Raw genomic sequence first — 56,409 nt, forward strand, 5'->3', positions numbered from 1 at the left:
CGAGCGCCTGGGATCACTCGAGCAGGAAGCCGCCGCCCTGGGGCTCAGCGCCCTCGAGGCCGCCCTCCAGCAGGCCCGCCAGCGCGCCCGCACCCTGGCCGAGGAGGAGAGCCGCCTGCTGGCCCGCACCAACGCCGTTCTGGGCGAGCTCGAGCAGGCCCGCATCAGCCTGGCCCGCCGCGAGAGCACCCAGGAGGCTCTGCTGCTCGAGCTGGCCGAACTCCCTGAAGGTCCAACAGAGGAGGGCCACTCCCGCGCGCTGGCCCGCCGCCTCAGCGAGACCGAGGCCGCCCTGGAGGCTCTGGGCGCCGTCAACCACCTGGCCGAGAGCGAGTACCAGGCCCTGGCCCAGGAAGCCGAGCAACTCGCCGGCGCGCTGGCCGAGGCCGAGGCAGGGGTGGCGAAGCTCGAGGCCGAGCTCCGGCTGGTCGAGGGCGAGTACCGCGACCGCCTCCACGCCGCCTTCCACCGCTTCCGCGACCGCTTCCACGACTACGCCCGCGCCCTGCTGGGCGCCGAGGCCCGCGTCGAGCACGACAAATCCGGCCTGCACCTCGTCCTGCAGCCCTCCGGCAAACGCACCATCGACCTGGGCCTGCTCTCGATGGGCGAGCGCACCATGGGCGCGCTGGCCTTCCTCTTCGCCCTGGCGGGCACCGCCGAAGAGGGGAGGGGCCTGCCCATCGCCGTCCTCGACGAGGTGGACGCCCCCCTCGACGAGGCCAACATCCTGCGCTTCACCGAGTTCCTCCAGCGCTTCAAGGGGGAGACCCAGTTCATCCTGATCACCCACCAAAAGCGCACCATGGAAGCCTGCGACGCGCTGTACGGCGTCACCAGCGAGCGCGGGCTGAGCCGGGTGTACAGCATCCGCCGCGAGGACGCGCTGGCCTAGCGCTGAGAGCCTGTGGCTCGAGGCCTAACCTGCCGGAAGCGAGGTCAGCATTATGATGCCTACCCCTAGCGTGGGGAGGAACAGCAGCGCGAAAAACACGCCCAGAATTGCGCGCCGCCTGCGCGATTTTTCCCTCCGCCAGCCCATCCAGGCTGCCCCGGGGGCAGCCCGGGAGAGGTAGAAGGCTACGTTCCCCAGGGTCAACCACCGAGGCGCAGGCAGGATCACCGACCAGTAATAGGCTTCCCGGTGCTGGGCCTCGAGGGCCTCGAACTGAGGGCGCGAAAGCCAGGGCCACATCACCGCCGCGAAGGACCCCCAGGCCCCAGGAGTGCTAGCCCGATGGATAGCGCCCACCACACGCTGGCCGTAGACGGGCGCATCCCTCAGTCCCCCTCGTCGATGCGGTCCACGACCTCGAACAAGCCCTCGAGGTCCATCTTGGCGTAGATGGCGCTGGTGTTGAGGTTGGAGTGGCCCAACAGCCTCGCGGTGGCGTGCAGGTCGCGGCTGGCCTTGTAGAAGCGGGTCCCGGCGGTGTGGCGCAGCATGTGGGCGCCGCGGTAGCGTTCGGGGAAGCCCAGGGCCTGGTAGTGGGCGTTGATGACCCCGCGCAGCATGCGGGCGGTCATGCCCCGGCCGCCGGCCTTGCGCCCGCCCATGTTGACGAGCAGGCGCATCTCGCCCGCCGCCGCGTAGGCCAGGCGGGTCCTGAGCCAGCGCTCGAGCTCGGCGCACAGCGAGTTGCTCAAGGGGATGGTGCGCTGCTTGGAGCCCTTGCCGCGCTTGACCTCGAGCAGCCGCTCCCGGGGGTGGACGTCGGACACCAATAAGTGAACCACTTCACTTATGCGCAGCCCGGCCTCGGCCATGAGCCGCACCGCCACCCGGTCGCGCTGCAGGGTGGGTTCGGAGGGGTCGAGGCGGGCCAGCAGTTCCTTGTAGAGGTTCAGCGGCAGGGCCGGGCGGCGCTCGTAGGCCGGGGTGGGGTCTCGAGGCGCCACCACGCCCTGGGGCAACTGGGCGGCCCCGGCCCATTCCAGCGCCCGGTACAGCGCCCGCACGCTGGCCAGGTAGGTGGCGATGCTCGAGGGTTTGAGCGGCTGGCCCTCGAGGTGGCTGCCGCGGGTCTGCAAGTCGGCGACGTAGCGGTCGAGGTCGTCGGCCGTGGCCTTGAGCAGTTGCACCAGCGGGGCGGGCGAATCCGGCGGCCAGGCCCAGGCCAGGAAGTCGCGCACGCCGACCTCGTAGGTCTCGAGCGTCTTGGGGCTCAGCGTCGCGCGCTTGCGGCCCTTCAAGATCAGGTAGGTCTTGAGCAGCTCGAGCAAGGCCGCCTCGTCGCGTTCGTGGGCAGCCCGGACCGCCTCGAGCCTCCGCTTGCCGGGATCGTGCCAGTTGGCCAGGGAAACCAGCTCCATTTTCCCAGCATACCAAATTTCCCTTAATTTATCTTAGGGGAAATACCCGCAATTCGGACCCTCGGGGGGCCGCCCGCCAGAGCCGGCAGGCCCCTCATCTCCGGTTAACCCGGCCATGCGGAGAAAGACGCTGCCAGAGGGCTTAACCTCGCGTTTAGTCACCGCACCGGCCCCGAGGCGCCCTGCTTATACTTCAAGCTATGACGCCTGAGGTTGCAGCTCCCATCGTTGTCGCCTCAACCGTGGTGATGGCCCTGCTCTTCGTCAGCTTCGTGGCCCCCAAGAGTGAGGAACGCAAGGCCTACGCGCGGGTCAGGGCGATCGGCCGGATGTCGCGGCTCGCCCGCAAGAACAACACCGTGCTGCGCTACCACAACGGCATGCCGTTCGTCATCACCTTCCACCGCCACGGCTACAGCTACGTCCTCGAGGGCCGCCAGGTCAGCCGCGAGCGCCTGGTGAAGGCGCTGGGCGTCGGGGCCGAGGCCGTGGTCGCCAAGGTCGAGAAGGAAGAGGCCATGGCCGCGCCCAACCCCACCTTCATCACCCTGCCCGGCTGAAGGTGCCCTCCCCCAACGCTGCAAAAAACCTCCCGGGGATGCCCGGGAGGTTTCGTTGGGGCAGAGTTTAGCGCTCGCGCGGGTCGAGGGCGTCGCGCAGGGCGTCGCCCAGCAGGTTCCAGCCCAGGCCGAAGAGGATGATGGTGAGGGCCGGGTAGAACGCCACGTACCAGTACTCGAGGCGGTTCTCCGCGGTGCCCTGGATCCAGGCCCGGGCGAAGCTGATGAGCTGGCCCCAGTCGGTGTAGCCCGTCGGCAGGCCGATGCCCAGGAACGACAGCGCGGCGGCCGAGAGCGGGATGGCGCCCAGGTCGAGCACCGCGATGACGGTGATGGCGGTGAGCGAGTTGGGGATGACGTGGCGGAAGATGATGCGCCAGTCGCTCGCCCCCAGCGCGCGGGCCCCGTCGACGAACTCGAGCGAGCGCGTCTTGAGCACTTCCCCGCGCACGATGCGGGCGTATCCTGCCCAGCCCACCAGCACGAAGGCCAGGATGATGAAGTTCAGGCTCTTCCCCAGCAAGGACGTGATCACGATCACCAGGATCAGGCTCGGGAAGGCGAAGATCACGTCGATGAGCCGCTGGATCACGTTGTCCACCCAGCCCCCGAAGTAGCCCGAGATCGCCCCGAGGGTGATCCCGATGAGGAGCTGGAAGAAGACCACGGTGATCGCCAGCTTCAGCGCGGTGCGCGTGCCCCAGATGATGCCGTACCACACGTCGTAGCCGTTGCTGGTGCCGAAGACCGGGCGCACCTCCCCGGCCTCGGTCGCGATGGGCTTGAGGGGCGGCGAGGGGACCTGGGTGAAGTTGATGCGGGCGATCTGGTAGCAGCTCGCCGGGGCGGCGAACATCAGCCGCCAGAAGCCGGAGTGGGTGGGGGTGAGGGCCTCGGCGGTGGTGGTCGCGCCCACGTCGCGCAGGCAGTTGTTGCCCACCGGGGGCGGGGGCGCGAGCAGGGGGGCGAACAGCGCCACCAGCAAGAACATGCACACCAGGAAGAAGCCGAAGACCGCCAGGCGGTTGCGGCGGAAGCGCCGCATCACCCTCGAGTTCCAGAAGGTGTCGCGCCGCGCGGCGCTTTGGGTAGCAGGCACGGCGCTCATCAGTCGAACCTCACTCTCGGGTCGATCAGGGCGTAGATGATGTCCACGGCCAGGTTGGCGAGCACGGTCAGGATGCCGCTGAGCAGGGCGAAGCCCAGCAGGCCCGGCACGTCGAAGCGGGTGGCGGTCTCGGCCCCCCAGCTCCCGATGCCCGGCCAGGCGAAGATGGTCTCGGTGAACAGCGCCCCCGAGAGCAGCCCCAGCACCACGAAGCCGCCGATGGTGGCCACGGGGATGAGCGCGTTGCGGCGGGCGTGCTTGAGGTTGACGGTGCGCTCGGGCAGGCCCTTGGCCCGCGCGGTGCGCACGTAGTCCTGCGAGAGCACCTCGATGAGGCTCGAGCGCATCACCTTGATCATGCCCGCGGTGATCACGGTAGAAAGGGTGATCACCGGCAGGAACATGTGGTGCAGCACGTCCCAGAACACCGGCCAATTGCCCGCCAGCAGCGCGTCGATGCTGAGCATGCCGGTGACGCGGGGGACGGGGTTGATGATGAGGTTGACCTGGTTCTCCGGCGAGAGCTGCCCGGGGCCCGGGGCGACGCCCAGCAGGCCGTAGAAGATCACCAGCAGGATGATCCCGAGTACGAAGGTGGGGATGTTGTTGGTGACGACGGTGAAGACCCGGGTGAACTGGTCGATGAACCTGTCCTTGTTAAGGCCCGCCCTCGTCCCCAGCCAGATGCCGAAGCCCAGGATGGGCAGCAGCGAGAACAAGGTCAGCTCGACCGTCGCGGGGAAGCGCTCGATGATGGTGTCGATCACGGGCTTGTTCGAGGCCTTGGAAAAGCCGAGGTTCCCTTGCAGGACCTCCCGCAGCCAGTTCCAGTACTGGACGTGAAAAGGCTGATCGAGCCCTTTCTCCCGGATGATGGCCTCGAGGTTGCGCAATTGGTTCTCGTTGGTCACGAAAGCCGCGGCGCGCTCGGCCGGGGAGAGGGTCTGCATCAGCCCCACGATGGCCAGCGACAGGGCCAAAAGGACCAGCGGCAGGGCCATCAGGCGGCGAAGGATAAAAGCTGTCATCCAATGTTCCTCAGTCTGAAAAAGGGGGCCCCGCGCCTACAGCGACGCGGGGCCCAAAAACCTTTAGAGACCAGCCTTGCTCAGCAGCCTCCAGACGTTACCGGTGATGCCGGAAGCCATGATGTTGTAGTTCTCCTCCACGCCCTTCACACGGTCCTGGTAGGCCAGGAAGCCGATGCCGGCGGGCATGAGGATGTAGTAGGACTGCTCGTAGGCGCGCTGGCCGACCTGGCTGTACAGCGCCTTACGCTTGGCCGGGTCGATGGTCTGGCGCGCCTGGTCGAGCAGCTTGTCGAGCAGCGCGTCCTTGAAGTTGGCGCGGGGGTTGTAGTAGCCCTTGGAGTGGTAGAAGGTGTAGAGGAAGTTGTCGGGGTCGGCGTAGTCGGGGGCCCAGCCGATGAGGATCATGGCCTCCTTACCCTCCTGGCTGGACTTGAGGAACTCCGACCAGGGCTTGGCCTGAAGCTCGACCTTGAACTTGGGGTTGAGCTTCTCGACGTTGGCCTTGAGGATCTCCATCGCCGTCTGCGAGGCCACGTTGTTGGCGCGGTAGCTGGCGCGCAGCACGAAGCCGTTCTGCCAGAGCTGGCCGCCGAAGGCCTTACGGAAGAAGGCCGCCGCCTGCTTGGGGTCGTAGGTGTAGGTCTTGACCTTGGGGTCGTAGCCGAAGAACATGTCGGGCAGCAGCATGGTGCGCTTGGTGCCCTTGCCGAGCTGGACCTCCTTGATGTAGCGGTCGTAGTCGAAGGAGTAGGCGAAGGCCTTGCGCACGTTGACGTCGGAGAAGAAGTTGGCGGGGATGCCCTTGCCGTCGAGCTTGCCCGAGCCCAGGATCGCCGGGTCCTTGATGTTCTGGTTCATGAAGATCGCCGACGACACGTTGTTGGGGATGCCGTCGTAGATCTTGACGCCGGGCACGCCCTGCAGCTGCGAGAGCACCGAGCGGGGGCCGGTTTCGACGAAGTCGGCGTCGCCCTTCTTCAGCGCCTCGAGGCGGGCGGCCTGCTCGGCCACGGTCTGCACGATGACGTTCTCGATCTTGGGCTTGCCGCCCCAGTAGCCGTCGAAGGCGCGCAGCACGGTGGTGGCGGTGTCACGGCGCACGAGCATGTAGGCGCCGGTGCCGCTGGGCCGCTTGGAGAGGTTGGAGTCGGTGAGGTCCTTGCCCACCCACTGCTTCCAGGTGGCCTCGGTGCCGTCCCACTCGCCGATGGAAGCGGCGTGCTTCTTGTCGACGATGGCCTGCCCGGTGTAGGCGAGCTTCACCAGGAAGGCGGGGTCACGGGCCGGGAGGGTGAGCACGAGCTGGCCCTGGGCGTTGCACTTGACGGCGTTGGAGATCTTGGCCCAGGTCACCGCCTGGGGGTCGTCGGCGGCGTTGGCGGAGGTGCCCAGCAGGCTCTCGGCGATGAACCAGTTGCCCGAGTCGTGGTTGTTGGTCACCAGGTTGCGGCGCAGGCTGTACTCCGCGTCGGCGCAGGTGAACTCGTTGCCCGAGTGGAACTTCACGCCCTTGCGCAGGGTGAAGGTGTAGGTGCGGCCGTCCCCCGAGACGTTCCACGAGGTAGCGAGCAGGCCCTCGAGCTCGGACACGCTCTTGCCCTTGTAGGTCACCAGGGTTTCGTAGATGTTCTCGACGAGTTCACCGGAGCCGGTGTCGTAGGTTTGGCCCGGGTCGAGGGTCGGGTAGTCCGAGCCGTGCATGATCACCAGCGTGTTGTTGGGCACCGCGGCGAACGCTGCACCAGCAGCGAGGGCCAGGGCGCCGGCCAGAAGGGTCTTACGCATATAAGCCTCCATTTGTAATGGATAGCAACAGGGATTAGCCGCTATCCGCTAAACGAACACCTGGACCCTAGCAGGTCCGTCTGCGTTTGGCATCCAGGCACGGGCTAAGCCTAACAGTAAGCTTGACCGAATGCAATTTCCACCGTTTGGTGGATATACATCGGGATTAACCCGATCGGAACGGCTACTCGAAAATGAGATGGCGTCTTGAGCTGGCGGTAGGGTGCCTATCACCTCTTCCCCATCCGAGCCTCAAGGAAGCGATGGCGGCGGTGCTAGAATGGCGCTCATGCTGACTTCGGTTCCCGGCACCAACGACGTCTTCGCCCAGAGCAAGGAGTACCCCTTCCGCGAGCCCGTCTTCCGCTACATCACCCAGACGGCCGAGCAGGTGCTGCGCTCGAGCGGGGCCCAGATGATCCACACCCCCATCTTCGAGTACGCGGAGGTGCTGCAGAAGGGGGTCGGGGTGACTTCGGACATCGTGGTTAAGAAGGAGATGTACACCTTCGAGGACCGGGGCGGGCGGGTGCTGGGGCTGCGGCCGGAGCCCACCGCCTCCATCGTGCGGGCCTACAACCAGCACGGCATGAAGGTCTGGCCCCAGCCGGTGCGGCTGTTCACCTGGGGGCCCATCTTCCGCGCCGAGCGCCACCAGAAGGGGCGCTACAAGCAATTCCACCAGGTCGACTACGAGGCGCTGGGCTCGGCCGACCCGCTCGTCGACGCCGAGGCCATCGCGCTGATGGTGCAGATCTACCGGGCGCTGGGGCTGAAGGGCCTCGAGGTCAAGCTGGGCTCGGTGGGCGACCCCGAGGACCGCGTGCGCTACAACGACTACCTGCGGGGGCTGTTCCGCCCCTACGCCCAGGGGCTCTCGGAGGACTCGAGGGTGCGGCTGGAGTCCAACCCCATGCGCATCCTCGACTCCAAGAGCGAGACCGACCAGCGCATCGTGGCCGAGGTGGGGGTCCGGCCGATGCTCGAATTCCTGGGGCTCGAGGCGCGGTCCTTCCACGAGAGCGTGGCGGGCTACCTGGAGAAGCTCGGGGTGCCCTTCACCGTCGACCCCTCCATCGTGCGCGGGCTCGACTACTACGTGCGCACCGCCTGGGAGGTACACCACAGCCGGATCGGGGCCAAGTCGGCCCTGGGCGGGGGCGGGCGCTACGACGGCCTGTCGGAGATGCTGGGCGGGCCGAGGGTGCCGGGCGTGGGCTGGGGCATCGGCATCGAGCGGGTGGCGATCGCGCTCGAGCAGGAAGGCGTGGAGATCCCCGCCGACCCCGCGCCCGACCTCTACCTCGTGCCCCTCGACGAGGCGGCCAAGCTCGAGGCCCTGCAGATCGCCCAGCGGCTGCGCCCTGCCTTCCGGGTCGAGATGGCCTACGCGCCCAAGAGCCCGCGCAAGGGCCTGGAGGAAGCGCTCAAGCGGGAGGCCCGCTTCGTGGGCCTGCTGGGCGAGGCGGAGCGGGCCCGGGGCGTGGTCACGCTCAAGCACCTCGAGACGGGCGACCAGCGCGAGGTGAGCTGGGAAGCGCTCGGCGAGGCGCTGGGGCCGGTTCCCGGCGTGCGGCTGTGAGCAGCGCGCGCCGGCAGGAACAGAAATGGGGTGTAGGGCCGGGTTTTAGACCCGGCCGATCGCTTTAAAGCCGCTGCTTGAAACTGTTACGGGCGGCACTTCTCCCCTGCCCTGTCGCCGGATGTTATTAAGTGAATATGTTCACGATAAATCTAGCTCGTGAAACTTTTGTTTGCCAGGGATCGGGGGTGCCACAAGCGCTTTGAACGGTAAACTATTCACCATGCGCCGGACGCACTACTGCGGCAACGTCAACACGTCGAACGTCAATGAGCAAGTGGTTCTCGAGGGCTGGGTCAACCGGCGCCGCGACCTGGGCGGCCTGATCTTCATCGACCTGCGCGACCGCGAAGGATTGGTACAGGTGGTGGTGCAGCCGGAAAGCCCGGCCTATGCCGAGGCCGACCGGGTGCGCTCGGAGTGGGTGGTGCGGGTCACGGGCACCGTGCGGGCCCGGCCCGCCGAGCAGGTGAACGCCAGGATCGCCTCCGGCGAGGTGGAGGTGGTGGCGGAGGGGCTCGAGGTGTTGGCCGAGGCCAAGACCCCCCCCTTCCCCGTCGACGCGGCCTGGCGGGGCGAGGAGGACCAGGCGGTCTCGGAGGACATCCGCATGCGCTACCGCGTGGTGGACCTGCGCCGCCGCGCCCTGCAGCGCAACCTGCGGCTGCGCCACAAGGTGGTGGCGGCCATCTACCGCTTCCTCGACCAGGAGGGCTTCATCAGCGTCGAGACCCCCTTCCTCACGCGCTCGACGCCGGAGGGGGCCCGCGACTTCCTGGTGCCCAGCCGCCTGCAGCCGGGGCAGTTCTACGCCCTGCCCCAGTCGCCCCAGCTCTTCAAGCAGATGCTGATGGTGGCGGGCTACGACCGCTACTTCCAGATCGCGCGCTGCTTCCGCGACGAGGACCTGCGCGCCGACCGCCAGCCCGACTTCACCCAGCTCGACCTCGAGATGTCCTTCGTGGACCAGGAGGACGTCTTAGAGCTCAACGAGCGGCTGGCGGCCTACGTGTTCGAGGAGGCATTGGGCGTCGAGCTGCCCATCCCCTTCCCCCGCATGACCTACGCCGAGGCCATGAACCGCTACGGCTCCGACAAGCCCGACCTGCGCTTCGGGCTGGAGATGCGGGACGTGACCGAGCGCTTCCGGGGCGGGGAGTTCCGGGCCTTCGCGGGCGCGGAGGTGGTCAAGGCGCTGGTGGCGCCGGCGGCGCTGTCGCGGCGGGAGATCGAGGAGCTCGAGGCCATCGCCAAGGGCAAGGGTGCGGCCGGGCTGGCCTGGAGCCGCTACGAGGGCGGGGCCTTCAGCGGGGGCATCGCCAAGTTCATCCCCGAGGGGCTGGCGCGGGAGCTGGGCGTGCAGGAGGGCCAGACCGCGCTGTTCGTGGCGGGGCCCTGGCGCAAGAGCGTCGAGAGCCTGGGCGCGGTGCGCCTGGAGTTGGGCAAGCGCCTGGGGCTGGCCGAGGAGGGCTTCAAGTTCTTGTGGGTGGTGGACTTCCCGCTGCTGGAGTGGGACGAGGAGAACGGGCGCTGGACCTACATGCACCACCCCTTCACCTCGCCCAACCTCGAGGATCTGGAGCTGCTCGAGCGCGACCCCGGCAAGGTGCGGGCCCGCGCCTACGACATGGTGATGAACGGCACGGAGGTGGGCGGGGGCTCGATCCGCATCCACCGCCGCGACCTGCAGGAGCGGATGTTCGCGCTCCTGGGGATCGGGCCCGAGGAGGCGCAGGAGAAGTTCGGCTTCCTGCTCGAGGCCCTCTCCTTCGGGGCGCCGCCCCACGGGGGCATCGCCTGGGGCCTCGACCGCTGGGTGGCCAACATGGCCGGCGAGGACTCCATCCGCGAGGTCATCGCCTTCCCCAAGAACAAGGAGGGCCGTGACCCGCTGACCGAAGCCCCCAGCCCGGTGGCCGAGGCCCAACTGGCCGAGCTGGGCATCGCCTTGAGGAAGTCCGATGGGTAAAGCAGGCCTCCCCTACTTACTGGTGGACGCCTTCGCCGAAGCGCCCGGAGGCGGCAACCGCATCGCGCTGGTGCTCGACGCCCGGGGCATGGACGCGGCCCAGATGCGGCAGGTGGCGCTCAAGCTCGACCAGCCGCAGGTGGCCTTCGTGACCGACTGGGAGGGCCTGAGCTTCGAGGTGCGCTACTACACGCCCTCGGGCGAGGTGGAGTTCGCCGGGCACGCGGCGGTGGCGCTGGCCCTGACCCTGGCCCGCGAGGGCATGCTGCCCGAGGGCAGCAAGAAGCTCTACCTGCGCGCGGCGTCGGAGACGCTGCCGGTGGAGCTGGTCTATGAGGGCGACGCGCCGAGCAAGGCCGTGGTGCGCGGGCCGGCCCCGCGCTTCCGCGACCCGCCCTTGTGGCGGCAGGTGCAGGAGTTCACCGAAGCCCTAGGCGCCAACGAGCGTTACCTGCACCGGGGCCTGCCCTACGGGGTGGCCTTCACCGGCTTGTGGTCGCTGTTCCTGCCCTTCGTGGCGCCGGGTCTGCTGGATGACCTCGAGCCCGACATGGAGCGCCTGAGCGAGCTGTGCGCCGGGCTGGAGATCGCCACCGTGCACCCCTACGCCCCGCTGGGCCCGCGCAGCTTCTACGCCCGCGACTTCGCCCCACTGCTGGGCATCCCCGAAGACCCGGTGACCGGCGCGGCCAACGCCGCGCTGGGCGCGCTCCTGGCCCGGGCCGGAGTGGTGCCGCGCTGGGAGGAAGCCGTGAAGCTCACCGTGCTGCAGGGGCACAAGCTGGGGGTCCCCGGCCAGGTCGAGGTGCGGGTGGAGTACGCCCCCAGCGGCGAGTTGCAGCGGGTGTACTTCGGGGGCACGGCCGTACTGGCCGAGTCGGGGATCCTGGAGCTGTGACGCCACAGGTCGCGCGTCAGGAGGCTCGCGGCGTGCGGGGGAAGCACCCGTTCTTGTCCCTCCCCGCCAGCGTCGAGGGCCGAGGCGTCTGGCGTTTGGCGTACGGCGTAGGACGTACGACGTACGACCCGCGTTTTGCGTTTTGCGTTTAGCTATCGGCTATCAGCTATCGGCTATCGACCATCGACCATCGACCCACTTGGAGGCGCTCAGGATGATCGGGCTGGTACTCATCGACGTGGACGGCACCCTCTACGGGCCCGGCGGCGTGCCGGAGTGCGCCTGGCAGGCCGCGGCGCGGGCGCGGGCGGCCGGGGTGCGGCTGGCGCTGTGCACGGGGCGGCCAGGGCGGGGGTTCGCCCTCGAGTACGCCCGGCGCCTCGACCCGGAGGGCTTTCACATCTTCGAGTCGGGGGCGGTGGTGGTGGCGGGGGACGGGCGGCCGGTGCACACCCGCTCGCTGGGGCTGGGGGCCTACCGGGCACTGCTGGGGCTGAGCCGGGCGCACCTCATCCCCTTCGAGGTGTACACCGCCGAGGGCGGGTTCTTCATCGAGCAAACCCACCCCGACCTCGAGACCCACCAGCTCATGCTGGGCTTCCCGGCGGAGGTCCGGCCGCTGGACGAGCCGCCCGGCACGGTGATCCGGGTGCAGTACGTGGCGCCGGTGGGGACGCTGTGGGACACGGTGCGCGCGGAGGTGCGGCAGGTGGCGGGGGCCGAGCTCCACGAGGCCACTAGCCCCGGGATGCCGGGGGTGATCTTCAGCTCGGTGACGGCGCAGGGGGTCTCCAAGCTCAGCGCGGCGGCCTGGGTGGCCGAGCGCTACGGGCTGGGCCTGGAGGGCTGCGCGATGGTGGGCGACGGGGAGAACGACCTCGAGCTGATCCTGGCCGCGGGGCTGGGGGTCGCCATGGGCAACGCGCCCGACGCGGTCAAGCTCCGGGCCGACCGGGTGGTGGGCCGGGTCGAGGACTGCGGGCTGGCGGAGGCCCTCGAGGCCGCCCTCGCCACGCGGGCCGCGCCGGGCGAAGGGCCGCGATGATTCGCCTCATCGCCGTGGACCTCGACTGGACCCTCGTGCACCCGAGCCAGGGGGTCCCGGAGTCGGCCTGGCGGGCGGTGGAGGAAGCCCGCGCCGCCGGGGTGCGCTTGGCGGTGGCGACCGGGCGGCCCTTCGGGGGCTTCGGGCTGGAGTACGCCCTGCGGATGAACCCCGAGGGCTACCACGCCTTCAGCAACGGCAGCCTGATCGCCCGGGGCGCCGAACTGGTCCACCGCGTGGCGATGCCGGAGGCCACCTACCGCCGCATGGTGCTGCACTCGAGAGAACAGGGCCTGCCCTTCTACGTCTCGGGGGCCTCGGGGAGGCTCTACAGCGAGAACCCGCCCCGCGAACTGCACCGCTTCGCCCTGCGGATGGGGGTGGGCTACGAGCGCGTGGACCTGCTCGAGCTGCCCGAGCCCTGCGTGGGCGGGGTCTTCGTGATCACGGGCGGCCTGTGGGACAGCCTGCGCCCCTCGCTCACGGCGGTGGAGGGGCTCGACTGGCTGGAGTACGTGGTGGGCGAGGGCGAGGTGGTGGCGGTGGCCGACCCCAAGGGCGTCTCCAAGGCCAGCGCCCTGCGCTGGATGGCCGAGCGCTACGGGCTGGCGATGGAGGAGGTGGCGATGATCGGCGACAGCCTCAACGACCTCGAGGCCATCCGCCAGGTAGGCCTGGGCATCGCCATGGGCAACGCCGAGCCCGCCATCCTGGAGGCGGCCGACGCGGTGGTGGGGCGCCTGGAGGAGGACGGCTTCGCCCAGGCGGTTAGACTGTGCCTGGAACCGTCCGAAGTGAGGTGAGCCATGCCTGCGATGTGGGCCGAGATCCAAGAGCTTATTAACCGCTTCCCCGGCAAGGTGGGCGTGTGGCTGGAGAACCTCCACAGCCACGAGCAGTACGCCCACAACCCCGACTGGAAGGTCTACGCCGCGAGCACCATCAAGCTGCCCATGCTGTGCTACGCGCTGAGCACCGGCGCCGACCTGCGCCAGGCGGTGCCGGTCAAGCCCGAGACGGTGGCGGGGGGCTCGGGGGTGCTCAAGGACCTCTCGCCGGGGCTCTCCTTGCCCCTGCTCGACCTGCTCACGCTGATGATCGTCGTCAGCGACAACACCGCCACCAACGTGGTGCTCGACTTCTTCGGCCACAAGGAGCCCTTCAACGCCTACTACCAGGCCCAGGGCTGGCGCAGCACCTACAGCGCCGGGATGCTCTCCCTGCCCGACGACCGCCCCGACCCCCGGCGGGCGAAGGGCGAGGCCTCCACGGCGAGCGCCGAGGACCTGGGCCTGCTGCTCAAGCAGCTCTGGACCGGCCAGCTCCTCCCCCCCGAGGCCACCCAGACCGCGCTGTCGATCCTCTCGAGGCAGCAGTTCACCTTCTTCCTGCGCTACCTCCCCGCCGACCTCGACGACCTCGAGGAGGGCACCGCCCCGCTGCGGCTGTACGCCAAGTCGGGCGAGATCCGCAAGTGCCGCCACGACGCGGGCATCCTGGCGCGGGAGGGCGCGGCCTACTCGCTGGTGGTGCTCACCGAGACCGACGCCGACCCGCGCTTCCACCCCGACCACCCGGCGGTGCTGCTCATCGGCAAGATCGCCTCGGTGCTCTACCAGCACCGGCTGAGCTGATGCCCGATTCGGTCGGTCCGGCGCCGGACCGACCCGGCCGATTGAACCCGGTATGAAGGCGCTCTGGCCCAAAACGACGCCCTCCCCGTTGCCGGGGAGGGCGATGAGCACCGGTACCTCGAGCCCGCCTAAAGCCGCCCGGCCTCGATGATCTTGCTCAGGAAGGCGCGGGTGCGCTCCTGCTGGGGGTTGCCGAAGATCTGCTCGGGCGGGCCCTCCTCGTGAACGACGCCCTGGTAGAGGAAGCAGACCTTGCTGGCGACCTCGCGGGCGAAGCTCATCTCGTGGGTGGCGAGCACCATGGTCATGCCCTCGGCGGCCAGCTCGCGCAGCAGGCTCAGCACCTCCGAGACGAGCTCGGGGTCGAGGGCGGAGGTGATCTCGTCGAGGAGCAAAAGCTGGGGGTCCATGGCCAGGGCCCGCACGATGGCGACGCGCTGCTGCTGGCCGCCGGAGAGCTGGTCGGGGTAGGCCTTGGCCTTGGCCTCGAGCCCGATGCGCCTCAGGAGCTCCATGGCCCTGGCCTCGGCCTCGGCGCGGGACATCCTCAGCACCTGCACGGGGGCCAGGGTGACGTTTTGCAGCACGCTCATGTGGGGGAAGAGGTTGAAGCTCTGGAAGACGATGCCCACCTTGCGCCGCAGGCGGTCGAGGTCCACGCCGGGGCCGGTGATGCGGTCGCCCTCGAGCCGGATCTCCCCCGCGCTGATGGCCTCGAGGCCGTTGATGCAGCGCAGCAGCGTGCTCTTGCCGCAGCCCGAGGCCCCGATGAGGCAGACCACCTGGTGCTGCTCGACCTTGAGGTTGACGCCCTTGAGCACCTCGAAGTCGCCGTAGCGCTTGTGTACGTCGCGGATCTCTAGGAAGCTCATAGTCTGGCGAGGCCCCTCAGCCGCGCGTGCGGCGCTTCTCCTGCTCGAGCAGCCGGTCGACGAAGCGGGTCTGGGGGATGGTGATGAGCATGAACAGCAGGGCCACCGTGGTCACGGCGGAGAGGTTGAACTTGTTGGAGGCGATGATCTTGGCCTGGTTGAAGCCGTCGATCACGCCCACCACGTTGACGAGCGCGGTGTCCTTCTGCAGGGCGATGAAGTCGTTGAGCAGGGGCGGGATGATGCGGCGCACCGCCTGGGGGATGATCACGAAGCGCAGGGTCTGGCCGAAGCTCAGGCCCAGGCTGCGGGCGGCGGACCACTGGCTGGGGTGGATGCTGTCGAGGCCCGCGCGGTAGACCTCGGCCACGTAGGCCCCGTAGCTGATGGTGAGGGCCAGGATCGCCAGCCACTCCGGCGGCCAGTCCCGCACCACCGGCACGTTGGCCAGGGGCAGCCCCAGCGCGATGAGGTAGATGCTGATGATGGTGGGCAGCCCGCGGAAGACGTCGGTGTAGAGCGTGGCGAGGAAGCGGATGGGCTGCCCGGCGCGGCCCGGGATCATGCGGGCCACCGCGATGACCAGGCCCCAGACGAGGATGAAGACCTCGGCGACGCAGAACATCCACACGTTCTTCCAGAACGCCTGCAGCACTAAGCCGAAGGAGCTTCGGATGAGCTCGAGGCGGAAGAAGGTCGCGCCCACCGCCCCGTCGTTGGCCAGGAGGAACTGCACGCCCAGGAACACCAGCAGCACGGCGGCCCCGTAGCCGATGGCGTACTGGGCCCACTCCCGCGACTCGGCGGTCTTGACCCGGGCGGTGATGAGGTCTTTGAGGGCCAGCCCGGCCCGGGCCTGCCCCGCGGCCCGCAGCGAGCGCAGCACCGGCACCAGCAGCAGCAGGGGCAGCAGCCCCACCCCCACCAGCGCGGCGTCGAGCAGGGTCCCGCCGAGCTGGTTGCGCTCGAGGATGCGCTCTAGGCCCAGCAGCACCCACCACGCGGCCAGGACCACCAACCCGCACACCGCCAGCGCCACCAGGGCCAGCGGGGTGGGGTCTTTCGGAATTGAAGGGGCGCTCGAGCGCCCCCGGTTCGGGTCAACTGGGTTCACGGCCAAGGCCTTAAGGCTTTCAGGGCTTGAGGTAGGGGATGGCGGTGGGGTCGCCGCCGAACTCCTTGGAGAGGTAAGCCTGCGAGAGCTTCTTGAAGGTGCCGTCGGCGGCCATGGTCTTGAAGATTTGGTCGAGGACGGCCTTGTTGGCCGAGCCCTTGGGGTAGATGGCCCCGTACTCCTCGCCGGTCTTGTACTGCCCGACGACCTCGAGCGCCCCGTTGGACTGCCGGGCCTGCACCAGCACGATGGCGGTGTCGAGCATCACCACGTCGACCTGGCGGGCCTGCAGGGCGGTGAACATGTTGGGGGTGTCGGGGAAGACACGCACGTTGTTGGCCGGCACCTTGAGCACGTCCTTCACGAAGTCCACGGCCGTGGTGCCCTGCTGCACGCCGATGCGCAGCGTCTTGATGTTGGAGGCGTCGACCTTGGTGCCCTTGCGCACCAAGAGCCCCTGGTCGGAGGAGAAGTAGGCGGGCGAGAAGTCGACGACCTTCTTGCGCTCGGCGGTGATGGTGACCTGCGAGAGGGCGAGGTCGAAGGCCTTGGTCTGCCCGGCCACCAGCGCGTCGAAGGAGACGTTGACGATCTTGACCTGGTTCAGCCCGGCACGGTGGGCGATGTTGGCCGCCAGGCAGTACTCGTAGCCGCTCTTGATGGTCTCGGGGGTGTCGCCGTTCCACCAGCCCGGGGCGGGCAGGTTGGTCTGGACGGTGAGGACGCCGGGAGTCACCGGGTTGAGCTTGAACTCCCCGCGCTTGCCGTAGAGCTCACAATCGCCGATCTTGACGGTGTTGGTCTGGGCCTGCACACCGAACAGGGCCACCGCCCCGACCGCCACCAATCCCACGAGCGCGTACCAGCGTTTAGCCATACCTTTCCTCCATGTAGAACTCGCCGCCACAATACCGAAGCTTCACGGCAGCGTCAAGCAAGGGCGGGACTTAAGCCCCACCCTCTAGGGCCTGCGCCAGCAGGCGGTGGAAGTGGTGGACCCCCTGCTCACGCTTGACGCTGAAGCGGCCCCGGTCGTAGAAGCGCGACTTCACCCCCTTCTGCACGGCCTCGACCACCACCTCGTCCTCGCGCTCCACGCGGTCGAGGGCCGCGCCCGCGCCCTGCTCGAGCTTGCCGGCGTCCCAGACGTAGGGCAGGAAGGAGACCTTGGTGAGCTCGGGGCCCAGAGGCCGCACCACGTTGACGGAAAGCCCCCAGGGGTAGAAGTTGAACATGAGGTTGGGGAACACCCAGTAGTAGTAGGCCCCCACGCGCTTGCCGTAGTCGGGGGAGTCCTTGGGCAACTCGAAGGCGGCCTCGCCGTCGGCGGCCACGCCCAGTTGCAGGTTGCACCAGTCGTAAAGCTCGGAGGTGTAGCTGCCGTAGTCGATGGCGCTGTTGAGCGAGGCGTGGATGTAGGGGATGTGGAAGCCCTCGAGGTAGTTGTCGCAGTAGAGCACCCAGTTGGCCCGCACCAGGTAGTCCCGCGCGCGGCTGGGGTCGAAGTAGAACTGCCGGAAGGGCATCCAGCCCACCCGCTCCTGGATGGGCCTGAGGACCTCCTCGAGCGCGTGCTGGGGCTCGAGCGAGACGAAGAGCCACTTGTCCTGGCCCCACAGGCCGAAGGGGATCTTGGGCAGGTGGTCCTTCTCGCTGGGGAAGCCCTTGACGCCGTCGAACTCGGGCATGGCCTGGAAGCAGCCGTCCATGCCGAAGCGGCGGCCGTGGTAGCGGCAGCGCAGGTAGCGGGCGTTCTGGTCGCCGCTCTCCGCCACCAGCATGCCGCGGTGGGTGCAGACGTTGGAGAGCACGTGCAGCCGGTCGTCGTAGTCGCGGGTGATGACGAGGGGCTCGTCGAGGCAGCCCTCGAGCAGCGTCAGCGGCTTGACGGTGCCGGGTGCCTTGAGCTCGTCGGTGTCCCCTACCCACTGCCAGCTACGGGCGAAGACCTTATCCTTGCTGGCTTCGTAGAACTCCTGGCTCTTGTAGAAGGCGGCAGGGAGCGTGGAGGCCTCGGCGGTGTCGGCGGCGACGTCGAGTTTGGGCTTCATAGCCCAGAGTCTACCGCCTGGGAGAGGGCGTGCCGAGCACGGGTATTATGTGAACAGATTCACGATAAATTTAGCTCGTGACAAGATTATTCGCTAAATCGAGGAAGAGCCGGTGAAGGCGGAAGTCGCCGGTGAGCTCGGGGTGGAAGCTCGAGGCCAGCAGCCTGCCCTGGCGCGCGAGCACGACGTCCTTGCCGTGGTAGGCCAGGACCTCGACGCCCGGCCCCACCCGCGTGATGGCCGGAGCCCGGATGAAGACCGCGTGGAAGGGCTTGTCCAGGCCCTTGACCTCGAGGTCCTCCTCGAAACTCGCCACCTGCCGCCCGAAGGCGTTGCGCTCGACGGCGATGTCCATGAGGCCCAGCCGGGGCTGCTCGGGGTAATGGGGGATCTCCCGCGCCAGCCAGATGGCCCCGGCGCAGGTGCCCCACACCGCCAGGTCCCCCGCCTCGACCCGCCGCGCCACCGCGGCGTCGATGCCGTACTCCCGGGCTAGCTTGCCGATGGTGGTGGACTCCCCGCCCGGCACGATCAGGCCCTGGAGCCCGGCTAAGTGCTCGGGCTTACGCACCTCGACGGCCTCGGCGCCCAGGCGCTCGAGCATCTGCTTGTGTTCCCTGAAGGCCCCTTGCAGGGCGAGCACGCCGATTTTCACAGGTCCATGCTGGGCAAGGAAGTGGTACGGGTCAAGAGCCAATAGCGCGGCTTGGAGAGCGTACCAATTGGGGCTTTCAGCGGTCGGCGATCAGCGAAGAGCGGAAGGCCCGTGGCGTGTGGCTCGTGGTGGAAAGGAACCCCTCCCTGCGCGCGGGGAGGGTTTATCCCCCCTGGCCCCCCTTGTTAAGGGGGGCGGAGAAAGGGCGTTTAGCGTTCGGCTATCGGCTATCAGCGTTTAGCTATCGGCGTACGGCGTACGACCCGCGCCCAGCGCCTACCACCCGCGCTTGGCGAGCTTCTCTTCCTCGTGCAGCTCGTCGAGGTTGATGCCCACCATGGCCTCGCCCAGGTCCTCGGAAACCTCGGCCAGGATGGCGGGGTCGTTGTAGTGGGTCACGGCGCGCACGATGGCACGGGCGCGCTTCTTGGGGTCGCCCGACTTGAAGATGCCGCTGCCCACGAACACCCCGTCCATGCCGAGCTGCATCATCAAAGCGGCGTCGGCGGGGGTGGCCACGCCGCCGGCGGCGAAGTTGACCACCGGGAGGCGACCGTTCTCGTGGACCCAGCGCACGAGCTCGTAGGGGGCGCCGTTTTCCTTGGCGAAGGTCATGAGCTCCTCGACGGGCATGGCCTGGATGCGGCGGATGCTGCCGAGCACGCTGCGGGCGTGGCGCACGGCCTCGACCACGTTGCCGGTGCCGGCCTCGCCCTTGGTGCGGATCATGGCGGCCCCTTCCCCGATGCGGCGCAGGGCCTCGCCGATGTTGGTCGCGCCGCACACGAAGGGCACCTTGAAGGCGTGCTTGTCGATGTGGAAGGACTCGTCGGCGGGGGTGAGCACCTCGGACTCGTCGATGAAGTCCACGCCCAAAGCCTCGAGGATCTGCGCCTCCACGAAGTGCCCGATGCGCACCTTGGCCATCACCGGGATCGAGACCGCGCCCATGATCTCCTTGATGACCTTGGGGTCGGACATGCGGGCCACGCCGCCCTGGGCGCGGATGTCGGCAGGGACGCGCTCGAGGGCCATCACCGCGCAGGCGCCGGCCTCCTCGGCGATCTCGGCCTGCTGGGCGTTGGTGACGTCCATGATCACGCCACCCTTGAACATCTCGGCGAAACCGGTCTTGACACGGAGGGTTCCGATCTGCATAGCAAGACGAGTCTAGCCCCCGCTTTGGCCCGGTGAAAGCGCCAATGGGGCTCGAAAAAACCCAGACCAATCGGCCTGGGTGAATGTATGGGGAGAGCAGGAATCAGGGCAGGTAGGCCAGGGGGTTGCGGGGCGAGCCGCCCACGCGGACCTCGAAGTGGAGGTGGGGGCCGGTGGACCAGCCGGTCGAGCCGACGTAGCCGATGAGCTGGCCGCGCTCGACCCACTCGCCCGCGCTCACCACGAAGCGGGACATGTGGCCGTAGAGGGTGTCCACGCCGCCGCCGTGGTCGATGACCACGTGGTAGCCGTAGCCCCAGGTGCTCCAGCCGGCCACCTGCACCTGGCCGCTGCGGGCGGCGTAGATGGGGGTGCCGTGGGGGGCGGCGAAGTCCACGCCGGTGTGGTAGCGCTGGTAGGCGCCCCGGCGGCCGAAGTAGGTGGTGATGACGTAGCTCTTGACCGGGTAGGTGTAGCCGCCCTCGCTCACGAAGTTGGAGCGGCGCACGGTGGCGGATTGGGCGACCTGCCGCCGGGCCTGGGTCTGGGCCTGCGCCTGGCGCTGGGCGGCGAGGCGGGCCTGGCGCTTGGCCTCGGCCTCCCGGCGGGCGGCCTCCTCGCGGCGGCGCTGCTCGGCGAGGCGGGCGGCCTCCTCACGGGCCTTGCGCTCGGCCTCGAGGCGGGCCTGCCGCTCGGCTTCGCGCTTGGCGAGCAGGTTGTCGTAGGTGGTGCGGGCGAGGATGCCGGGGATGAGGATCAGGTCGCCCTCGGCGACCTCGGCGGGGTTGTCGATGCCGTTGACCTTGGCGAGCTTGAGCAGCGAGACGCCGAAGCGGCCGGAGAGGTCGAGGAGGGTCTGGCCCTTGCTCAGCCGCACCAGCAGGCCCTTCTGCCCGGTGGGGATGTGGAGGACGGCGCCCTCGGTGAGGCGGTCGAGGCTGGGGATCCAGGGGTTGGCGGTGATGAGCTCGAGCTCGCTCACGCCGAAACGCGCCGCGATCCCCTTGAGGGTGTCGCGGCTGCGGACGGTGTAGGGCTCGACGCCCGGCGGGACCCGGGGCTCACGGTCGGACTGGCCGGCAGTGAGGGGGATGCGCAGTCGCTGGCCCGGCTTGAGCTTGATGCCCTCGAGGCCGCTGGAGTACATGATGGCCTTGGGGTCAACCCGGTAGCGGCTGGCGATGCCGATCAGCGTGTCGCCGCTCTGCACCGTGTAGAGCACCCAGCCTTTGTTGGCGGGGGGCTCGAGCACCACTTCGGTTCCGTCGTTTTGGACGAGCGTCGCGAGGGGCGAGTGCAGGGCAGCGCCAGCGACAACAGCTTTGAGCAACGCTTCCAAGAGCGATTCCTCCTCGGCGATGAAACGCCGCCTGAAACTCTCGCGGGATTATAACTACTTCGCCGCCAGAGTTGCAAGGAACTCTTTGTTGGTTTTGGTACGGGAGAGCCTCGCCAACAGCATTTCCATGGCTTCGGCGGGGTCCATGTCGGCCAATACCTTGCGAAGCAGCCACATCTTGTGGATGACCTCTTCGCCCAACAGCAGTTCTTCGCGACGGGTGCCGGACTTGAGGATGTCGATCGCGGGGAAAATCCGCCGCTCTTCCAGGCGGCGCGAGAGGTGGAGCTCCATGTTGCCGGTGCCCTTGAACTCCTCGAAGATCACGTCGTCCATGCGGCTGCCGGTCTCGACCAGGGCGGTGGCCAGGATCGTCAAGGATCCGCCGCCCCGGATGTTGCGGGCAGCCCCCAGGAAGCGCTTGGGGAAGTGCAGGGCTGCCGAATCCAAGCCGCCCGACAGGGTTCGGCCCGTCGGCGGCGTAACCAGGTTGTTAGCCCGCGCTAGGCGGGTGATGGAGTCGAGCAGGATCAGCACGTGGCCGCCCTCCTCGACGATGCGGCGGCTGCGTTCGTGCACGAACTCGGCCACGCGGATGTGGTTTTGGGGGGGTTCGTCGAAGGTCGAGGCGATGACCTCGGCGCCGTCGACCGACTCGCGGAAGTCGGTGACCTCCTCGGGGCGCTCGTCGATGAGCAGGACGATGACCTTGATGTCGGGCTCGTTGCGCAGCACGGCCCGGGCGACCTTCTTGAGCAGGGTGGTCTTACCGGCCTTGGGCGGGGCGACGATCAGGCCGCGCTGCCCGCGGCCGATGGGAGCCAGCAGGTCGATGACGCGGTTGGAGGACTCCTCGCCGGTGGTCTCGAGGATGATCTGGCGGTCGGGGAACTGCGGGATGAGGTCGTCGAACTTGGGGCGCTTGGCGGCGGCCTCGGGGTCGAGGTTGTTGACCGCCTCGACCTTCATGAGGGTGCCGTAGCGCTCGTTCTCACGGGGCGGCCGGGCCTTGCCCACGACGTAGTCGCCGGTGCGGAGCTGGTACTGCTTGATGAGGCCGGCGCTGACGATGACCGAGCGGGACTCGAGGGCGTAGAGGTTCTCCTGCAAGAAGCCGTAGCCGTCGGAGCTGATCTCGAGGTAGCCCTTGGCGAGGTTTAAGCCCTCGTCGGTGGCCTCCTGGCCCAGCAGGGCCATGACCAGCTCGTCCTTGCGCATTTTCTTGTAGTCTTCGATCCCCGCCTTGGCCGCCAGCAGGTGCAGCTCGGGCAGAATCTTGGCCGAGAGTTCCTGAAAACCCAGCGGCGTTTCAGCGGCGGTGCTCTTTTTTCTCATTAGGGGTTCACCTTGGCCCAGTCGTCCATGAACTTCTTCAGACCGATGTCGGTCAGGGGGTGCTGGATGAGCATCTTGAACACGCTCTGCGGCATGGTGGCGATGTCGGCGCCGGCCAGCGCGGCGTCGGTGACGTGGCGGGGGTGGCGGATGGAGGCGGCGAGGACCTTGGTGGGGAGGTTTTGCACGGCGAAGAGGTCGGCGATCTCGCGCACGAGGTCCATGCCCTCCCAGGAGATGTCGTCGACGCGGCCCAGGAAGGGCGAGACGCACCAGGCCCCGGCCCGGGCAGCCAGCAGGGCCTGGTTGGCCGAGAAGACGAGGGTCATGTTGACGCGGACGCCCTCGGAGCTGAGCACCTTGCAGGCCTTGAGCCCCTCGATGGTGGTGGGCAGCTTGACGACGACGTAGTCGTCGATCTTGGCCAGGCGGCGGCCCTCGGCGATCATCTCGGGGTGGGCCAGGCTGGTGACCTCGGCCGAGACGGGTCCCTGGACCACTTCGCAGATCTCTTTGATGGTCGGTTCAAAGGGGCGGCCCGACTTGAGGATCAGGCTGGGGTTGGTGGTGACGCCGGAGAGCACCCCCCAGGAGGCCACTTCCTTGATTTCTTCGATCACGGCAGTATCCAGGTACAGTTCCATAAAAGGCACACTCCCTCAGGTTGTCGACGCTTTGGGCTTAGGCCCAAGTCTAACCCCCAGCACAGCACCGCTGCAAGGTTTTAGCGTTTGACATCCTGTTTGGGGGTAGCTAGCATAAGCTTTACCCTATGGCAGCCGCATAGGAGTATAGGCCATGCTGCCGGGGTTGTAAAGCAAGGGCGGGGACGAGTAAGCGCCGATGCCCACGCAGCGAGCCGGGGAGAGTGCGAGCCCGACGGCAACTTCGCCGCTGAAAATCACCCCGCTGCCGTCGGGAAGAACGGAAGGCTCGGGTCTTAATCGATGCTTGAGCCATCCCAGTAGACCCCGCGGGTGCGCCCGAGACAGCGCGCAAGAGTGCCTGGATGAAGGCCGATAGCCGGTAGCCAAAAAGCTAGGGCCATCAGTTATCCGCGTCATTCAGGAAGTGCGGTGGTACCGCGAGAGAAGCCAGAGAGGCGACTTTCGTCCGCACCTGAGCTGTTTCCGAGCAGCGGCCCGGGTGCGGGCGTTGCTTTTGGGGCGGCCAGAAGGAGACCAGATCGCGATGGTAGAGGAGAAAAAGCTGTTCCGTGAGGTGGGCGAGCCCAACTTCCCCCGCCTCGAGGCCGAGGTCTTGGAGTTCTGGAAGCGCGAGTCGATCTTCGAGAAGTCTGACCGCAAGCCCGCGCCCGAGGGCGAGTTCGTGTTCTACGAGGGCCCGCCCACCGCCAACGGGCAGCCGGCGATGCACCACGTGCTCGCGCGCAGCTTCAAGGACCTCTTCCCCCGCTACAAGACCATGCAGGGATTCCACGTCACCCGCAAGGGCGGCTGGGACACCCACGGCCTGCCGGTCGAGATCGCGGTGGAGAAGCGGCTGGGGGTGCTGGGGCGCAAGGCCCTGAGCCGCGAGGAGATCGCCGAGTTCAACGCCACGTGCAAGAAGTACGTCTTCGAGAACATCCAGGACTGGAACTACTTCACCGAGCGGCTGGGCTACTGGGTGGACCTGGACAGCGCCTACGTCACCTACACCAACGAGTACATCGAGTCGGTGTGGAACCTGCTCAAGCGGCTGTGGGAGCGGGGACTGATCGTGCAGGACTACAAGGTGGTGCCCCTTTCCCCGCGCATCTCCACCACCCTCTCGCAGAACGAGATCGCCGACGGCTACCGCGAGGTGGACGACCCCAGCGTGTACGTGCGCTTCCCGCTGAAGCCGGGGACCACGCCCCGAGCGGTGCGCGAGAAGCTCGAGGCCCAAGGCGTGCGGCTCGAGGAGCTGCACGACCTCGCCATCCTGGTCTGGACCACCACGCCCTGGACGCTGCCCTCCAACACGATGGCGGCGGTGAACCCCGAGATGGACTACGCGGTGGTGCGCTCGCCCTCGGCGGGGCACCTGATCTTCGCGACGGACGCGGTGGAGCGGCTGAAGGAGCTGCACAAGGAGGAGCTCGAGGTCCTCGCGCACCTCAGGGGCGCCGACCTGGAGTGGTGGGAGTACACCCCGCCTTTCCCCGAAGTCTGCGTCGAACTGGGAGTTGCTGAGTATCAGGGCGTTCGGCGTTCGGCCTTCGACGTTCGGCCTCTGATGCACTTCGTGGCCCTGGCCGACTTCGTCAGCGCGGAGGACGGCTCGGGCGTGGCCCACGAGGCCCCGGTGTACGGCGCGGAGGACCTCGAGCTCTCCCGCGAGTACGGCACCCCGCTGCTCTTCGGCACCAACGAGTACGGCGTGATGCAGGTGACGGACGAGCGCGGCAAGTTCTTCAAGGACGCCGACAAGGGGCTCATCCGCGCGATGAAGGAGCGCGGGGTGATGTACCACGCGGGCACCATCCGCCACCGCTACCCCTTCCACGACCGCACCGGCGACCCCATCCTCTACTTCGCCAAGCCGAGCTGGTACATCAAGACCTCGCTCTTCCGCGAGCAGCTTTACGCCCGCAACGAGGAGATCAACTGGGTGCCCGAGCACATCAAGTACGGGCGCTTCGGCAACTGGCTCAAGGACAACGTGGACTGGGCCATCAGCCGCGAGCGCTACTGGGGCACGCCGCTGCCCTTCTGGGTGGCGGAGGACGGCTCGGAGAAGGTCTGCGTGGGCAGCGTGGCCGAGCTCGAGCGCCTCACCGGCCGCGACCTCTCGGGCCTCGACCTGCACCGGCCCTACGTCGACGACATCACCTTCGTCAAGGACGGCAAGACCTTCCGCCGGGTGAGCGAGGTGCTCGACGTGTGGTTCGACTCCGGGGCCATGCCCTACGCGCAGTGGCACCTGATGCTCGGCGACGACGGTGAGGCGCTGCCCGGCGCCGAGGCCAACCGTGAGCTGTTCGAGCGGCACTTCAACGCCGACTTCATCAGCGAGGCCATCGACCAGACCCGCGGCTGGTTCTACTCGCTGCACGCCATCGCCACGCTGCTCTACGACCGGCCCGCCTTCAAGAACGTCATCTGCCTGGGGCACCTCGTCGACGAGAAGGGCCAGAAGATGTCGAAGAGCAAGGGCAACGTGGTCGAGCCGCTGCCCGCCTTCGACAAGTACGGCGCCGACGCGGTGCGCTGGTACATGTTCACCGCCAGCGAGCCGGGCGACACCAAGCGCTTCAGCGAGCGGCTGGTGGCCGAGGCCATGCGCGGCTTCCTGGGCACGCTGTGGAACGTCTACTCCTTCTTCGTGCTCTACGCCAACCTCGACCGGCCCAACCTCAAACAGCGGCCCCCCGTGGGGCAACGCCCCGAGATCGACCGCTGGCTGCACAGCCGCACCCAGCAACTGGTGCAGGAGGTGAGCGCGGCCCTCGAGCGCTACGACGCGCGGGGCGGGGCGAAGGCGCTGGAGGAGTTCGTGGAGGAGCTCTCCAACTGGTACGTGCGCCGCAACCGCCGCCGCTTCTGGAAGAACGAGGACGCCGCCGACCGCGAGGCCGCCTACGCCACGCTGTGGGAGGCCCTGGTGGCCGTGAGCCAGCTCTGCGCCCCCTTCACCCCCTTCGTGGCGGAGGCGCTGTGGCAGAATCTGGTGCGCTCGGTAAACCCGGACGCGCCCGAGTCGGTGCACCTGTCGCAGTGGCCGCAGCCCGAAGCCATGGACCGGGGGCTGCTCGAGTCCATGCACGCGGCGCTCGAGGTGGTGCGGCTGGCCCGCGCGGCCCGCGCCAAGAGCGGGGTCAAGACCCGCATCCCGCTGCCCTTGATGCTGGTCACGGCCCCCACCGCCGGGGAGCGGGCGGGCTTGCAGCACTTCGCCGAGGAGATCGCCGACGAGCTCAACGTCAAGGAGCTGCGGGTGCTGGGCCCCGAGGAGGAGGTGCTCTCCTACCGGGTGCTGCCCAACCTGCCGGTGCTGGGCAAGAAGTACGGCAAGAAGGTGCCCGCCATCCGGGCGCTGCTGGCCGAGCTCGACGGGAAGTACGTGGCCCAGACCGTGAAGGCCGGGCAGGCGCTGCACCTGGAGATCGAGGGCGAGACGCTGGCCCTCACCCCCGACGAGTTGCTGCTCGAGGCCCTCTCCCCTGCCGGCTACGAGGCGCTGGAGGAGCGGGGCTACGTGGCGGCGCTCGAGGTGCGCGTGGACGAGGAGCTCTTCCTCGAGGGCCTCGCCCGCGAGCTGGTGCGGCTGGTGCAGCAAGCCCGCAAGGACATGGGGCTAGTGGTCTCCGACCGCATCCACCTGAGCTACCAGGCCGAGGGCAAGTACGCCCAGGCGCTGCGCAGGTTCGGCGGCCGCCTGCAGGAGGAAACCCTGGCGCTGGGCCTGAGCGAGGGGCCCCTGAGCGGCTTCGAGACCGGCCTCGAGGACGAGGAAGGCCGGGTGCGGTTCGGGATCGCCAAGGCCTGATGCCCGATTCGGTTGGTCCCCCGCCGAGCGGCGGCGGACCAACCCGGCCGAAGTTATCCCCGTAGCGGAGGGCGATAGCGCCCCTTTGGAAGGGATACGCTTGCTTCGCCGACCGCCAGGGAGGGGTGTGCTCTGGGATTCGAAAAGATGGCCCCTGACTTTTTCTGTCGAATGAGATTATCTTTTCGAATCCGGCATGAGCGCTCCTTTAGATTGGCCAGCGCCGCCAGGCGGCGATCTTGAGCCCCAGCAGCGAGGCCGGTACAGCCGGTCGCGTCCTGGACCGCATCAGGCGCGAGTGAAGAGCATGATGAGCAGCCCTCCCCGTCGCTCGGGGAGGGGTTTTTTTCCCTTTCCCTCCCCTCGGTTATGGTGTAAACTTCGAACCTACTGAAGGGCTACCTGGAGGCGAGGAACACCGTGTCGGACGTTCATTCAAAGCTCCCCGAAGCCGAGTTGCTGGCGGCCGTGCTCGAGCCGATGGTGATGCTGGATGGACACAGCCGGGTGCTGGCCTGGAACCCGGCGGCCGAGCGGGCTTTCGGCTACAGCCCGGCCGAGGCCCTGGGCCAGCCGCTGGGCCAGCTCCTGGGGGTGAGCCTGTCGGCGGAGCAGCTCTGCGCGGCGGCTTCAGAGGCGGAGGCCAGCCGGACAGTGGAGGCCCGCAGCGCCGACGGGCAGATCCACCTGCTCGAGCTCTCCCTGCGGCCCTACCCCAAAGACGGGCAGACCCTGTACCTGGCCTGCCTGCGCGACCAGACGCCCCTGCGCCGGGCCCAGCAGGAGGTGCGGGCGCTCCAGGCCGAGACCGAGCGGCTGGCGGCCCAGCGCACCACGCTCGAGGCCAGCCTGCGCGAGAGCGCCTACCTCGCGGCGCTCACGGGGGCCCTCGAGCGCTACGAGGACCTGCAGCCCCTGGCCGGAGAGGTGGTGCGCCGCCTGCGGCCGCTGGTGGGCGCCGACTGGATCGCGGTGCTGGTGGGGAACCCCAAGGAGGGCTTCCAGCCCGTCGCCTTCGACGGCTACGCCCCCGCGCTGCTGCGCTCCTTCACCGAGCGCTCGGCCCTGCTGGGCCAGGACGACGCCCTCACGCCCGAGCTCACCCAGGCCCAGCCCCAGTTCGTCGACGACTACGGTGGCCTGGCCCGGACGCACCCCGCCCACCTGGCCGCCGGGGTGGCCTCGGTGGCCTGGGTCCCCTTCGGGCAGCCGGAGCAGGAATTCGGGCTGCTGGGGGCCTTCCGCCTGGGCACGCCCCGCCCCTGGCGCCTGGAGGAGCAGGGGTTGCTCGAGGTCACCGCCGACGCGCTCTCCATCTCGGCCCAGCGGGTCACGCGGGCGCGGCAGTTGCGCGAGGCGGCGCAGTACTCCGAGGTGCTGCTGCAGATCTCGCGCCTGACCGAGACGGCGCTCGAGGTCGAGGAGGTGGCCGCCGAGGTCATCCGCACCATCGCCAACGTGGCCGACGTGGACTGGATCGGGCTGGCCGTGGTGCGCGGCAACTCGGTGGGCCTGCGCAAGGTCTGGGACAGCCCCATGTCAATCCCCACCGCCGACATGCACAAGGAGATCAGCCCGGTGTGGGAGGCCATCGAGGCCGGCAACCCGGTCTATATCGACGACTACCCCAACCACCCCCGGGCGATGGCGGCCTTGCTCGAGGTGGGCGTGCAGACGGTGGCGATCATCCCCCTGACGCTCGGCGAACGGGGCATGGCGATCTTCGCGGCCAAGTTCGGCCCCGACCGCCCGTGGACCCAGAAGGACCGTAGCCTCTTCGAGGCCGCCGCCCGCAGCGTGCGCACCGCGCAGGAGCACCGCGACTACCTGCGCGCGGTGGAGGCCGCCGCCTTCACCGACGCCCTCACCGGGCTGAGCAACCGCCGGGCCTTCGACCGCGACCTCGACGCCGCGCTCAACAGCGCCCGCCGCCACGGCTACTCCGTGAGCCTGCTCATGCTCGACCTCGACGGGCTCAAGCAGGTCAACGACACCCAGGGCCACGAGCGGGGCGACGCGCTGCTGCGGGGCTTCGCGCACGCCCTGCACTCGACCCTGCGCCGCGAGGACCGCATCTACCGCCTCGGCGGCGACGAGTACGCGGCGATCCTCGAGCACACCCCCTCGGGCCAGAGCACCCTCGCCGCCATCCGGGCGCGGGTGGACCAGGCCATCGCGGTGCTGCGGTCCGGCGGCTTCCCCGAGGCCGACGTGAGCGCCGGCCTCGCCGCCTACCCTGCCGACACCACCGACTTGCAGGAGCTCGTGCGCCTGGCCGACGAGCGCATGTACGAGGAGAAGGCCATCCACCGCGCCCGCCGGGCCCGCCCCAACGGGGGCGAACGCGGATAGCCCATAACTGCGTCACACAGTAAGGCCGGGGAAACGCCCCATGCCCTTTCCAAGGGAATCGCGCAGGGCACATGGCGTACGACGCCGGACGTATGGCCCTGCTGCCGGCGACCTCCATGGGTGATTATGTGCTTATTTTCACGATACTTTCTGCTCGTGAGTGATTTCCTCGCTTTTGCGTGTTAGACTTTTGCGGTGCATCCCCTGAGTAAAGTGCTCGAGGACGCCGGTCTGGACGCCCTGATGGTCACCCAGCCGGAGAACGTCCGCTACCTCTCCGGCTTTACCAGCCCCAAGGACGGCTGGGTCGTCGTCTACCGCGAGGGCATGGTGCTCGTCACCGACCCGCGCTACACCGTGCAGGCCGAGCAGGAGTCGCGCATCCCGCACCGCATCGTGCCGCGGGAGAAGGCCGCCGAGGTCACGGCCGAACTGCTCAAGGGCCGGGTAGGCTTCGAGGCCAACCACCTCGCCTTCGGGCGGCTCGAGGCCCTGCGCGAGCAGGTCCCCGCGGAGTGGGTGCCCACCCAGGACCTGGTGGAGAAGCTGCGCCTGACCAAGACCCCCGAGGAGCTCAAGCACATCCGGGCCGCCGCCAAGCTCGCCGACGAGGGCTTCGGGCACATCCTGCCCTTCCTGCGGCCGGGCTCGAGCGAGCTCGACATCGCGCTGGAGCTGGAGTTCTACCTGCGCAAGCGCGGCTCGGAGGGCATCGCCTTCGAGATCATCGTGGCCTCGGGCGAGCGCAGCGCCATGCCCCACGGGGCGGCGAGCGCCAAGAAGCTGCTGCCGGGTGAGCTGGTCACCCTCGACTTCGGCGCGGTGGTGGAGGGCTACCGCTCGGACATGACCCGCACCGTGGCCCTCGGGGAGGTCTCGCGGGAGCTGCGGGCCATTTACGACGCGGTGCTCGAAGCCCAGCAGCGCGCGCTCGAGGCCGTGCGCCCCGGCAAGCTGGGCAAGGAGATCGACGGCGTGGCCCGGCAGGTGCTGGCCGAGCGGGGCTACGGGGAGTACTTCGCCCACGGCCTGGGGCACGGGGTGGGCCTGGCGATCCACGAGGGCCCCAGCCTCGGCCGCCTCTCCGAGCACGTGCTCGAGCCCGGCATGGTGGTGACCGTCGAGCCCGGGGTGTACGTGCCGGGGGTCGGCGGCTGCCGCATCGAGGACCTGGTGCTGGTCACGCCGACGGGCTACGAGGTGCTCTCGCACAGCTCCAAGGCGTTCACGAGCCTATGAAACGCGGCTGGCTGGTCGGCCTCGCGGTGTGCCTGAGCCTGGCGCTGGCCCAGGGCTACCGCGTGCAGAAGGGCGACACCCTCTACTCCATCGCCCGCCGCTACGGCACCACGGTGGAGGCCCTCAAGGCCCTCAACGGCCTGAGCGGCGACGTGATCAGGGTGGGCCAGGTGCTCCAGGTCTCGGGTACCCCCGCCGCCCGCCCCGCCGCCACGAACCGCGACTGGCGCTTCTACCAGCAAGGCCGCGCGGCCTGGTACGGCCCCGGCTTCCAGGGCCGGCGCACCGCCAGCGGCGAGCGCTTCGACACCTACGGCTTCACCGCCGCCCACCGCACGCTGCCCTTCGGCACGCAGGTGCGGGTGACCAACCTGCGCAACGGGCGCAGCGTGATCGTGCGCATCAACGACCGGGGGCCCTACACCCGCGGCTACGTCATTGACCTCTCCTACGCCGCGGCCCGGGCCATCGGGATGTCGGGGAGTGCCACGGTGCGCATCGAAGTCTTGCGATGATCCGGTACGGCCTCCACCTTTCGATCACGGGCAAGGAGGGCCGGGCGGGGGCGGTGCGGGAGGCCGAGCTTCTGGGGCTTCGCGCCTTCCAGATCTACGCCAAGAGCCCCCGCACCTGGAAGACCCGCCCCCTCTCCCCCGGCGAGACCGAAGACTTCCGCGCCCGGCGGGAGAACCTGGGGGCCATCCCGGCCGTCATCCACGCCTCGCCCCTGGTGGACCTGGGGGCCAAGGGCGACGTGTGGGAGAAGAGCGTGTTCAGCCTGGCCGACGACCTGATGAAGGCGCAGGCCCTGGGGGTGGGCTACGTGGTGGTGCACCCGGGCTCGAGCGACCCCGAACGCGCCCGCGAAGGCGCGCTGAAGGCCCGCGAGCTGGCAGCTCTGGGGAGCAACGGCCCCAAGCTGCTGCTGGAGAACACCGCCGGGGGCAAGGAGCACCTGGGCTGCGACCTGCGCGACCTGGCCCGCCTGGTCGAGGGCACCCCCTTGCAGGTGTGCTTCGACACCTGCCACGCCTTCGCCGCCGGCTACCGCCTCCACGAGGACCCCCGCGGCGTCCTGGACGCTCTGGACGAGGTGATCGGCCTGGGGCGCGTGCCGCTGATCCACCTCAACGACTCCCGCCACGACTTCGCCAGCCAGAAGGACCAGCACGCCAACCTGCTCGAGGGCCACATCGGCCCCGCCCTGGCCGACTTCCTCACCGACGCGCGCCTCTCGAGCAAGGTGGTGATCCTCGAGACGCCGAGGAGCGTGCAGGAGGACGCGCACAACCTGCGGGTGTTGCGGGAGTGGCTGGGGGAGTGAGGGTGGGGGGGTACGCGTCTTGCGGCATACGCCGGGAGACGTCGATAGTCGATAGCTGATAGCTGATAGCTGATAGCTGATAGCTGATAGCCGATAGCCAAACGCGAGACGCCTTGGTTCTCGACCCTCGACGCCGGCCGGGAGGGCTGGTGTGGGGTTTACTACGAGCTACTGGCCACAGGCCACGAGCCTTCCTTCACCCCAGCGTGAGCTTGAAGAACTCGCTCTGCACCCAGCGGATGAGCTGGCCCACCGGGGCGCGTAGGACGGTGAGGAAGAGCAGGAGCATGATGATGGCGTAGTTGGGGTTGGCCTCGAGGCGCCAGATGAAGGGGTGCCAGCGCAACGGGAGCACGCTCTGCACAATCTTGGAGCCGTCGAGCGGGGGTACGGGCAGGAGGTTGAAGACCGCCAGGGTGATGTTGATGGCGGCGGCGTAGAGCACGGCGTCGGTGAGGGTGCCGTAGGTGGCGGCGAGCCCCAGCGAGTCGAGGCCGCGCAGCAGCAGCACGCACAGCAGGGCGATGCCCAGGTTGACCACGATCCCCGCGATGGAGACGACGAACAGGCCCACGCGGTAATTGCGGAAGTTGCGCGGGTCGATGGGCACCGGCCTGGCCCAGCCGAAGCCCGCGAACAGGAGCAGCAGGGTTCCCCAGGGGTCGAGGTGCTTGAGGGGGTTGAGGGTGATGCGGCCCATCAGGCGGGCGGTGGGGTCGCCCGACCACAGGGCGCTCACCGCGTGCCCCAGCTCGTGCAAAACGAGCGAGAACAGCAAAATGCCCGCCACCAGCAGGAAGGTGAGCGGCTCGTCGCGCAGCAGTTCGATCAGCATGGCTAAAGGCCGATCAGGCGGAAGAGGCTGTCGAGGAAGGTGCCCAGCACCCCCCGTACCGCCGAGGTGATCCCGGTGTAGCTGAGGATCAGGAAGATGATGAAGAAGCCGATGGGGCCGTAGCTGGAGAGCTGGTCCATGAAGCGGCGGGCCTCGGTGCCGCCCAGGGCGTAGACCACCTTGGCCCCGTCGAGGGGGGGCACGGGGAAGAGATAGATCGCGGCGTGAACGAGCATCAGGCCGGAGGCCACCTCGAGGCCCCCCGCGATGCTCGCCATGCTGCTCCCGACCCGGAGGAGCAGGCGGGCCAGCAGCCCGAACAGAAGTGCGGCGACGAAGAAGCCCAGCGGCCCCATCAGCGCGACCTGGGCGTCTTTACGGCCGTAGAGGCGGTAGGGCACCGGGCGGGGGAAGCCGAAGCCGATGAGGGCCAGGAAGACAAGGCCGATGAGGTCGAGGTGGACGCGGGGTTCGACGCTGAGGAATCCGAAGCGCCGGGGCCCGCCGTCCTTGTAGCGGTCGGCCAGCCAGGCCTGGAAGAGGTTGTGCATGACCAGGCCGAAGGCGGCAGCGGCGAAAGCCACTAAATACGCGAGGGGGTTGGTAGTGAGAAGCGAGAAGAAGAACATCGCTCACCAGTTTACGGGTAAACGCAGGGCCGATTGCATCTTCACGCCGACTTCATTGTCGGCCCTGCTCGAGCAGCCACAGCCTCGCCCGCAGCACCGCGGCGACGGTGAGCGAGTCGGTGATCTCGCCCCCCAGCACCCGGCGGTAGACCTCCTCGAGCGGCACCTTCTGCACCCGGAGGTCTTCGGTGTCCTCGGGGCTGGCCTCGCCCTGGTGCAGGCCCCGCGCCAGGTAGATCAGGCCCACCTCGTCGGTGACGGAGTTGGAGAGGTGCAGCGTGAGCAGCAGCTCCCAGCGGTCGGCGCGCAGGCCGGTCTCCTCGAGCAGCTCACGCTTGGCGGCCTCGAGGGGCTCCTCGTCGAGGGGACCCCCGCCCTCGGGGATCTCCCAGGAGTAGCGCTGCAGGGTATAGCGATACTGGCCCACCAGATAGGTGTTGCCTTCCTCGTCGAGCGGCAGCACCCCGATGGCCCGGTTCTTGAAGTGCACCACCCCGTAGATGCCGGGGTTTCCGCTGGGGTTGACCACCCGGCGGTGGGTCACCGCGATCCAGCGGTTCTCGTAGACCAGCTCGGAGGAGAGGGTCTGCCAGGGGGAGGGTTCAGGGTCGAGTAGGGGCATAGTCGAGGGCTAAGCTTCTCCAGGGCGGCTTTGTTATACCAGATTCGGTCAGTTCGTTCCCGAATGGGGACGGACTGACCCGACCGAAGGGATACGCTTTCTTCGCCGACCGTCAGGGAGGGGTGTGCTCTAGGATTCAAAAAGATAGCCTCTGAAGGTCTTTGGTTTGGGTGATTATCTTTTTGAATCCGGTATTATACCAGATTCGGTTAGTCCGGCGCCGGATGGCGGCGGACTAACCCGACCGAAGGGAGTGCTCTAGGATTCAAAAAGATAGCCTCTGGAAGTCTTTGGATTGGGTGACTATCTTTTTGAATCCGGTATTAGAAGTCACCCCGACCGAAGGGAGGACGAGGGCTCCGGCGGGAGTTTGTCGGAGGGCAGTGTAACAAACTCCCGCCGGAGCTACTTAAGGAGAGCCGGTGGCTCGCGGTTATAAGGCCTTTCCCACGGGCCACCGGCCCCTGCTTTTCGAGGCCGGCTGAGGGCTGGCCGCCTTCCTCAGTCGTTCATGCGGGTGGTGACGAAGTTGGTGAAGATGGCTCCCCGGCGGTAGAAGGCGTTGTCCATGACCTTGAGGTGGAAGGGCACGGTGGTCTTGACGCCAGGGCCTTCGATCACGGTCTCGCCCAGGGCCCGCTTCATGCGGTCGATGGCCTCCTCGCGGGTGGGGGCGTGGACGATGAGCTTGGCGACGAGCGAGTCGTAGTGGGGCGGGATGCTGTAGCCGGCGTAGAGGTGGGAGTCGACGCGCACGCCGGGGCCGCCGGGGAAGTGCAGCGTCTCGACCTTGCCGATGCTGGGGCGGAAGTCCTTCTCGTAGTCCTCGGCGTTGATGCGGCACTCGATGGCGTGGCCCATGAGCTCGACGTCCTCCTGCTGGAGGTCGAGGGGTTCGCCCGCGGCGATGCGGATCTGCATCTTCACGAAGTCCAGGCCCGAGATCATCTCCGAGACGCAGTGCTCGACCTGGATGCGGGTGTTCATCTCCATGAAGTAGAAGTTGCCCTCGGGGTCGACGATGAACTCCAAGGTCCCCGCCCCCTGGTAGTTGACGTACTTCGCCAGGCGCACGCCGGCGGCCAGGATCTCCTGGCGCAGCTCCTCGGGCAGGCGGCTGGGGGCTTCTTCGATGAGCTTCTGGTTGCGCCGCTGGATCGAGCAGTCGCGCTCGCCGATGTGGATGACGTGGCCCTTGCCGTCGCCCATCACCTGCACCTCGACGTGGCGGAAGAGCTCGACGAACTTCTCGAGGATCAGCGCGGGGTCGCCGAAGTAGTTCTGGGCCTCCTGCTGGGCTTGCACGAAGGCGGTCCTCATCTCGTCGGAGGAGCGCACGACCTTCTGGCCGCGCCCGCCGCCGCCCGCGCTGGCCTTCAGGAGCACCGGGTAGCCGATCTTCTCGGCCGCCGCGACGGCCTCCTCGACGCTCTCGAGGATGCCCGTCCCCGGCACGGTGGGCACGTTGGACTTCGCCGCGATCTCGCGCCCGCCGGCCTTGGAGCCCAGGCTGTACATGTTCTCCGGGGTGGGCCCGATGAAGACGATGCCGTACTCGCGGCACATCTCGGCGAACTGGGGGTTCTCGGCCAGGAAGCCGTAACCCGGGTGGATGGCGTCGGCGCCGCTGATGATGGCGGCCGACAGCAGGTTGGGGATGTTGAGGTAGCTCTGCGCCGAGGGCGGGGCGCCGATGCAGATGGCCTCGTCGGCGAGCAGGACGGGCAGGGACTGGCTGTCGGCTTCGGAGTGCGCGACCACCACCTTGATGCCCATTTCCCGCGCCGCCCGCAGCACCCGCAGGGCGATCTCCCCTCGGTTGGCGATGAGGATCTTGTTGAACACGACTTCCTCCGTCGCAGGTCAGGCCTCGAGCCTCGAGCGCGAGAGGCTGGGCTCGAGGTCGGGCGTCAGACCCGGTGCGTTCATGCAGCCTCGATGATGAAGAGGACCTGGCCGTACTCGACCGGCTCGCCGTTGTTGACCAGGATCTTGCGCACCACCCCGGCGACTTCCGACTCGATCTCGTTCATCAGCTTCATAGCCTCGATGATGCACAGCACCTGGCCCTTCTTGACCGTGTCGCCCTCCTTGACGAAGGGCTCGGCGTCGGGCGAGGGGGCCCGGTAGAAGGTGCCCACGATGGGGGCCTTGACCTCAACGCCCTTGACGGCGGGCTCTTCGGCCTTGGGGGCGGGCGCGGGAGCCGGGGCGGGCTCGGCGGCAGGGGCCGGCTGGGAGGCCGCGGCCACGGGGGCCGGGGCGGGGGCGGGGTTCGGGACGGCGACGTGGGCCACCGGGGGCGGTGAGGCCACGTAGGTCACCGCCGGGTTTGAGCCGCCGCGCTTGACGGTGAGTTTGTAGTCGGGGGTCTCGAGGCTGAGTTCGGAAACCTCGTTTTCAACCAAGGCTTGCAGGATGAGCTTCAGTTCCTTCGCGTTCATATTCACCTCGGGCGATCCGAACGCCCCAAGTATACCTAGAGCGCTGTTCACAGGGCTCGAGCCGGGCAGTGGGCCGAAGGCTGGCGCCAGGGCGGGAGTCGCCGCGCTCCGGGGGTGCGATCGGCATGAAAACAGGGGCGACTTCGGAGATCGCCCCTGGCCCCCGGCCCCGCTCAGGCCCGGCTGATGTACGTGCCCGTGCGGGTGTCGACCTTGATGACCTCGCCGGTCTCCACGAACAGCGGCACCTGCACCACGGCGCCGGTCTCGAGCGTCGCCGGCTTGGTGCCGCCCGAGACGGTGTCGCCGCGCACGCCGGGCGGGGTGTCGACGATCTTGAGCTCGACGGTGAAGGGCGGGGTGATGTCGAGCGGGCGCCCGTTGTACATCGAGCCCTGCACGGTCATGCCCTCCTTGAGGAAGATGGCCGCGTCGGTGATGTCCTTGGGCACGTGGAACTGCTCGTAGGTCTCGAGGTCCATCAGCACGAGCTCGTCGCCCTCGGGGTAGAGGTACTGCAGGTCCTTGACCTCGACGTAGATGTCCTCGAGCTTCTCCCCCGAGTTGAAGGAGCGCTCCACGGTGACGCCGGTCTCGAGGTTCTTGAACTTGGCGACCACCTTGGCCCCGCCGCGCCCGATCTTCTGGTGCTGGTAGTCCACGCACATCCACAGGCCGCCGTCCATTTTCACTTTGGTGCCGTTGCGCAAATCGGTCACGCTGATCATGCAAAACTCCTTTAGCCCGAGGAGGGCTTTTCCAAAGCGTGATTGTACATGGCGCGAAGGCTTTACTCAATTTCGCGGCGCCCGGCTCTACGAGAGCTCGGTGACCTGCGGCTTGAGGCCGAGCTTTTCGATGTACTCGAGGTACTCCCCCTCGCTCAAGGGGTGCTTCCCGGCCAGCGCCACGATGAAGGCCTCCATGACGTTGGTGCCGAAGCTGCGGCCCGAGATGCGCGGGGTGGTGGTGACGAGGGTCTTGACGCCCCTGGCGCGCATGAATTCCAGGTCTTCCTCGGTGGTGGTGTTGGTGAGGATGATCTTCCCCCGCATGTCCGGGGGCATGTAGCGGCGCATGAAGTGCCAGTCCCCCGCGATCACGTCGGCCCACTGGAAGTACTTCTGCCGCCAGTCGAGGATCTGCTTCTCCTGCTTCTCCCCGGTGGGGTAGAGCCACTTGAAGGGCAGTTGGGTGATGACGGGCATCAGGATGTAGGCGCACAGCCGCAGCACCGCGAGCTGGCGGATAGGAAAGGGCAGGCCCAGCGCGTAGATGAAGTCGCCGTAGATCACCTCGGCCCCCGCCTCGTCCAGGGCCTCGGCCAGGCCGAAGCGGTCTAGGGCGCTGGGGACGAGCACCTTCTTCCCTTTCCACTGAATTTGCGGGTCGAGCAGGCGCACGGCGTTGCGCTCGAGGGTGTGCTTGAGGCCCGAGCCGTCGAGCATGGGGCTCTTCTTCGCGGCGGCGGCCATGCGGGCCGAGTCGCGGAAGGTGTAGCGGCGTTTGCCCGCCCACACGTACAGGTCGGCCCCGCCCAGGCCGAAGGCGTCCACCTGCCCGTCGAGCTCCCGCACCAGCCCGATGGCCTTCTCCCAGCTCCCGTCGGTGCCGATGCGCTCGAGCACGAAGGTGTCGGGCAGGCCCGGGAGGCTGACCTCGGCCTTGGAATTGCGCTTGGATGAGCCGATGGAGACGCTGACGATGCGCTTGGGCATGGCCTCCATCCTACCGCGTCAGCCCCGCTATCAGCAGCACCAGGGCGAGGCCCCAGAACCCGTACGCCAGCCAGCGGGGAGCCGCTTTCTGCGCCGAAAAAGCCATCACCAGGCCGCCTACCAGCGCGGCGCCCAGGGCGAGCGTGAACAACAGGGGACGGGGGTTGCCGAGCACCTCTTCGAACATGGCAGGGCCATTATGAGGGGTCGATAGTCGATAGTCGATAGTCGATAGTCGATAGCCGATAGCCGATAGCTGATGGCTGGTAGCCGGGCGCGGGTCGTACGTCGTACGTCGTACGTCCTGCGTCGTACGCAAAACGCAAAACGCGAGACGCAAGACGCGAGACGCAAGACGCCTTGTTCCCCCCTTAGCAAGGGGGGCTAGGGGGGATATTCCTTCCCCGCGCGCGGGGGGTTTACCACGGGCCACGAGCCGCTGACGGCTGAGGGCTTACTGCTCACCCTCTCTCCTACCCTCCCCCGTGCCTTACAGCAGCGACTTCACCGCCTCCGCCACGCGTTCGCGGGTGAAGCCGAGCTCCTTGTAGACCACGGCGTAAGGGGCGCTCGCGCCGAAGCGGTCGAGGCCGATGCTCTTGTCGGCGTAGCGCTCCCAGCCGAGCGTGGCGCCGGCTTCTACCGAGACGGTGGGGAGGTTTTTGGGGAGGACCGACTCGCGGTAGGCGGCGTCCTGGGCCTCGAAGGCTTCCCAGCAGGGCAGGCTCACCACGCGCACGCGGATGCCCTGCTCGGCGAGGAGGGACTGGGCCTCGAGCGCCAGCGCCACCTCGCTGCCGGTGGCGACGATCACGGCCTGGGGGTTCTCCACGTCGGAGAGGACGTAGCCGCCCCTGAGCACGCCCTCGGGGTCGGCGTGCTCGAGGGTGGGCACGGGCTGGCGGGTGAGGACGAGGGCCACGGGGCCGTCCTTGCGCTCGAGCGCCATGCGCCAGGCGGCGGCGGTCTCGTTGGCCTCGGCGGGGCGGATGACCCACAGGTTCGGCATGGCCCGCAGGCTCATCAGGTGCTCGACGGGCTGGTGGGTGGGGCCGTCCTCGCCCACGGCGATGGAGTCGTGGGTGAAGAGGAAGACGGTGGGGATGCCCATGATCGCGGCCATGCGGATGGCCGGGCGCATGTAGTCGGAGAAGACGAAGAAGGTGCCCGCGTAGGGGCGCAGGCCCCCGTGCAGGGTGATGCCGTTGAGCGCGGCCCCCATCGCGTGCTCGCGCACCCCGTAGCGCACGTAGCGGCCGGCGGGGTTGGCGTCGGAGAAGTCGGTCATGTCGGGGGTGCGGGTGTTGTTGGAGGGGGTGAGGTCGGCGGAGCCGCCGATGAGCTCGGGCAGGGCGGGGACGATGCGCTCGAGCACCTTGCCGCTGCTGGCGCGCGTCGCCATCTTCTCACCGGTGGTGAAGCCGGGCAGGGCCCTGTGCCAGCCCTCGGGGAGCTTACCGGCGATGCGGCGCTCGAGCTCGGCGGCGAGCTCGGGGTAGGCCTGGCGGTAGGCCTCGAGGCGGCGCTCCCACTCGGCCTGGGCGGCCTCGCCCTTGGGGAGGGCCCGGCGGTAGTCGTCGTAGACGGCCTGGGGGATCTCGAAGGGGGCGTAACCCCAGCCCAGCGTCTCGCGGGTGGCCGCGACCTTCTCGGGGCCCATGGCGTCGGAGTGGGCCTTGTGGTGCCCGGCCAGCGGCGAGCCGTAGCCGATGATGCTCTTGACCGAGATGATCGAGGGGCGCGGGTCGGCCTGGGCCTCGCGGATGGCCTTGCGGATGGCCTCGAGGTCCTCCCCGTGCACCCCGCGCACGGTGTGCCAGCCGTAGGCCTCGTAGCGCCTGAGCACGTCCTCGGTGAAGGCCAGGTCGGTGGAGCCGTCGATGGAGATGTTGTTGTCGTCGTAAAGGACGATCAGCTTGCCCAGCCTGAGGTGCCCGGCCAGCGAGCTCGCCTCGCCCGAGACCCCCTCCATCAGGTCGCCGTCGGAGGCCAGCACGTAGGTGTAGTGGTCGATGACGCGGTGGCCCTCGCGGTTGAACTCCGCCGCCAGCTTCTTCTCGGCCAGCGCCATGCCCACCGCGGTGCTGATGCCCTGCCCCAGCGGGCCGGTGGTGGTCTCGACCCCCACGGTGTGGTGGTACTCGGGGTGGCCGGGGGTGCGGGAGTCCCACTGGCGGAAGCGCTTGAGCTCCTCCAGCGGCAGGTCGTAGCCGGTGAGGTGCAGCAGGGAGTAGATGAGCATGCTGCCGTGTCCGGCCGAGAGCACGAAGCGGTCGCGGTCGAACCAGCGGGGGTCGCGGGGGTTGTGCTTTAAGAACTCCGTCCACAGCACGTAGGCCGCCGGGGCCATGCCCATGGGCATCCCGGCGTGGCCGCTCTTGGCCTGCTCGACGGCGTCGAGGGCCAGCATGCGGATGGCGTTGATCGAGAGGGTGTGGTCACGGGCGGTTTCCACCATACGCGCCATATTACCCCACCCCCACGTTTGTCAGGCCGGGCGCACGGGTTGTGTGAGGCCCGGGGACCGGTCCGGCTAGGGACATTGTTCCTTGGGACACTTGTACTCATTAAGCCTTAATACACTCCCTGCGAGGGAGGACTCATGGAAAAGCCGAGAGATCATCGACCTTGGGGCGCACTGCTGGTGGTCGGGGTGCTGACCGTCTTCATTCTCACGTTCTGGCTGTTCTACTTCTTCACCTTCCTGGGGAGGAGCTAGGCATGAACCACGAGGAACACGCGGTGATCGAGCGCTTCGAGCGCGGCTGGTTGATCTTTGGCGTCGGGATGATCGTGGTGTTCGTGGTGCTCATCGCCTACACCATGGCCAACTTCGGCGGCAGCATCCCCGTGGGCACCGAGCGCGTGGACGCGACCAAGGTGCGCACCGAGGGGCAGTTCGCCAACCCGCGCCTCGAGCAGGTGGGCAACGAGTACGTGGCCTACGTGCAGGCCTTCGCCTTCGGCTACTCCCCGAGCGAGATGCGGGTAAAGCGGGGCCGCAAGGTGACCTTCTACGTCACCAGCCCCGACGTGCAGCACGGCTTCATGATCGAGCGCACCAACATCAACGTGCAGGTCATCCCCGGCGAGGTGGCCCGGGTTAGCCACACCTTCAAGGAAGCAGGCGAGTACACCATCATCTGCAACGAATACTGCGGCCTGGGCCACGCCGGCATGATCAGCAAGATCGTGGTCGAAGAGTGATACGCCTGAGGAGGCAACGCCAATGGCAGTGAGAACCTTACCGCGTCTGGATGCCTACGCGGGCAACCCCGAGAAGAAGCTGACCCTCTACATGCTCATGCTGGGCTTCGCCGCCCTGCTGCTGGGCACCCTGTTCGGCCCGCTGCAGTCGTTCAACTACGGCGGGCTCGACCTCTACCCCTACCTCAAGCCGCTGATTCAGTCGTACTACCAGGGCCTCAGCCTGCACGGCGTGCTCAACGCCATCGTCTTCACCCAGCTCATGGCCCAGGCCCTGCTGGTGTACTTCCCGGCCCGCGAACTGGGCTACCGGCCCAACATGACGCTGGCGTGGGTGTCGTGGTGGATGGCCTTCGTGGGGCTCGCCATCGCCGCGATCCCGCTGCTGCTCAACGCGGCCTCGGTGCTCTACACCTTCTACGCCCCGCTCAAGGCCCACTGGGCCTTCTACGTGGGGGCGGCCATCTTCGTGCTCTCGAGCTGGGTGAGCGTGTACATCGTGCTGCAGATGTGGCTGCGCTTCCGGCGGGAGAACCCCGGCAAGATCACGCCGCTGGTCACGTACATGAGCCTGATCCACTGGCTGATGTGGTTCCTGGCCTCGCTGGGGCTGGTGGTGGAGGTGGCGGTCTTCCTCATCCCCTGGTCCTTCGGCTGGATCGAGGGCGTGGACCCGCTCCTGATGCGCACGCTGTTCTGGTACACCGGGCACCCCATCGTGTACTTCTGGCTGCTGCCGGCCTACGTGGTGGCCTACACCATCCTGCCCAAGCAGGCCGGGGGCCGGCTCATCTCCGACCCCCTGGCCCGGCTGGCTTTCCTGATGTTCCTGCTCTTCTCGATCCCCGTGGGCTTCCACCACCAGTTCGCCGACCCCGGCATCGCCCCGGGGTGGAAGTTCGTGCACACCGTGCTCACCATGATGGTCGCGGTGCCCAGCCTGATGACGGCCTTCACGCTGGCGGCGAGCCTCGAGAACGCCGGGCGCGCGCGGGGCGGCAAGGGCATCCTGGGCTGGATTCGGGCGCTGCCCTGGAACAACCCCAGCGTGCTGGCGCTGCTCCTGGGCCTCCTCGCCTTCATCCCGGGCGGGGCGGGCGGCATCGTCAACGCCAGCTTCACCCTCAACCAGGCGGTCCACAACACCACCTGGATCCCCGGCCACTTCCACCTGCAGGTGGCGACGCTGGTCACCATGGCCTTCATGGGCACCGCCTTCTGGCTGGTCCCGCACCTGACCGGCAAGCCCTTGGTGAAGCCGGGGCTGGCCTGGGCCTCGATGTGGCTGTGGTTCATCGGCATGTTCATCATGACCTTCGCCCTGCACTGGATGGGCTTCCTGTGGGGCATCCCCCGCCGCGCCCACATCGCCGAGAGCCCCGCCGCCATGGCCGCCTACCAGGACTCCTTGCCCTGGATGGTGATGAACATCATCTCGGGGATCATCCTGTTCGTCGCCGCCATCTTCTTCTTCTACGTGATCTTCGCCACGGCCCTGCAGGCTAAGCGCGACTTCTCCGAGCACCAGGAGATCCCCTTCACCGAAGCGGTCTCCAAGCCCGAGGGCAATGCCCTGGCACTCATGACCGACCGGGTGTGGTTCTGGTTCGGTGTGGCGGCGGTGCTGATCCTGGTGGCCTACGGGCCGGTGCTGTTGCAGATGTTCACCAACCTCAACCCGGTCCCCGGGATGCGGCTGTGGTGAGCGGTCGGCTGATGGTTGATGGCTGAACGTCGTGGGGGCGGGCCCCAGGGCCCGCCCTTCCCGTTACCCGTTGGCCGGACGATAGACTCTCACCATGCCCCGTCTGCCTCGAGCGGTCTATACGCTGGGTTGGGTCAGCCTGCTGATGGATGTGGCCTCGGAGATGGTGTACCCGCTGCTGCCGCTGTTCATGACCGGCAGCCTGGGGCTGGGCAAGGAGGTCGTGGGGCTGGTGGAGGGGGTGGCCGAGGCCACCTCGAGCCTGTTCAAGGTGGCGGGGGGCCGCATCTCCGACCGCATCTCCGCCCGCAAGCCGCTGCTGCTGCTGGGCTACGGCTTCCCGGCCCTGCTGCGCCCGATCCTGGCGCTGGCCACCTCCCCCTGGCACGTCCTGAGCTACCGCTTCCTGGACCGCGTGGGCAAGGGGCTGCGCACGGCGCCTCGAGACGCCCTGCTGGCCGAGGCCACCCCCCAGGCGCAGTACGGGCGGGCCTACGGGCTGCACCGGGCCATGGACTCGGTAGGGGCCACCATCGGGCCGCTGCTGGCCTTCGCCCTGCTGCCCTTGGTGGGCTTCCGGGGGGTGTTCTGGCTCTCGGCCATCCCGGCGGGGCTGGCGGTGCTGACCATCCTCTTCCTGGTGCGGGAGAAGCGAGGCATCCCCAAGCCCCTGCCGCCCCTGCGCCTGTCGAGCTTTTCGCCCCAATACCGCCGCTTCTTGCTGGTGACGGGGATCTTTACGCTGGGCCTGTCCTCCAACGCCTTCCTGATCCTGCGCCTCAAGGACTTCGGGCTCAGCGACGCGCAGGTGACGCTGGCCTACACCGGCTACAACCTGCTCTACGCGGTGGCTTCGTACCCGCTGGGGATGCTGGCCGACCGCTTCGGGCTGCGGCGCATGGTGGCGGCGGGCTTCGCGGTCTACGCGCTGGTGTACCTGGGCTTCGGGCTCTCGAGCCAACCCTGGCAGGGAGTCGCACTCTTCGCCCTTTACGCGCTCTACAGCGCCGCCTTCGAGGGCAGCAGCCGCGCCTACCTCGCCACCCTGATCCCGCCCACCGAGAAGGCCAGCGCCATCGGGCTCTACCACACGCTGGTGGGGCTGCTGCTCTTCCCCGCGAGCCTGCTGTTCGGCTTTCTTTGGGAGGGCCTCGGGGCTTCTCACGCCTTCTTCTTCGGCAGCGCCATGGCCGCGCTCGCGCTGGCGGTCTTCGTGCAAGGTTCAACAAGGCACACTCGGCCCGGTGGCTTGCCTTAGACTGACTCGAGTCTATGGTGCGCCAGCGGCTGAGTTGGGATCATTTGGCGATGGGGCTGGGCGGGCTGTGCTTCGCGCACTGCCTGCTGACCCCCGTGGTGCTGGCCCTGTTCCCCCTGCTGGCCCAGGGCGTGCTGGGCAGCGAGTCGCTGCACACTGCGCTCTTGTGGCTCACCATCCCGGTCAGCGGGCTGGGGCTGTGGCTGGGCTGCCGCAGGCACAAGGACCGGGCGGTACTGGCCTTCGGGGTGCTGGGGATGGTTTTCCTGGTGGCGGCCAGGGGTTTCGAGGAGTCGCCGCCGGAGACCTGGCTCACCGTGGCCGGGAGCCTGACCCTGATCGGCGCGCACCTGCGCAACTTCCGCCTGTGCCGCGCCGACCGCTGCGAGCACTGATACCGGGTTCAAAAAGATAATCACCCAAACCAAAAACCTCCAGAAGCTATCTTTTTGAACCCTAGAGCAGTCCTTTCGGCCCTGTCAGCCCGGCGCCGAACTGACCGAATCGGGTATGAAAACTCCGCCGTAACGCGGGCGTAACCCCGGATGGCCTAAGCTCAGGGGGCTTTTCATTCGTGGAGGGCCTCGAGGGGCAGGGGGATGCTATGGCGCAGATAAAGCTGACGGGCCGGGTGGTCTACCCCGGGGATTTCGGCTGGGACGACGCCCGCAAGGGCTTCAACCAGCGCTTCGACGTGCAGCCGAAGGCGGTGGTGTTCTGCCAGAACGCCCGCGACGTCGCCAACGCCGTCCTGTGGGCCCGCGAGAACGGCGTGCCCTTTCGGGCCCGCAGCGGGCGGCACAGCTACGAGGGCTACTCGCTGGTCCAGGACGGGCTCGTCATCGACCTCAGCGACCTCGACAACGTCAGCGTCAACCGCGAGCAGCGCATCGCCCAGATCGGGGCGGGGATCCACATGCTCGAGCTCTCCGAGTGGCTGGGGCAGGTGAACGTGACCATCCCGCTGGCGACCGGCCCCACCGTGGGGCTGGCCGGGCTGACGCTGGGCGGGGGCTTCGGCCTGACCTCGCGCAAGTACGGCCTGACCTGCGACAACCTCATCGGGCTCGAGCTCGTCGACGCCGAGGGCCGGGTGCGCATCGCCAGCGAGTTCCGCCACCCCGACCTCTTCTGGGCCTGCAAGGGCGGCGGGGGCGGCAACTTCGGGATCGTGACCCGCTTCTTCTTCCGGGTGCACCCCGTCTCCTTCGCGGTGGCCTTCATGGCGCAGTGGGACTGGAGCCAGTTCGAGGCGGTGGTGGCGGCCTGGCAGGACTGGGCCTGGGGCGTAGACAACGACGTCTCCACCGCGCTCCAGCTCACCGTGACCAAGACCGTCAAGCTCTACGGCCTCTACACCCCCGACGACCCCGCCGACCTCCCTAAGGCCCAGCAACTGCTGGCCCCGCTGCTGCAGGCGGTGCCCCCGCCCAGCCTCCCCGGCAACCCCACCGTCCAGCCGCTGCCCTTCAACGTCGCCACCCGGCTCTTCTACGGCGAGGGCGGAAAGACCGTCAACCCGGAGGACCCGGTGTGGGACGTGATCGTCCACGACGACCAGCAGATCTACAAGAGCACCTCGGCGGCGGCGCTGGAGCCCTTCAGCGCCGAGGCCATCGGCATCCTCAAGCACTACCTCGAGAACGTCCCCCCGCTCGAGCAGCCCCCCGTGCAGCCGTCGATGGTGCAACTGCTGGGCGGCGGGGGCCGGGCGGCGCAAACTGACCCGGCCTCGAGCGCCGTCCACCTGCGCCAGGCCCGCTTCATCGTGCAGTACGACGGCTTCTGGGCCGCCGACGCCGACGGGCAGGAGACCATCGACTGGATCCGCGACTTCCGCAACGCCCTGCTGCCGCACACCGCGGGGGCCTACGTCAACTACGTCGACAGCAACATCCCCGACCCCCTCCAGGCCTACTACGGCCCCAACCTGCCCCGGCTGGTGGAGGTCAAGCGCAAGTATGACCCCCACAACGTCTTCAACTTCCCCCAGAGCATCCCGGTCAGCCTCCCCTAGGTGGAGGCCGGGAGCGCCCTAATCCAGCCACCACTCGAGCCGCGCCTCCGGGAAGGCCGCGGGAGCCACGGCGGTCCCGGCCTTGAAGGTCAGCCGGGTGCCGTACTCCCTTCGCTCGGGCAAGGGGTCGCGGTAGACCTCGAGGGTGTTGGTGCCGGCGTCCATGATCCACAATTCAGGGATGGAGGCTTCGGCGTACAGCGGCAGCTCGACCGCGCGACCGGTCTTGAGGGTGGTGTCGGCCACCTCTATGACCAAGTAGGCATCCTGAGGTTCGGGGAGGCGCCGGGCGTAGCGGCTGTCCGGAGGCATCAGAACGGCGATATCCGGCTCGGGCTCGGAGATCTCCGACAGCCGGAAAGAGCTTTGCACGGACATGAAGGCCTCCTCGCCCAAAGCGCGGATCAAGGCAGCGTTCAACCGCCCCACGGCGCGAAGGTGTTGAGGACCAATAGGGCTCCTGCGGTACAGCTCTCCCTCGAGCAACTCGACGCGCTCGTCCCCACCGATGAGACCAGCTTCGGCCATCTTGTGATAGGCCTCGGCGGTGATCCGGTAGCGCATCATGCTTAGAGTGTAATGCAGGGCGGGAGGCCAAAGCTCCGTATTGACTCGCCAGCGCCCAGCCGCTACACTCACAAAGGTTTGGCCGGGCGTGCCCGGCCTACGAGGGGGGAGAGGCCGAGCCGGCGACGGCTCAATCCCAGCGTCTCCCTTCCTGACGGAGGAAGTCATGGCCCTTACGAAGGAAATCAAGTCGAGCATCATCAGCACCCACGCCAAGGCCGCCGGCGACACCGGCTCCACCGAGGTGCAGGTGGCCCTGCTCACCGAGCGCATCAACCGCCTCTCCGAGCACCTGGCCAAGAACCGCAACGACCACAACTCCCACCGGGGGCTGCTGGTGCTCGTGGGCAAGCGTCGCCGCCTGCTGAAGTACCTCGAGAAGTCCGACAAGGAAGCCTACCGCGCGCTCATCGAGAAGCTTGGGCTGCGTAAGTAAAGCCGACCATCGGGCTACAGCGCCCGGTTTCGCCCAAGGCACACGCCTGGGCACCCGTTCGATCCTTCGAAATGAGACACGGAACCGGTAACCCCGGTTCCGTTGTCCGTTAAGCTAGTACTTGGACAAAAGGTAGAGATTATGGGATCAAGCGCCAATACCCCCTCCCCCAAGGTCTACAGCCTCGAGCTCGCGGGCCGCACCCTCAGCATCGAAACCGGCAAGTACGCCAAGCAGGTTTCGGGCTCGGTGTGGGTGCGCTACGGCAACACCATCGTGATGGCCACGGCTCAGGCCTCCGACCAGCCCATTGAGGCCGATTTCCTGCCCCTGACGGTGGAATTCGAGGAACGCCATTACGCCGTGGGCAAGATCCCCGGCTCCTTCATGCGCCGCGAGGGCCGGCCGGGCGAGAAGGCCATCCTCTCGGCCCGCCTCACCGACCGCCCGATCCGGCCGCTCTTCCCCAAGGGCTTCCGCCACGAGGTGCAGGTCATCCTGACCGTGCTCTCCGCCGACCAGGAGAACACCCCCGACATCCTGGGCCCCATCGCCGCCAGCGCCGCGCTCACGCTCTCCGACATCCCCTGGGCGGGCCCCATCGCCTGCGTGCGGGTGGGCCTGCAGGACGGGCGCTTCGTGCTCAACCCCACCGCCACCGAGGACGGGCAGCTCGACCTGGTGGTGGCGGGCTCCAAGGACGCGATCATCATGGTCGAGGCCGGGGCTAAGGAGATCCCCGACGACCGGATGGTGCAGGCCCTCGAGTTCGCCCACCGCGCCATGCAGCCCATCATCGCCCTGCAGGAGCAGATGCGCGCCGAGCTGGGCAAGCCCAAGTTCAGCGTGGCCGAGCCCGAGAAGCTCGGCGAGGAGGAGGCCGCCGCCCTGCGGGCGCTGGCGCTGGAGCGGGGGCTTTCGGGCGTGCTCCAGACCGCCTCGAAGGGCGAGCGCTCCGCGGCGCTCGAGGCCTTCGAGAACGAGCTGGTCGAGGCCTTCGTGCCCGCCCTGCCCGACGGCACCGTGGACGAGGCCCGGCGCAAGCTCGCCCGCAAGGCCTTCGACGACGTGGTGAAGAAGGAGCTGCGCCGGCTGATCCTCGAGGAGGGCAAGCGCGCCGACGGCCGTGGGCCCAAGGACGTGCGCAACATCTGGATCGAGACCGACGTGCTGCCCCGCGCCCACGGCTCGGCCATCTTCACCCGCGGCGAGACCCAGGTGCTCGGCACCGTCACCCTGGGCACCGGGCGCGACGCGCAGCTCGTCGACGACCTGGGCCTCGACACCGAGGACCCCTTCTTGGTGCACTACAACTTCCCGCCCTACTCCACCGGCGAGGTCAAGCGCCTGCGCGGGGTGAGCCGCCGCGAGGTGGGCCACGGCAACCTGGCCAAGCGCGCCCTCAAGGCCGTGCTGCCCAGCCAGGAGGAGTTCCCCTACACCATCCGCGTGGTGGGCGACGTGCTCGAGTCCAACGGCTCGAGCTCGATGGCGACCGCCTGCGCGGGCTGCCTGGCGCTGATGGACGCGGGCGTGCCCCTCAGGCGCCCGGTGGCGGGCGTGGCGATGGGCCTGGTGAAGGAGGGCGAGCAGGCCGTGGTGCTCACCGACATCCTGGGCCTGGAGGACGCCCTGGGCGACATGGACTTCAAGGTGACCGGCACCACCGAGGGCATCACCGCCTTGCAGATGGACATCAAGATCTCCGGGCTCTCCCCCGAGCTCATGCGCGCCGCGCTCCAGCAGTCCCGGGAGGCCCGCCTGCACATCCTGGGCAAGATGGCCGAGGTGCTCCCCGCGCCGCGCAGCGAGCTCAAGCCCCAGGTGCCGCGCATCCTGAGCATCAAGATCTCGCCCGACAAGATCGGCGCGGTGATCGGCCCCGGCGGCAAGAACGTGCGGGCGCTCGAGGAGCTCGGCGTCGAGGTGGACATCGAGCAGGACGGCACCGTGCGCATCTTCTCCGCCAACGCCGAGGCCGCTAAGGAGGCCCTGCGCCGCATCCAGGGCATGACCCAGGAGGTCAAGATCGGCGAGATCTACGACGCCACGGTGAGCCGCATCACCACCTTCGGCGCCTTCGTGACCCTCTTCCCCGGCACCGACGGCCTGCTGCACATCAGCCAGATCGCCGAAGGCCGCGTGGAGCGTGTGGAGGACCACCTCAAGATGGGCGACACCATCCGGGTCAAGGTCCACACCATCGACGAGAAAGGCCGCGTGGACGTGATCCGGCCCGAGCTCGAGGGCAAGATCCCCCCGCGCAAGCCCCCGGTCAAGCGCTGAACGCACGGCATGGAGCGTCAGGCCCTGTTGCGACAGGTCGCCGGCGCCGTCCTGCCGAGTCCAACCGCCGCTACGCCGAGGGCCAGAAGCTCTACCTCAGCGAGTGCAACCCAAAGCCCACGCCAGCGCGGTGATCAACAACAAGAACCTGACCGACCCGTACTTCGTGGCCGGAGACTGAAGGCTAATGGCGTGTGGTTTACCCCACCCCAACCCTCCCCGCGCGCGGGGAGGGGGTATCCCCCCCAGCCCCCCTTGCTAAGGGGGGTGACAAAGCATTCGGCATTCGGCGTTCGGCATTCGGCGTTCGGCGTCTTGCGTTTGGCTATCGACCATCGACCCCAGAGCGTAACCCCCGCTATTTCACATCGCCTTCGAATCTGCTAATCTCTGCTTGGGAGCCTCGGTCATGAGGCACATTTAGCGTTGAGCAATGACGTGACGGGCGGAAGCGATGCCTGCCACGCGCATCAATGGAGTTTTTCATGGATCACAACAAGACGACGACTTCGCAGACCCCTGGCCGCCCGCGCAGGCGACGCCCCCGTCCGAAGCCCAGCAGCCCGGTGCTGCTCGCCCCGGCGGGGGGGCACCTCGAGATCATCCCCCTGGGCGGTATGGGCGAGATCGGGAAGAACATGTTCGCCTTCCGCTTCCAGGACGAGATCCTGGTGATCGACGGCGGCCTGGCCTTCCCGGATGAGCACATGCTGGGCGTGGACCTGCTGATCCCGCGCATCGACTACCTCATCCAGAACGCCGACAAGATCAAGGGCTGGGTGCTGACCCACGGCCACGAGGACCACATCGGCGCGCTGCCCTACCTCTTCTCGCAGTTGCCCAAGGTGCCCGTCTACGGCGCGCGCCTCACGCTGGGGCTGGTGAAGGGCAAGATCGAGGAATTCGGCTTCCGCCCCGGCGACTTCAACTTCCGCGAGGTCTCCACTGACGACCGCATCCAGATCGGGCGCTACTTCACCGTCGACCTCTTCCGCATGACCCACTCCATCCCCGACAACTCGGGCATGATCATCCATACCCCGGTGGGCAAGGTGGTGCACACGGGCGACTTCAAGCTCGACCCCACGCCGGTCGACGGCAAGCCCAGCCACCTCGCCAAGCTCGCGCAGGCGGGGGCTGAGGGCGTGCTGCTGCTCATCGCCGACTCCACCAACGCCGAGCGCCCCGGCTTCACCCCCAGCGAGGCCGACGTGGCCAAGGGCCTCGACGCGATCATCGGCAAGGCCAAGGGCCGGGTCTTCGTGACCACCTTCGCCTCGCACATCCACCGCATCCAGAGCGTGATCAAGGCCGCCGAGCACTACGGGCGCAAGGTGGCGGTGGAGGGGCGCAGCATGGTCAAGTTCGCCCGCATCGCCCTGGACCTGGGCTACCTGAGCGTGCGCGACCGGCTGTACAGCCTCGAGGAGATCAGCCACCTCGACGACTCGCAGATCCTGGTCGTCACCACCGGCTCGCAGGGCCAGCCCGAGGCCGTGCTGGCGCGGCTGGCGGCGGGCTCGCACCAGAAGATGGCGATCAAGCCCGGCGACACCGTGATCCTCTCCTCCAGCCCCATCCCCGGCAACGAGGAGGCGGTGAACACCGTGATCAACCGGCTCTACGCGCTGGGGGCGCAGGTCTACTTCCCCCCCACCTACCGCGTGCACGCCTCGGGCCACGGCTCGCAGGAGGAGCTCAAGATCATCCTCAACCTCGTGCAGCCGAAGTTCTTCTTGCCCTGGCACGGCGAGGTGCGCCAGCAGACCAACTTCAAGTGGCTCGCCGAGGCCATGGGGCAGCCCCCGGAGAAGATCCTCATCGCCGAGAACGGCGACGTGGTCAAGCTCACCCCCGAGACCTTCGAGATCAGCGGCAAGGTGCCCAGCGGGGCGCTCTACGTCGACGGGCTGGGCGTGGGCGACATCACCGACGAGATCCTGGCCGACCGCAACCACATGGCCGCCGAGGGCGTGGTGGTGATCACGGCGCTGGTCAACCACCGCGAGCCCCACGTGGAGGTGGTGTCGAAGGGCTTCGTCAAGGCCGGGGAGAAGCTCTTGGGCGAGGTGCGCAAGATCGCCTTCGACGCGATCTACCAGGGCGTGCGCGAGAAGAAGCCGCTCGAGGTCATCCGCGACGACATCTACTACCCCGCCAAGAAGTTCCTGCGCAAGGCCACCGGCCGCGACCCGGTGATCATCCCGATGGTGATCGAGAGCTGAGCGATACGGTATCGTAGGGGCGCACGCCGGTGCGCCCCTTTCGCGTCTATGAGCGCCCTGCTGAACACCGTCCTCCCCGTCGCCCTGATCGTGGTGCTGGGCTACGTGATCGGGCGCCGCTTCGAGCTCGACGGCCCCACCCTCTCGCGCATCATCCTGAACCTGCTGGTCCCGGCGCTGATCTTCGACGCCATGTACAACGCGCGCCTGGGCAGCGGCAGCGTGGTGGGCATCACGCTGGGCTTCGCGCTGGCCTACGCCGCCCTGGCCCTGCTGAGCTGGCTGATCGGGCGGGCTACCCGGCTCCCCGGGCCCACCGCCAAGACGCTGGTGACCACCGCGCTCTCCCCCAACTCGGGCAACATGGGGCTCTCGATGGCGCTGTTCGCGCTGGGGCAGGAGGGCTTGGAGCGGGCCGTGGTCTACTTCATCGCCAGCAGCGTGCTGATGTTCGGCGTCATCCCGGCCTTCCTGCGCGGGGGGAACCCCGTGCAGAGCCTGGTGTTCACGCTCAAGCTGCCGATGTTCTGGGCGCTGGCCGGGGGCCTGGCCTTCAAGGCGCTGGGGATCGAGTTCCCGTTCAACCTCGAGGCCGGGATCCACCTGGTGGGCCAGGCCTGCATCCCGCTGATGCTGCTGACGCTGGGCATACAGATCGCCAAGAACCCCGTCCAGGTCGGGGGGTTCGAGCTGCTGGCCTCGAGCCTGCGGCTGCTGGCGGCCCCGGCGCTGGCGGTGGGGGCGGGGTACTTGCTGGGGCTCGAGCGCCTCGACGTCCAGGTGCTCGCCCTGCAAAGCGCCATGCCCATCGCGGTCAACGCCTTCATGGTGGTGGCCGAGTTCGGCGGCGACGCGCCGAGGGCCGCCCGGAGCGTGGTGCTCTCGAGCGTTCTGGCCTTCCTCACAATCCCGCTGATTCTTCTGGCGGTGGGGGTGGGCTAGGCAGGCTGGGCGTGCCGAGGTCGAGCTGCAAGAGCGGGGCGTTCTCGAGCAGCACGATCAGGCGGTAGTAGCCCTCCTGGGGCCGTGGGAGCTCGAACCGGAATTTCCGGGGGCCCTCCGCCCACAGCGACCGCTCGGCCAGGACCGTCTCCTCGAGGTACCACCTGACCTCGATGTACCCGGGCTTGGGCATCCGCCGCACCTCGAGCTGCGCCAGCACCGTCTTCTCCCGCTCGGTGAGCGTCCCGGTAAGGCTGGGCCGCGCCGGAAAAGGCACCCGCTCGGGCTCGAGGGGCAAGAAGGTATAAGTGCAGCCGCTCAGGAAGAACACCAACAGCAGCAGCCAGCCGTGCATGGTTCTGAGTTTAGGGGGTGAAGTTAGGAGGGGCATGAGGTGAAGTGGGAAGCGGTCAACCGTCAGCCCTCAGCCCTCAGTAGAAGGCCTGTGGCTCGTGGTTTACCCCTTCCCGCGCGCGGGGAGGGTGTATCCCCCCTAGCCCCCCTTGCTAAGGGGGGGAACAAGGCGTTTGGCGTTTGGCGTCTTGCGTACGGCGTACGGCGTACGACGCACGACCCGCGTTTAGCGTTTTGCGTTTTGCGTTTGGCTATGGGCTATCAGCTATCGGCATATCAGCACCCGCCCGGTGCTCCCTCACAACCCCTCCCCCGCCGTCACCAGCGCGAGCAGGGCCAGCGGAGCGGTTTCGGCCCGGAGGATGCGGCGGCCGAGGGTGACGGGGCGGAAGCCGCGGCCGGTGAGGAATTCGACCTCCTGGGGGCTGAAGCCGCCTTCGGGGCCGGTGGCGAGGCTTACGGGCTTGTCGGTCTCGAGCACGTCCCGCACCCGCAGCTCGGCGCCGACGTGGGCCACGAAGCCCTGTTCGACCTCGGGGACCTGCTTGAGGGGGATGGGGTCGGCCACCGCCGGCACCACCGTGCGGCCCGACTGCTTGGCGGCCTCCACGGCCACGCGGCGCAGGCGCTCGAGCTTGTTGGCGCCGATCTCCTTGGCTACGGAGTGGACGGTGACGACGGGGACGACGCGGGTCACGCCGAGCTCGGTGGCCGCCCGCACCACGTCGGCCAGGGCGTCGCCCTTGAGCAAGGCCACGTAGAGCTCGACCGGAACCCCGGCCTCGCGGCCGGCTTCCCAGGTCTGCTCGAGCCGCAGCCGCAGGATGCCCGCCTCTGCCCACTCGACCACGGCGCGGCCTTCCAGGCCCTTCCCGTCGAAGACCGTCACGAAATCGCCGGGGCGGGCGCGCAGGACCTCGAGCAGGTGGTGGGCCTCGCGGCCCCGCAGCTCGATCTCGGGGCTCAGGTGGGGGACCAGGGCACGGTGGGGGCGCATGGCTACAGGCTGAAGGCCCAACGCCGAGCGCTCGAGGCCGGAGGGAGGTTGGATGGCATACGGTTCACCTCGTGTAGGCCAGCAGCACCCATTCGCCCTCCTGGCGGCGCTGTCGGGGCGCGAAGCCCTCGGCCTCGAGGGCCTTCCGCACCACGGGCTCGCGCTCGGCGAGGATGCCGGTGAGGATGAGCGTCCCGCCGGGCTCGAGCGCCTTGGCGTAGTCGGGGGCGAGCCAGGCGTGCAGCTCGGCGTAGAGGTTGGCGACCACGAGGGCGTAAGGCCCGGCGACGCTCTCGAGCGTGCCCTCGGCCAGGCGGGGGCTCACGCCGTTGATGCGGGCGTTCTCGAGGGCGTGCGGGATCACCGCGGCGTCGATGTCCACCCCCTCGGCCTCGGCGCCGAGCTTGGCCGCCGCGATGGCCAGGATGCCCGACCCGGTGCCCAAATCCAGCACCCGCATCCTTGGCCGCACGCGCTCGGCCAGTGCCTCCAGGGCCATGCGGGTGGTCTCGTGGTGGCCGGTGCCGAAGGCCATGCCGGGCTCGAGCACGATGCGCTGCTCGTCCCCCGCCCACTCGTGCCAGGGGGCCAGCACCACGAAGGGCCCGGCCTTCACGGGCTTCAGGTCGCGGCGCCAGGCCTCGAGCCAGTCGGTGTCGGGCAGCTCGAGCCACTCCCCGGGGAGGGGCAGCTCGAGGCGGTCGGGGAAGTAGGCCCAGACCTCGCCGGGCTTCTCCTCGAGGCCCCTGGCCCCCAGGTCGAAGAGCAGCGGCGTGTACGCGTCGAGGGTTTCGAAGTCGCCTTTCAGGCAGAAAACGTGCACCTCGACAGTTTAACGCCAAGCGCGGCCGCGGCGGTCAGTTCAGCCGGATGAAGGCCAGCCCGTTGTTGGCGTTCATGGGGATCACGAGCTGGTTCGCGCCGGCGTCGTAGCACATGGAGGCCGCGCTCGGGATGTTCTGGGCGATGAGCTCGGCGGTGCCGCCGGGGCGGATGCGGGAGACGCCCCCGAGGGTGACGCTGCTGACGTACTTGGTGCCGTCCGGCATGATCACCAGGCCGTCGCTGCCCGCCTGCGCCGCGTTCTCGGTCTTGAGCAACTGGCCGCTCGGGGAGAAGGTGAGCACCGCGTTGTCGCCGATGTTGACGACGACGATGTTGCCCTGCGGGTCGATGGCGATGCCGTTGGGCTGGCGCAGCGGGGCGCCCTGGACGAGGATGGAGGCGTTGCCGTCGGGGGTGATCTTCCACACCTGCCAGCTCATCGGGTCGGGGTTCTGGCCGCCGGTGCCGGTCTGGGTCGCGTAGATCGTGCCGTCGTCGGCGACCTCGATGTCGTTGAAGCCGGTGGAGCGGTCCACCTTGACCTCGCCGGCCGGGGCGCCCGTCTTCATGTCGAAGCGGCGGACGACGGCCACGGAGGGGTCGTTGGGGCCCGTCCCGCCGTCGCGGTCGGCCACGTAGAGCATCCCGCGCGCGATGTCACTGCCGAAGGGCTCGTTGAGGACCAGCGGCGGCGTGAGGTTGGCCCGCTGCTCGGGGGTCTGGACGCCGATCCACCGCGCGGTATGGACCGAGCCGTCGTGGTTGATGAACGACACCCAGGCGTTGTTGGTCTGCACGGCCTGCCCCACGCCGCGGTTCGGCACGACGATGAGGCCACGGTCGGGGTCGTAGGAACAGCTTTCGGCCGAGTAGACGGCGCCGTACACCTTCACGTTCGAGGACATCGGCGCGAAGGTCCCGTCGGCGGCCGGGTTGACCGGCAGGCCGAGCGGGTTGCCGACGAAGAAGGGCTGAGGCCCCTGCTGCTGGGCCAACAAGACGCCCGAGACGACCCCGACCAACAGCATCGCAGCACCGATCTTCACGTTGATCCGGTCCATGAATCTTCCCCTCCAATCTTGGCGGTGCCCCCAACCGGCCGCTGGCGCGGCTAGCAGGTGGGCGTGCGCTGCATACCTTCGGAATTCCGGACAATAAACCCTTCGCTGAAGTCGCTGGTCGATAATCCAGGGCCGATAACCCTGCAGGGAACGACAACCTAAGGTGGTCCACGAACTTTCGTAAGAGGTTTATTATACCGCCGCTCGCCCTGAAGGAGGCCTCGAGACCGCAGCCGGCCCCCGGCCGCGTCCACAGGATTGGCCGCAGGGCGGAGGCCTCACTCCTCCTCCCGGTCCTCCTTCGGCAGCGCCCACGAGGTGTCCCGGCCGCCCAGCTTGCGCTCGCCGGGGCTGGGCCAGCGGCGCTCGACGTGGGCGTAGGCTCCCGTGCCGCGCAGCAGGTAGGCCGCGATCAGGGTGGTGAGGGGCACGGCCAGGATGAGG

General features: G+C 68.2%; 51 protein-coding genes (1 of these 51 cut by a window edge). 23 read left to right on the forward strand and 28 right to left on the reverse strand.

The genetic code is table 11. The annotated features are described in order from the left end of the window. Positions 1-895: chromosome segregation protein SMC (locus MEICH_RS25075; protein WP_036218565.1), on the forward strand; the 895-nt coding region annotated here is incomplete at its 5' end. A 386-nt stretch (positions 896-1,281) separates the two neighbouring features. On the opposite strand, the gene MEICH_RS0113675 is transcribed toward MEICH_RS25075, so the two are convergent. After that, the gene (locus MEICH_RS0113675) at positions 1,282-2,313 is read right to left on the reverse strand and encodes a tyrosine-type recombinase/integrase (RefSeq protein WP_027893105.1); all 1,032 of its coding nucleotides are present in this window, start codon (positions 2,311-2,313) and stop codon (positions 1,282-1,284) included. A 200-nt stretch (positions 2,314-2,513) separates the two neighbouring features. On the opposite strand from MEICH_RS0113675, the gene MEICH_RS0113680 reads away from it, so the two are divergent. Beyond that, a complete protein-coding gene (locus tag MEICH_RS0113680) occupies positions 2,514-2,873 on the forward strand; it encodes a hypothetical protein (RefSeq protein WP_027893106.1) in 360 nt (119 codons plus the stop codon). Between the two features lie 67 nt (positions 2,874-2,940). On the opposite strand, the gene MEICH_RS0113685 is transcribed toward MEICH_RS0113680, so the two are convergent. The 3 genes from MEICH_RS0113685 to MEICH_RS0113695 all read right to left on the reverse strand — a co-directional run bounded on the left by MEICH_RS0113685 (position 2,941) and on the right by MEICH_RS0113695 (position 6,797). Beyond that, positions 2,941-3,981 carry an ABC transporter permease gene (locus MEICH_RS0113685; protein WP_036218566.1) on the reverse strand — a complete coding sequence of 347 codons (1,041 nt, stop codon included), beginning with the start codon at positions 3,979-3,981 and terminating at the stop codon, positions 2,941-2,943. Beyond that, positions 3,981-5,009: an ABC transporter permease gene (locus tag MEICH_RS0113690; RefSeq protein ID WP_027893107.1), complete on the reverse strand. Its 1,029-nt coding sequence runs from the start codon at positions 5,007-5,009 to the stop codon at positions 3,981-3,983. The genes MEICH_RS0113685 and MEICH_RS0113690 overlap by 1 nt, the downstream gene beginning before the upstream one ends. A gap of 63 nt (positions 5,010-5,072) precedes the next feature. Further along, positions 5,073-6,797, reverse strand: a complete 1,725-nt coding sequence (locus MEICH_RS0113695; protein ID WP_027893108.1) for an ABC transporter substrate-binding protein — start codon at positions 6,795-6,797, stop codon at positions 5,073-5,075. A 289-nt stretch (positions 6,798-7,086) separates the two neighbouring features. Between MEICH_RS0113695 and hisS the strand changes: the two genes are divergently transcribed. The 6 genes from hisS (at position 7,087) to MEICH_RS0113725 (ending at position 13,925) form a co-directional block, all read left to right on the forward strand. Next, entirely contained in the window at positions 7,087-8,379 is a 1,293-nt protein-coding gene (gene hisS, locus MEICH_RS0113700) for a histidine--tRNA ligase (RefSeq protein WP_027893109.1), read from the forward strand. Positions 8,380-8,602: 223 nt separating this feature from the next. Next, a complete protein-coding gene (aspS, locus tag MEICH_RS0113705; protein ID WP_027893110.1) occupies positions 8,603-10,348 on the forward strand; it encodes an aspartate--tRNA ligase in 1,746 nt (581 codons plus the stop codon). Continuing rightward, positions 10,341-11,246 (forward strand): PhzF family phenazine biosynthesis protein, encoded by a 906-nt coding sequence (locus MEICH_RS0113710; protein ID WP_027893111.1) that lies wholly within the window; start codon positions 10,341-10,343, stop codon positions 11,244-11,246. The genes aspS and MEICH_RS0113710 overlap by 8 nt, the downstream gene beginning before the upstream one ends. A 214-nt stretch (positions 11,247-11,460) precedes the next feature. After that, positions 11,461-12,291 (forward strand): HAD family hydrolase, encoded by an 831-nt coding sequence (locus MEICH_RS0113715; protein WP_027893112.1) that lies wholly within the window; start codon positions 11,461-11,463, stop codon positions 12,289-12,291. Beyond that, positions 12,288-13,094 (forward strand): HAD family hydrolase, encoded by an 807-nt coding sequence (locus MEICH_RS0113720; protein WP_027893113.1) that lies wholly within the window; start codon positions 12,288-12,290, stop codon positions 13,092-13,094. The genes MEICH_RS0113715 and MEICH_RS0113720 overlap by 4 nt, the downstream gene beginning before the upstream one ends. Positions 13,095-13,097: 3 nt before the next feature. Next, positions 13,098-13,925, forward strand: coding sequence for a serine hydrolase (locus MEICH_RS0113725; protein ID WP_027893114.1), 828 nt, complete (start codon positions 13,098-13,100; stop codon positions 13,923-13,925). A 128-nt stretch (positions 13,926-14,053) separates the two neighbouring features. On the opposite strand, the gene MEICH_RS0113730 is transcribed toward MEICH_RS0113725, so the two are convergent. From MEICH_RS0113730 to fsa, 9 genes are all read right to left on the reverse strand, one after another. After that, positions 14,054-14,797, reverse strand: coding sequence for an amino acid ABC transporter ATP-binding protein (locus MEICH_RS0113730; protein WP_027893115.1), 744 nt, complete (start codon positions 14,795-14,797; stop codon positions 14,054-14,056). A gap of 16 nt (positions 14,798-14,813) precedes the next feature. Continuing rightward, entirely contained in the window at positions 14,814-15,911 is a 1,098-nt protein-coding gene (locus tag MEICH_RS0113735; protein ID WP_027893116.1) for an amino acid ABC transporter permease, read from the reverse strand. A gap of 19 nt (positions 15,912-15,930) precedes the next feature. Beyond that, positions 15,931-16,788 carry an ABC transporter substrate-binding protein gene (locus MEICH_RS0113740; protein ID WP_027893117.1) on the reverse strand — a complete coding sequence of 286 codons (858 nt, stop codon included), beginning with the start codon at positions 16,786-16,788 and terminating at the stop codon, positions 15,931-15,933. A 70-nt stretch (positions 16,789-16,858) separates the two neighbouring features. Continuing rightward, positions 16,859-17,962 (reverse strand): aromatic ring-hydroxylating oxygenase subunit alpha, encoded by a 1,104-nt coding sequence (locus tag MEICH_RS0113745; RefSeq protein ID WP_027893118.1) that lies wholly within the window; start codon positions 17,960-17,962, stop codon positions 16,859-16,861. 70 nt (positions 17,963-18,032) lie between these two features. After that, positions 18,033-18,617, reverse strand: coding sequence for a pyridoxal 5'-phosphate synthase glutaminase subunit PdxT (pdxT, locus tag MEICH_RS0113750; protein ID WP_027893119.1), 585 nt, complete (start codon positions 18,615-18,617; stop codon positions 18,033-18,035). 276 nt (positions 18,618-18,893) lie between these two features. Next, positions 18,894-19,775, reverse strand: coding sequence for a pyridoxal 5'-phosphate synthase lyase subunit PdxS (gene pdxS, locus MEICH_RS0113755; RefSeq protein WP_027893120.1), 882 nt, complete (start codon positions 19,773-19,775; stop codon positions 18,894-18,896). Between the two features lie 103 nt (positions 19,776-19,878). After that, a complete protein-coding gene (locus MEICH_RS0113760; RefSeq protein ID WP_027893121.1) occupies positions 19,879-21,114 on the reverse strand; it encodes a peptidoglycan DD-metalloendopeptidase family protein in 1,236 nt (411 codons plus the stop codon). A 54-nt stretch (positions 21,115-21,168) separates the two neighbouring features. After that, positions 21,169-22,449 carry a transcription termination factor Rho gene (rho, locus tag MEICH_RS0113765; RefSeq protein WP_027893122.1) on the reverse strand — a complete coding sequence of 427 codons (1,281 nt, stop codon included), beginning with the start codon at positions 22,447-22,449 and terminating at the stop codon, positions 21,169-21,171. Beyond that, positions 22,449-23,093 (reverse strand): fructose-6-phosphate aldolase, encoded by a 645-nt coding sequence (fsa, locus tag MEICH_RS0113770; protein WP_027893123.1) that lies wholly within the window; start codon positions 23,091-23,093, stop codon positions 22,449-22,451. The genes rho and fsa overlap by 1 nt, the downstream gene beginning before the upstream one ends. Positions 23,094-23,658: 565 nt before the next feature. Here fsa and ileS point away from each other — a divergent pair. The 5 genes from ileS to MEICH_RS0113795 all read left to right on the forward strand — a co-directional run bounded on the left by ileS (position 23,659) and on the right by MEICH_RS0113795 (position 31,837). Continuing rightward, positions 23,659-26,922: an isoleucine--tRNA ligase gene (ileS, locus tag MEICH_RS0113775; protein ID WP_218916416.1), complete on the forward strand. Its 3,264-nt coding sequence runs from the start codon at positions 23,659-23,661 to the stop codon at positions 26,920-26,922. A 420-nt stretch (positions 26,923-27,342) separates the two neighbouring features. Next, positions 27,343-29,274 carry a sensor domain-containing diguanylate cyclase gene (locus MEICH_RS27240; RefSeq protein WP_157202784.1) on the forward strand — a complete coding sequence of 644 codons (1,932 nt, stop codon included), beginning with the start codon at positions 27,343-27,345 and terminating at the stop codon, positions 29,272-29,274. Between the two features lie 195 nt (positions 29,275-29,469). Next, entirely contained in the window at positions 29,470-30,513 is a 1,044-nt protein-coding gene (locus tag MEICH_RS0113785; protein WP_027893125.1) for a M24 family metallopeptidase, read from the forward strand. Beyond that, the gene (locus MEICH_RS0113790; protein ID WP_027893126.1) at positions 30,510-31,028 is read left to right on the forward strand and encodes a septal ring lytic transglycosylase RlpA family protein; all 519 of its coding nucleotides are present in this window, start codon (positions 30,510-30,512) and stop codon (positions 31,026-31,028) included. The genes MEICH_RS0113785 and MEICH_RS0113790 overlap by 4 nt, the downstream gene beginning before the upstream one ends. Then, positions 31,025-31,837, forward strand: coding sequence for a deoxyribonuclease IV (locus MEICH_RS0113795; RefSeq protein ID WP_027893127.1), 813 nt, complete (start codon positions 31,025-31,027; stop codon positions 31,835-31,837). Before MEICH_RS0113790 ends, MEICH_RS0113795 begins: the two co-directional genes overlap by 4 nt. 196 nt (positions 31,838-32,033) lie before the next feature. On the opposite strand, the gene MEICH_RS0113800 is transcribed toward MEICH_RS0113795, so the two are convergent. The 9 genes from MEICH_RS0113800 to tkt all read right to left on the reverse strand — a co-directional run bounded on the left by MEICH_RS0113800 (position 32,034) and on the right by tkt (position 40,543). Continuing rightward, entirely contained in the window at positions 32,034-32,669 is a 636-nt protein-coding gene (locus tag MEICH_RS0113800; protein ID WP_027893128.1) for a site-2 protease family protein, read from the reverse strand. A 5-nt stretch (positions 32,670-32,674) separates the two neighbouring features. Beyond that, entirely contained in the window at positions 32,675-33,301 is a 627-nt protein-coding gene (locus MEICH_RS0113805; protein WP_027893129.1) for a zinc metalloprotease, read from the reverse strand. A 52-nt stretch (positions 33,302-33,353) separates the two neighbouring features. Further along, positions 33,354-33,923, reverse strand: a complete 570-nt coding sequence (locus MEICH_RS0113810; protein ID WP_027893130.1) for an NUDIX domain-containing protein — start codon at positions 33,921-33,923, stop codon at positions 33,354-33,356. Between the two features lie 501 nt (positions 33,924-34,424). Next, positions 34,425-35,768, reverse strand: coding sequence for an acetyl-CoA carboxylase biotin carboxylase subunit (gene accC / locus MEICH_RS0113815; RefSeq protein ID WP_027893131.1), 1,344 nt, complete (start codon positions 35,766-35,768; stop codon positions 34,425-34,427). An 80-nt stretch (positions 35,769-35,848) separates the two neighbouring features. Next, complete coding sequence (gene accB / locus MEICH_RS0113820) at positions 35,849-36,367, reverse strand: acetyl-CoA carboxylase biotin carboxyl carrier protein (protein WP_027893132.1); 519 nt, start codon at positions 36,365-36,367, stop codon at positions 35,849-35,851. Positions 36,368-36,540: 173 nt separating this feature from the next. After that, positions 36,541-37,095, reverse strand: a complete 555-nt coding sequence (gene efp / locus MEICH_RS0113825) for an elongation factor P (protein WP_027893133.1) — start codon at positions 37,093-37,095, stop codon at positions 36,541-36,543. Between the two features lie 87 nt (positions 37,096-37,182). Beyond that, positions 37,183-38,085 (reverse strand): hypothetical protein, encoded by a 903-nt coding sequence (locus MEICH_RS0113830; protein WP_027893134.1) that lies wholly within the window; start codon positions 38,083-38,085, stop codon positions 37,183-37,185. A 10-nt stretch (positions 38,086-38,095) separates the two neighbouring features. Next, positions 38,096-38,272 carry a hypothetical protein gene (locus tag MEICH_RS29395; RefSeq protein ID WP_169730672.1) on the reverse strand — a complete coding sequence of 59 codons (177 nt, stop codon included), beginning with the start codon at positions 38,270-38,272 and terminating at the stop codon, positions 38,096-38,098. Positions 38,273-38,575: 303 nt separating this feature from the next. Beyond that, positions 38,576-40,543, reverse strand: coding sequence for a transketolase (gene tkt, locus MEICH_RS0113840; protein WP_027893135.1), 1,968 nt, complete (start codon positions 40,541-40,543; stop codon positions 38,576-38,578). 144 nt (positions 40,544-40,687) lie between these two features. On the opposite strand from tkt, the gene MEICH_RS0113845 reads away from it, so the two are divergent. The 6 genes from MEICH_RS0113845 to MEICH_RS0113870 all read left to right on the forward strand — a co-directional run bounded on the left by MEICH_RS0113845 (position 40,688) and on the right by MEICH_RS0113870 (position 46,272). Further along, complete coding sequence (locus tag MEICH_RS0113845; protein WP_027893136.1) at positions 40,688-40,804, forward strand: cytochrome c oxidase subunit 2A; 117 nt, start codon at positions 40,688-40,690, stop codon at positions 40,802-40,804. Between the two features lie 2 nt (positions 40,805-40,806). Then, positions 40,807-41,292 carry a cupredoxin domain-containing protein gene (locus tag MEICH_RS0113850; protein ID WP_027893137.1) on the forward strand — a complete coding sequence of 162 codons (486 nt, stop codon included), beginning with the start codon at positions 40,807-40,809 and terminating at the stop codon, positions 41,290-41,292. Positions 41,293-41,314: 22 nt separating this feature from the next. Then, the gene (locus MEICH_RS0113855; protein WP_027893138.1) at positions 41,315-42,997 is read left to right on the forward strand and encodes a b(o/a)3-type cytochrome-c oxidase subunit 1; all 1,683 of its coding nucleotides are present in this window, start codon (positions 41,315-41,317) and stop codon (positions 42,995-42,997) included. 94 nt (positions 42,998-43,091) lie between these two features. Next, on the forward strand, positions 43,092-44,255 hold the full coding sequence (locus MEICH_RS0113860) for an MFS transporter (protein WP_027893139.1): 1,164 nt from the start codon (positions 43,092-43,094) through the stop codon (positions 44,253-44,255). 14 nt (positions 44,256-44,269) lie between these two features. Continuing rightward, positions 44,270-44,650, forward strand: a complete 381-nt coding sequence (locus tag MEICH_RS0113865) for a MerC domain-containing protein (RefSeq protein WP_027893140.1) — start codon at positions 44,270-44,272, stop codon at positions 44,648-44,650. A 209-nt stretch (positions 44,651-44,859) separates the two neighbouring features. Continuing rightward, on the forward strand, positions 44,860-46,272 hold the full coding sequence (locus tag MEICH_RS0113870) for an FAD-binding oxidoreductase (RefSeq protein ID WP_027893141.1): 1,413 nt from the start codon (positions 44,860-44,862) through the stop codon (positions 46,270-46,272). An 18-nt stretch (positions 46,273-46,290) separates the two neighbouring features. Here MEICH_RS0113870 and MEICH_RS0113875 read toward each other — a convergent pair whose 3' ends face one another. Continuing rightward, entirely contained in the window at positions 46,291-46,839 is a 549-nt protein-coding gene (locus MEICH_RS0113875; protein ID WP_027893142.1) for a Uma2 family endonuclease, read from the reverse strand. A gap of 166 nt (positions 46,840-47,005) precedes the next feature. On the opposite strand from MEICH_RS0113875, the gene rpsO reads away from it, so the two are divergent. From rpsO to MEICH_RS0113895, 4 genes are all read left to right on the forward strand, one after another. Then, the gene (gene rpsO / locus MEICH_RS0113880; protein ID WP_027893143.1) at positions 47,006-47,275 is read left to right on the forward strand and encodes a 30S ribosomal protein S15; all 270 of its coding nucleotides are present in this window, start codon (positions 47,006-47,008) and stop codon (positions 47,273-47,275) included. 141 nt (positions 47,276-47,416) lie between these two features. Continuing rightward, on the forward strand, positions 47,417-49,561 hold the full coding sequence (pnp, locus tag MEICH_RS0113885) for a polyribonucleotide nucleotidyltransferase (protein ID WP_027893144.1): 2,145 nt from the start codon (positions 47,417-47,419) through the stop codon (positions 49,559-49,561). Between the two features lie 485 nt (positions 49,562-50,046). Further along, positions 50,047-51,786, forward strand: coding sequence for a ribonuclease J (locus MEICH_RS0113890; RefSeq protein WP_036219293.1), 1,740 nt, complete (start codon positions 50,047-50,049; stop codon positions 51,784-51,786). A gap of 48 nt (positions 51,787-51,834) precedes the next feature. Beyond that, on the forward strand, positions 51,835-52,728 hold the full coding sequence (locus MEICH_RS0113895) for an AEC family transporter (protein WP_027893146.1): 894 nt from the start codon (positions 51,835-51,837) through the stop codon (positions 52,726-52,728). On the opposite strand, the gene MEICH_RS0113900 is transcribed toward MEICH_RS0113895, so the two are convergent. The 5 genes from MEICH_RS0113900 to MEICH_RS0113920 all read right to left on the reverse strand — a co-directional run. Beyond that, on the reverse strand, positions 52,688-53,083 hold the full coding sequence (locus tag MEICH_RS0113900) for a hypothetical protein (protein ID WP_027893147.1): 396 nt from the start codon (positions 53,081-53,083) through the stop codon (positions 52,688-52,690). The two genes, MEICH_RS0113895 and MEICH_RS0113900, sit on opposite strands and share 41 nt — an antisense overlap. 297 nt (positions 53,084-53,380) lie before the next feature. Beyond that, positions 53,381-54,079 (reverse strand): 16S rRNA (uracil(1498)-N(3))-methyltransferase, encoded by a 699-nt coding sequence (locus MEICH_RS0113905; RefSeq protein WP_027893148.1) that lies wholly within the window; start codon positions 54,077-54,079, stop codon positions 53,381-53,383. Positions 54,080-54,143: 64 nt separating this feature from the next. Then, positions 54,144-54,902 carry a 50S ribosomal protein L11 methyltransferase gene (locus MEICH_RS0113910; protein ID WP_027893149.1) on the reverse strand — a complete coding sequence of 253 codons (759 nt, stop codon included), beginning with the start codon at positions 54,900-54,902 and terminating at the stop codon, positions 54,144-54,146. Between the two features lie 34 nt (positions 54,903-54,936). Beyond that, positions 54,937-55,965, reverse strand: a complete 1,029-nt coding sequence (locus MEICH_RS0113915; protein ID WP_027893150.1) for an SMP-30/gluconolactonase/LRE family protein — start codon at positions 55,963-55,965, stop codon at positions 54,937-54,939. A gap of 278 nt (positions 55,966-56,243) precedes the next feature. Next, positions 56,244-56,409, reverse strand: the end of a protein-coding gene (locus MEICH_RS0113920) for a YibE/F family protein (RefSeq protein WP_245587680.1). 1,010 nt of this gene lie beyond the right edge of the window; only the last 166 of its 1,176 coding nucleotides appear in the window; its start codon lies beyond the right edge, outside the window; it ends in the stop codon at positions 56,244-56,246.

Source organism: Calidithermus chliarophilus DSM 9957 (genome assembly GCF_000430045.1).
GTDB classification, from domain to species: domain Bacteria; phylum Deinococcota; class Deinococci; order Deinococcales; family Thermaceae; genus Calidithermus; species Calidithermus chliarophilus.

Coding starts and splice junctions, on each gene's coding strand:
- MEICH_RS0113720 (WP_027893113.1), top strand. CDS start 12,288: ATGATTCGCCTCATCGCCGTGGACCTCGACTGGACCCTCGTGCACCCG.
- MEICH_RS0113860 (WP_027893139.1), top strand. CDS start 43,092: ATGCCCCGTCTGCCTCGAGCGGTCTATACGCTGGGTTGGGTCAGCCTG.
- rpsO (WP_027893143.1), top strand. CDS start 47,006: ATGGCCCTTACGAAGGAAATCAAGTCGAGCATCATCAGCACCCACGCC.
- MEICH_RS0113680 (WP_027893106.1), top strand. CDS start 2,514: ATGACGCCTGAGGTTGCAGCTCCCATCGTTGTCGCCTCAACCGTGGTG.
- MEICH_RS0113710 (WP_027893111.1), top strand. CDS start 10,341: ATGGGTAAAGCAGGCCTCCCCTACTTACTGGTGGACGCCTTCGCCGAA.
- MEICH_RS0113740 (WP_027893117.1), bottom strand. CDS start 16,788: ATGGCTAAACGCTGGTACGCGCTCGTGGGATTGGTGGCGGTCGGGGCG.
- MEICH_RS0113900 (WP_027893147.1), bottom strand. CDS start 53,083: ATGCACGGCTGGCTGCTGCTGTTGGTGTTCTTCCTGAGCGGCTGCACT.
- MEICH_RS0113850 (WP_027893137.1), top strand. CDS start 40,807: ATGAACCACGAGGAACACGCGGTGATCGAGCGCTTCGAGCGCGGCTGG.
- MEICH_RS0113805 (WP_027893129.1), bottom strand. CDS start 33,301: ATGTTCTTCTTCTCGCTTCTCACTACCAACCCCCTCGCGTATTTAGTG.
- MEICH_RS0113730 (WP_027893115.1), bottom strand. CDS start 14,797: ATGAGCTTCCTAGAGATCCGCGACGTACACAAGCGCTACGGCGACTTC.
- MEICH_RS0113845 (WP_027893136.1), top strand. CDS start 40,688: ATGGAAAAGCCGAGAGATCATCGACCTTGGGGCGCACTGCTGGTGGTC.
- pnp (WP_027893144.1), top strand. CDS start 47,417: ATGGGATCAAGCGCCAATACCCCCTCCCCCAAGGTCTACAGCCTCGAG.
- MEICH_RS0113685 (WP_036218566.1), bottom strand. CDS start 3,981: ATGAGCGCCGTGCCTGCTACCCAAAGCGCCGCGCGGCGCGACACCTTC.
- MEICH_RS0113715 (WP_027893112.1), top strand. CDS start 11,461: ATGATCGGGCTGGTACTCATCGACGTGGACGGCACCCTCTACGGGCCC.
- MEICH_RS0113690 (WP_027893107.1), bottom strand. CDS start 5,009: ATGACAGCTTTTATCCTTCGCCGCCTGATGGCCCTGCCGCTGGTCCTT.
- rho (WP_027893122.1), bottom strand. CDS start 22,449: ATGAGAAAAAAGAGCACCGCCGCTGAAACGCCGCTGGGTTTTCAGGAA.
- MEICH_RS0113830 (WP_027893134.1), bottom strand. CDS start 38,085: ATGCCCAAGCGCATCGTCAGCGTCTCCATCGGCTCATCCAAGCGCAAT.
- MEICH_RS0113870 (WP_027893141.1), top strand. CDS start 44,860: ATGGCGCAGATAAAGCTGACGGGCCGGGTGGTCTACCCCGGGGATTTC.
- MEICH_RS0113745 (WP_027893118.1), bottom strand. CDS start 17,962: ATGAAGCCCAAACTCGACGTCGCCGCCGACACCGCCGAGGCCTCCACG.
- MEICH_RS0113810 (WP_027893130.1), bottom strand. CDS start 33,923: ATGCCCCTACTCGACCCTGAACCCTCCCCCTGGCAGACCCTCTCCTCC.
- tkt (WP_027893135.1), bottom strand. CDS start 40,543: ATGGTGGAAACCGCCCGTGACCACACCCTCTCGATCAACGCCATCCGC.
- hisS (WP_027893109.1), top strand. CDS start 7,087: ATGCTGACTTCGGTTCCCGGCACCAACGACGTCTTCGCCCAGAGCAAG.
- MEICH_RS0113855 (WP_027893138.1), top strand. CDS start 41,315: ATGGCAGTGAGAACCTTACCGCGTCTGGATGCCTACGCGGGCAACCCC.
- efp (WP_027893133.1), bottom strand. CDS start 37,095: ATGATCAGCGTGACCGATTTGCGCAACGGCACCAAAGTGAAAATGGAC.
- fsa (WP_027893123.1), bottom strand. CDS start 23,093: ATGGAACTGTACCTGGATACTGCCGTGATCGAAGAAATCAAGGAAGTG.
- MEICH_RS29395 (WP_169730672.1), bottom strand. CDS start 38,272: ATGTTCGAAGAGGTGCTCGGCAACCCCCGTCCCCTGTTGTTCACGCTC.
- MEICH_RS0113695 (WP_027893108.1), bottom strand. CDS start 6,797: ATGCGTAAGACCCTTCTGGCCGGCGCCCTGGCCCTCGCTGCTGGTGCA.
- MEICH_RS0113890 (WP_036219293.1), top strand. CDS start 50,047: ATGGATCACAACAAGACGACGACTTCGCAGACCCCTGGCCGCCCGCGC.
- aspS (WP_027893110.1), top strand. CDS start 8,603: ATGCGCCGGACGCACTACTGCGGCAACGTCAACACGTCGAACGTCAAT.
- MEICH_RS0113790 (WP_027893126.1), top strand. CDS start 30,510: ATGAAACGCGGCTGGCTGGTCGGCCTCGCGGTGTGCCTGAGCCTGGCG.
- MEICH_RS0113875 (WP_027893142.1), bottom strand. CDS start 46,839: ATGATGCGCTACCGGATCACCGCCGAGGCCTATCACAAGATGGCCGAA.
- accB (WP_027893132.1), bottom strand. CDS start 36,367: ATGAACGCGAAGGAACTGAAGCTCATCCTGCAAGCCTTGGTTGAAAAC.
- MEICH_RS0113905 (WP_027893148.1), bottom strand. CDS start 54,079: ATGCGCCCCCACCGTGCCCTGGTCCCCCACCTGAGCCCCGAGATCGAG.
- MEICH_RS0113675 (WP_027893105.1), bottom strand. CDS start 2,313: ATGGAGCTGGTTTCCCTGGCCAACTGGCACGATCCCGGCAAGCGGAGG.
- MEICH_RS0113865 (WP_027893140.1), top strand. CDS start 44,270: ATGGTGCGCCAGCGGCTGAGTTGGGATCATTTGGCGATGGGGCTGGGC.
- MEICH_RS0113915 (WP_027893150.1), bottom strand. CDS start 55,965: ATGGACCGGATCAACGTGAAGATCGGTGCTGCGATGCTGTTGGTCGGG.
- pdxS (WP_027893120.1), bottom strand. CDS start 19,775: ATGCAGATCGGAACCCTCCGTGTCAAGACCGGTTTCGCCGAGATGTTC.
- MEICH_RS0113725 (WP_027893114.1), top strand. CDS start 13,098: ATGCCTGCGATGTGGGCCGAGATCCAAGAGCTTATTAACCGCTTCCCC.
- MEICH_RS0113795 (WP_027893127.1), top strand. CDS start 31,025: ATGATCCGGTACGGCCTCCACCTTTCGATCACGGGCAAGGAGGGCCGG.
- MEICH_RS0113895 (WP_027893146.1), top strand. CDS start 51,835: ATGAGCGCCCTGCTGAACACCGTCCTCCCCGTCGCCCTGATCGTGGTG.